Consider the following 57,671-nt stretch of genomic DNA (forward strand, 5'->3'; position numbering starts at 1 on the left):
CGCGAGTGGGCGAGCCACATCGCGCCGTTTTATTCCCCCCTGTCCGCCGTCGAGATGGGCCGCTTCGTCGCGTTGCGAGCCACGCGTCCGGAAGACGACGAATCCATCCGCCGGGTTGCTGCCAGCGCGTTGTACGCGCTCGCCTCGCTGCGCGCGCGTCCCTCGGCAGAAGATGCAGAACGACGCCTGGCGTCGGGCTTGAGCGATCGGCAGCGAAGCCTTTTACATGAATGGGGCTACCCGTATGTGCTCGATGAATTCCGCTTCCACATGACGCTCTCCGATGCACTTGATTCGGTTCCGGTGCGAGCGGCAATTGTCTCCCTGTGGCAAACCCGCGCTGAAGCGCTTGGACCCCTTCCCTTCCACGGGGCGTCGCTCTTTGTTCAACCGCACGCGGGTGCACCGTTCACTTTATGGCAGCGCCTGCCCTTTGCGAATGCCCACTCCGAGGCCCTTGAATGAGCATGGAAACCGGTCGATTGATCTACGTGATGGGACCGTCGGGCGCCGGCAAGGACTCGTTGCTCGGCTTCGTTCGTGAACGCATTGGCGCGCAGGTGATGTTCGCGCATCGCTACATCACGCGCCCCGTTTCCGATGGTGAGAATCATGTCGCCCTGAGCCGCGAGGAATTCGCCGCGCGTCTGGCCAGCGGCGTTTTCTCAATGCATTGGGAAAGTCTCGGATTGCACTATGGCATCGGCGTTGAAATCGATGCGTGGCTCACGCGCGGGTTACCGGTCGTCGTCAATGGGTCACGCCAACACGCCCCGGCTGCGCTCGAGCGTTATCCGCTCACGCAGTTCATCCACATCCACGCGAGCCCCATCGTCCTTGCGGCACGGCTCGAGCGGCGCGGCCGCGAAGATTCGCGGCAGATGGAAGCGCGGCTCGCGCGTCGCCCTGTCTTGTCACTTCCCGAGCAGGCGCGGCTTATCACCATCGACAATTCCGGTCTGCTTTCCGAAGCGGGCCAGCAGCTACTGGCCGCAATCAGTCAGCCGCGGCTTTGAACTGTTGGCCGGCGGATCGCTAACCGGCGGCCAACACGTTCAGATCACGCGTTCACGAAGCCACGCGGAGGCCAGGTCGATCAGTGTCACGATCACGATGACCATCAGCAGTATGGCCGAGGTCTGCGCATAGTTGAACGAGCGGATCGCTTCGTACAACACCACCCCAATTCCGCCCGCGCCGACCATGCCAACCACCATCGCCGAGCGTACGTTCGACTCGAACCGGTACAGCGCATACGATATCCACAACGGCAGGACCTGCGGCAGCACGCCGTAAAGGACTTCATCGAGACTGCTTGCGCCCGTTGCACGCACGCCTTCTGCCGGACGCGCATCAATCGCCTCGACCGCTTCGGCGAATAGCTTGGCCAGCACGCCGGTCGTATGCACCCAAAGCGCGAGCACGCCCGAGAACGGCCCGAGCCCCACCGCGACAATAAACAGCATCGCGAAGACCATCTCGTTGATCGCGCGGCATGAGTCCATCAGGCGGCGTACCGGCTGCGCGATCCACATCGGCGCGATGTTGGAAGCCGACAGCAGCCCGCATGGCACGGCGCACACCAGCGCGAGCGCCGTTCCCCACACCGCTACCGCAAGGGTGACGATCATCTCGTGGACATAGGTGCGCCAGTCGGAGAAGTCCGGCGGGAAGAAGTCCTTGCCGAACTGCAGCATGTTGCCGGAATCGCTGAAGAGATCGAGCGGGCGCATGTCGGCGCTGTGCCAGGACAGCCCGAGCAGGGCCACCACCACTAACCATCCGAACATGGACAACCAGCTTCGCTTCGGTTGCCGCAGTTCGAGCTTCAGCGGCAGCGAAGCGCTCCGTGCGGTGTCGAGGGGATAGGCGTCGGCGTTGTGCTTCACTTCGCGGCCACGCTATCCAGTTGCGAAAGCTTCTGGTCGAGCGCCGCGAGTTGAGTTTTCTTGTCCGAGTCGGACATGTGCGCGTCGTTCTGAATCTGCTGCTTCTTCTGGAACAAAGCCATTTGACGGATGGGGATGAGTTGAGCGTCGCTGGAATCCGTGAAGCCCGACAAACCCGTGATCCCCGCCATGATCGCCTGCTCGTGCGGATCGCTTTGCGCGTAGTGATCGAAGAAGTTGCGCAGCTTGTCCTTCGTTGCCTGCGGCAAGTCACGACGCCATACCAGCGGATCTGACGGAATCAGCGGCGACTTCCACAATATGCGAACCTGTTTGAGCAAATCGGGGTGATTCTGTCTCAGCGTCTCGACCATGTCGGTGTTGTTGGTCGCGATGTCGACACGGTTGTTCACTACAGCCAGCATGTTCGCTTCATGACTGGACGGAAGCACGCTCTTGAAGTCATTGCGCACCGAGATGCCGTTCTTCGCAAACAGGTAATACGACGGCACCAGTGTGCCCGAGGTCGAATTCGGGTCGCCAAAACCGAGGTTGATGTCGTGTGTGTTCTTCAGTACCTGGTCAATAGTCTTCCACTTGCTGTTCACGTTCGTGATCAGCAGCGAGTAGTAGCCCGCTTCGCCGCTCTTGTACTTCACCTTCGCGAACACTTCACCATTGCCGCGATCGACGGCTTCAATAGCGGAGGCGTTACCAAAGTAGCCGATCTGCACCTTGTTAAAACGCATGGCTTCGATAATACCGGCATAGTCGGTCGCGAAGAACGGCTTGACGTCGAGGCCGGTCTGCTTGTTGAGGTCGTCGATCAGCGGCTGCCAGCGCTGCTTGAGCGCGGACGAATTGTCGGTTGAGATAATGCCGAGGTTGAGCGTTTCGGCGCGCACCACCTGCGTGGCAAAGCAGGCAGCTACGGCCACGCCGGCCAGAAAAAGACGGGCTGATTTCATTGAATGAGTCCAGGTTTAGAGAGGTCAAGCAGGTATTCAACGCGGGTGTTCAAAAACACACTGAGGGCACAAGGTCAGGAACTGGCAGCGGACGCCGACGCGAACGCCGCGGAGCGGGCCGACGCGCCTTCGGGGCGCACCGCGGCACGGTCACCGGCACGTTCGACCTGCTTCGCCACTTCGCGCTGCGCGCTCTGCGTGTCGGTCAGCAACTCTTGCGCCGCAGCACCATACAGTTCCCGCAGAAGGGATGGCGTGAGGCTCGCGGACGGACCGTCGTAGACCACGCGACCGTCACGCAGCGCGACGGTACGCGCGCAATATTTCATCGCTACGTCGATCTGATGCAGGGACACCACCACGGTCAAGCCGTGATCCTCATTCAACGACTGGAGCAGTTCCATGACACGCCGGGACGACTCGGGATCGAGCGATGCAATGGGTTCATCGGCGAGGACAATGCGGGCTCGCTGCACGAGCGCACGCGCCAGCGCGGCGCGTTGTTGCTGACCGCCGGACAGCGTGCTGGCGCGCTCGTTGATGTGATCGCCAATCCCCATTGCACTGAGCGACGCCATCGCAAGCTCATGCTCCACCCGCGGAAACCGGCCGATAAGACGCCGCCATAGCGGCACCCGCGACAACGCCCCGAGCAGCACATTGGTGCGCACGGTGAGACGCCCAACGAGATTGAACTGCTGAAAGACAAACGCGACATCGCGACGGATTCGACGAACCTCGCGCGCCACCTTGCCGTTTTGCTGGATGGGCCGGCCGAGCAGAGTGACGTGCGAAGGCGCGGGGTCGGATGCCGTAAAGCCTGCAATGTGCCGCAAAAGCGTGGACTTCCCTGAACCCGACGCACCGATCAGCGCGATCATTTCTCCCTCACCGACTTTCAGGTCGATGGAGTCGAGTGCCTTGCGGCCGTTATTGAACGTCTTGCAGAGACGTTCAATGTGAATTGCATCCATGGTGTCCTCACAATCGCATGTCAAAGCCTGGCAGCGTCGAAAAGGATTCTAGGAACACAACATGACGTCGCGGTGACGCTTGCAAGACGTCTAGATGAATACACGAATTGGAAGCATTCGAAATGGCAACAACGCTGCGGCAAATTGCATGGTCGTGCGCAGACTGACGGTTATGAACGCGCCGGCCGAGACCGATGAAAATTAAGGGTGCGAGCCGCTCTCGCGATGGCACGCGTGCATAGGAAGAAACAGAGGTGGAAATGCGCCGCACTTCTCGCTCGCGGCTGACTTGAAAGCAGATGTATCGAAGGTATTACGGCCTTCGATGTAGAAAGACATGTTGTGCGAAGCACAACCCAGCATCCAAATCAACGGGTTCCCATTTACCGAGTGAAGACACTTAACGGGCTGTTGCGCTGCCTATTTATACGATTTTGAATTGTCCGCAATGCCGGACAGCCGCTGTATACCCTTGCCGGCAATGGCTGCACTGCGCACGAATCACCCCGCAATTCACCCCGCTATTCACCCCTTCTCCCGCCCGCACGGGGCCTGCAGCCAAAACACGCATGCCCTAATTCCCCAAAACGATACGGTTGAGTAAACATTCTCTTGAGCCCGATCGCACCTGGTACGACAATCCATTTCATCCGACGATAGTCAGATCATGTTATTTAAACACCTGCGGTAGTTCAAACAACTCGGCGCGGCGCAGCCGACAGCCCTCATTAATTAATGAGGCTGCTAAAACTTACCCGAAAACATGCTCACCTCCCTGCTTCCGCCAACGATCTCGCCCGCGCTCCGACTCTCTTTCCACCGCCGGTCGATGGATCAGCAACGGCCGTTATCAACGGTCACCATGGCCTTTACCGTGGTGGCATACCTGATTTTCGTCACCGCCCGAGCCCACGTAACAGGGGTCGACTTATCGCTCTGGCCGCGCCTGATATGCGCTCTCGCCATGTTGTTGCTGGTCACGGCAATCCCCAAGGCTCCGTCTACTTTTATATTTGGCCTGATCGGCGTGCTTTACGTCGTCGTGCTCCAGATCGGCGTGGTGATCAATGTTCAAGGCATCGAAAAACCGCTCTTCTGGATGCTGCCGGCCGGCATGGTCATCCCGATCTGCGCGGCGCCGCTGTGGCTGACGCCGCGGCATTTCATCCTGGGAACCATTGCGTTCTACCTGGCCGGGCTGCCCTTTGTGATGGCGGTGCCCTTCACCCACGACGACTACGTCTTATGCGCAATGTGGGTGGCTATCGGCATTCCGACGGCGACTACATTCCATTTCGGCTTCTACTGGTTCCGGCTGAACCACTTCCTGCTCGAAGAGAAGTTGCTGGCGCTCGCCGCGACCGATCCCTTGACCCAGCTTCTGAACCGGCGTGCTTTTCTCGAGCAGGCGCAACAGATGCTGAGCGAAACGAAAGGTCACGATGACGTCGTCAGCGCGATCTTCCTGGACATTGATCGCTTCAAGTCCCTGAACGACCAGTACGGCCACGCGCGAGGCGACGAAGCGCTGATGGACGTCACCAAGGTTTTGAAGGACGCCGTGCCCGCGCAAGCGCTGGTCGGACGGCTGGGCGGCGAGGAGTTCGCGGTCCTTATCAAGGCGCCCGATCCGGATCGCGCGACCGGGCTTGCCGACACGCTGCGCATCCTCATTGCATCGATACGTCGGCCCGACGGCTTTCTCACCGCCAGCTTCGGCGTGGCGCACCGCCGGTCGAACGAGACCGCCACCGAGCTGCTCGATCGTGCCGACGAAGCGCTATTGCGCGCGAAACACGCGGGCCATAACCGGGTGTTCGTCGAGCAAGCAAGACAGGTCGAACGTGTGCGTGCCACCGCTCTCGATGAAGACAACGACACACGGGTCGATGAGGAACCGGTCGTTGTCACCCGCTGGGGCGCATTCGACCTGTTCACTCACTACCAGCCGGTTTACAGTTTGTCGCATCAGAAGCAGGTGGGTTTCGAAGCCCTGCTTCGCGGCTTCGACCAGCATGGCACGCCGCTGCGGCCCGACAAGCTGTTCGCCCCGCAGTCGAATGCCGGCATCAGCGACCTGGATTCACTGACCCACCATCTCCATCTCGCGAACGCCCGCAAGCGCTTGCCGATCGACTGCTGGCTGTTCCTGAACGTCGCGCCGTCCACCTTCATCCAGCCGGGTTATGAGCAGACGCTGGCGGCCATCGTCTTCGAAGCGGGGCTCGATCCTCGCGGTGTGGTGCTGGAGATTCTCGAGTCGGAGGGGGTGGACGTCGAGGAGCTTGCGCTGGCTGCATGGCGGTATCGCGGCTGCGGTTTCCTGATTGCAGTCGATGACTTCGGCACGGGCCACTCCAACCTCGACCGCCTGCTGCGCATCCAGCCCGACTTCGTCAAGCTCGATGGCGCGTTGATCCGCGCGAAGAGCCGTGCCTCGGATCAGCCCCTGCTGCCCACCATTGTTTCGCTGCTGCATCGGGCTGACATGCTGGTGGTGGTGGAAGGGATCGAGACGACCGAGGAGCTTATCCTGGCCGTCGAATCGAACGTCGATTTCGCGCAAGGGTTCTTGCTGGGCAGGCCGAGTGCTACGCTGCCTTCGGCGGCAGCGGTGACGCGGCGCATCGATCACGCATTCGATGTGATTGCCGAAGGCCGGGCCGTGCGCACCGCGCGCTTCGAAGGGCAGTTGGCGCCATATCTCGCCATGCTCAACGCCGCGGCGGCGGCGTTGACGAACGGGGCCAGTGTCGAAGAGGCCATCGCGCCCATGGCAAAGCTGGAACTGTGCAAACGCTGCTTTGTTCTCGACGATACCGGGCGCATTTTAGGGCAGGAAATTAGCGGCCGCGCGGGATCGAGCGCAGACTTGCGCCTCGGGCCGTTATTTGCTTCGCAGTCGGGGCGGTGGGATCATCGGCCGTATTACTGGAAGGCGGTGGCGAACATGGGAACGGCTGTGTTCTGCCAACCGTATTTGTCGCTGACCAGCGGGCGCGCGTCGGTCGGCGTGACCATGGCGTTCACGTGTGACGAGCGGGTGATGGTTGTCGGTAGTGAACTGGACTGGACGTCGCCGCATCTGGCATGGCCCACGGTGGAATGATGGCTAAGAATGACGCATGGCTATTCCAAGTCAGGATCACTGTCTCGCCCGAGACCGCAGCGACCCTGCGCGCAGATCCGCAGCGCATGCCTCCTGGGCTACGTGATGTACTAAGTCGACATGACGCCTCGTTGACATGCCAGTTCGATGCCTTTTCTGACTACGTTAATGAAGCAGAAAGACTTGGCCCGGAAAAGTATTCACTTTACCAATGGACCAAGGAAACGATCGAGAATCCTGAGAAAAAAGCCAGATATCTGCAGTCTTTCACTCTTTACGTGGATAGTGAGGAGGTCTACCCCAGAGAGATTGCCGATCTGCTGCACGCTGAATTGTCAGCGCTGACAGGCACCTCCGGAATCGAGCGGGTAGTCAAGATTGACAGCAATCCGGCGAACAACCCGCAACCGCCTAAATTGCAATGACCGAGATGAATGCCCCCCCTCAACAGCATCGAGCGCGAGACCTCCTCACTTCCTATTTCTGGAGTGGCGACACTATCCGCAGCCGACGCGTGAGCGACATCGTGCTGACAGGCACGGTCGACGTACCCGCGCCCTCTGCGCGTCTGCTTGCAGATTGGGAAAGGGAGATATCGTCGCGGATGGTCCTTGCGCCCGGGGACGTCGAGGTCATGCCCTTGGCGCGAGCGCGCGCACGCTGGCCGGACTACAAGCGTTGCGTGCAGGCGCTATCCGATTGGACGTGCGCGCTTGGGCTGCCTGGGATACTTCCCTCCAGTGACGTAGCGCTCATGGCCTGCCGTGGCGCTAAGTATCACCACGACGGCGCGCAATATGGCGGCGCGGCCTTTTGCAATCTCTTCATGAGCGAGGACCGGGGTCTGGACTTGCACTTTCCTGCAATAGGTCATCGAATCCCGCTGACCCGGGGTACGGCTGTGATTTTCGATACCGGTCAGCCTCATGGCGTCATTCAACGCGGCAGCAGCGGCTTTAATGTGGCCGACTTCGCGCCTGATCAGGATTGCACCCAGATATTCCTGACCTGGGAGCTTCCCATCGAAGATGCCCACGTTGGGGACGCACTTAGGGTTGCCTTCGACATCGACCCTTCGACCTCGCTGCAACTGGATGAAGAGCAAGTCTGGCTGAACGGTGCGCGGGCCAATGTGTGCCCGGATTCTGGTCGTTGGTGCCCGGTCGATTAATCGTCAGAGTCAACCTCAGCAACGTCAGCGTATTCATTGATGCCCTCCACCGTTTTGACTTCGTTTGGAAAAACACAGATCACGACAGTTTCGGTCCAGCCATACGCGCACGATTTCCGACAAAGACGACTTCGAGAGTTTTTTTAAACCGCGAGCCGAACAGAAAATTGATGCCCTTGGCGGTTTCGCCCTGGCTTAGCTATGCTCACCATGTCCATTGCGATCGAAAGACCGCGACACCACGCACAGCCGTATTGCATTTCGACTCGCAACAATTCATGTCGAAATATGTCACGGCGTGCGTCCTCCGCTCCCAACCCCCCGTCTGGCAAGACTGCGCCGCGGTGACACGGCGTGACATATCTTTGTTGATGATTAAATCCGCGCGCACTCCTATAGTCCGCTCATCGCCACGCCGCAGTGCCGGAAGTGGCCCTGAACTACAAAGGAGATAGTGTGAATACCCGCTCGTTCGTCCCCCCGGCCACCGCCGCTTTCCTCACGTCCGCCGCGACCGCCACATCGGCACGTGGCGCCCTGCGCAGGCTTGTGCTCGCAGCAACCATCGCCATGCTCGGTCTCGGCAGCGCTTCTGCTTTCGCCTGGTCGCAGCACGGCACCGCGTACACGTCGCGTGGCACGTATAACGGCGCTCGATATGGCTCGTGTGGCGGCGGCAGCTGTTCGCATGCAGGCGGCGTCGCCGGCCCTTACGGTGGCTTCGCGTCCAACACGGGTACGGTAACCCGCAACGCGCCAGGCGAGTTTTCGAATTCGGGCACCGCGACCGGACGCTACGGCAACTCAGTGCAGCACGCCGGCGACACCAGTTGCGCGGGCGGCACATGCGCGCACACCGGCACCCTCACCGGACCAGACGGCAAGACGGCCTCCACATCCGGCGACGTAACTAGAACCGCGCCGGGCCAGTATTCATCATCCGGGTCGATCACTGGCTCGAACGGCAACACGGTCGACCATTCGGCATCGACGAATTGCGCGGGTGCTTCGTGCTCCCGTTCGGGCACGGTGACTGGTTCGGACGGCGGGGCCGTCTACCACTCAGGTACGGCGACGCGGGTCGCACCGGGTGTCGTCACGACCTCTGCCAGCGCGACAGGTACATACGGCAACACCGTGACGACAAGTGGAACGATTACTACCGCGGGCGTCGTCACGACGGGCAGCACAACAGTCGTCGTCGCGCCCAAGCCGGTGGTCGTGGCTCCACCGGTCGTCTATGTGCCGCCCCCTCCGGTCGTGTATGCGCCGCCGCCCCCGGTTGCGTATGTGCCGCCTCCTCCGGTTATCTACGCACCGCCCCCGCCACCGGCAGTGTATGTCGCTCCGCGCGTCGTCTACATGACGCCCGTGCCGCGCCCCGTACTGTGGGTGCCGGGGCACTGGGTTGGGAACGTCTGGGTAGCGGCGCACTGGGCATGAGCGATCGCAAAATCGGAGAAGCCTGACGGGACGATGCAACGCAAAGCTGGCGCCTGCTACTTCCCTGTAGACGTCGGCTGGGCAGGCAAAATCAAATGCGCGGGCGCAGCGTGTGCCTTGTGGCGAGCGACAACGTAATACAGCGCCGCCGGCACCACGAGCCCGACGATCCAGGAAATGTCAGCGCCGTCGAGTTTGTCCACCAATGGGCCGGTATAGAACGCGCTCGAAATGAAGGGGAATTGCACGAGCACCCCGATTGCATACACCACGATTCCGGTCACGTTCCAGCGACCGTAGCGGCCATCCGGATCGTAAAGCGCGGGGACGTCGTAACGATCTTTGGTAATGAAGTAATAGTCGACCAGGTTGATCGCGCTCCACGGCGTAAAGAACGCGAGCAGGAACAGGATGAACGACGAGAACTCCTTCAGGAATGCGTGACGACCGGCGAGCGCGAGGCCCATCGCAAGTCCAACCATCCCGACAATGTAGATCGCGCGGTTACGCGTCGACAGACGCTGCTCACCGCGAAAGCCGCTGACCACCGTCGCGATCGACATTACGCTGCCGTACGCATTGAGCGTCGTGATCGTGATCTTGCCGAACGCGATGGCGAAGTAAAGCAGCGCGGCGATCGCCCCGCTCCCGCCGAGGCTGACGACAAACGACACCTCGTGATGCGAAAACTGCTTGCCGGCGAGCGCGGCGGCGAACACGCCAAACACCATCGCCACCTGCGCGCCGATCACCGATCCAAGTCCGATGGCCCAAAACGTCTTGCGCGGCGACGTGGAAGAAGGCAGATAGCGAGAATAGTCGGCAACGTACGGGCCAAACGCGATCTGCCACGACGCGGATAGCGACATCGACAGCAGAAAGCTGCTCAACGTGAAGTGACGGTTCGCCAGCAGCGAGCCGATATCGTGACCCGTCAGCAGCCGCGCAAACATGTACACGAACGCCAGCACGCCGATCACGCTGGCGACGCGGCCAATCGCGTGAATCACGCGGTATCCGAACACCGTAAACCCGACAATCACCACCGTGAACACGACAATGCCAATCGCGTCGTCCACGTGCAGTAGCTGCGCGACTGCCTGCCCCGCGAGCACCGAGCCGCTCGCCGAGAAGCCGACGTACATCAGGCACACCAGCGCGATGGGAATCACCGCACCGTACACGCCGAACTGCACGCGGCTCGATATCATTTGCGGCAGTCCGAGTTGCGGCCCCTGCGCTCCGTGCAACGCCATCACACCGCCGCCCAACAGTTGACCGACCATCAGGCCGATCAAGGACCAGAACACGTCGCCGCCGAGCACGACCGCAAGCGCACCAGTAACGATCGCGGTGATCTGCAGGTTCGCGGCCAGCCATAGCGTGAACTGACTGGCAAGGCCGCCATGACGTTCGGCGTCGGGGATGTAGTCGATGGTGCGGCGTTCGGCAATAGCGCCGGTCTTTGATACGGACATGGATACCCTCGAGTCAGTGGCGTCGCGTGAACCGCGTGTGGCCAGCTTCTTTCAATACGTCGTCGCGAAATACGCCTGCACGACAGCCCGAACCGCGAACGCCGTCGGGCGGCGCTCACGATTCAATGCGACTTTAAGGGAAGCAATATGTATATACAAGTTCGCTATTATGGACGTTTACCCCTAACGGGGTTTTGTACAGACTTGGGTATTTCCGAACTATATTTATTTTAATCAACGTTCTAGGCTTAATTTTTCATGTCGAGCGCGTGATTGATGTCAATGAACATTCTTAATATTTGTATAGACAAGATGTAAGGTAATCAACTTCATTTGGTTGACCGACGCCTCCTCATCGCCCGATGCGGCGGGTGGAAGACTGGAGTGTCATGCGACGGCTTTCAGCCGGAACAGTGCCACCGCATCGTTCAACTGCCGGCTCTGTTCTTCCAGCGACACCGCCGCCGCAGACGCCTCTTCCACCAGTGCCGAGTTCTGCTGCGTCATCTCTTCCATTTGCGCTACCGTCACGTTGACCTGTTCGATACCTGTGGTCTGCTCGCCCGAAGCCAGGCTGATCTCCGCCATGATCGCGCTCACGCGTCTGACCGCTTCCACGACTTCCACCATGGTCGCGCCCGCATGAGCCACGAGCTGGCTGCCGTCCTTCACGCTCAACGTCGACGTACCGATCAGTTCCTTGATCTCCTTCGCCGCCGATGCCGAGCGTTGCGCAAGGCTTCGCACTTCGCTTGCAACGACCGCGAAACCCCGGCCCTGCTCGCCTGCCCGCGCGGCTTCCACGGCCGCATTCAGCGCGAGGATGTTGGTCTGGAACGCGATCCCTTCAATCACGCCGACAATACCCACGATCTTGTCGGAGCTGCCCGAGATCGTGTCCATGGTCGCGACCACGCGGTTCACCACTTCCCCGCCGCGCAACGCGATATCGGATGCGCCCGCAGCAAGCTCGCTGGCGTTGCGCGCGTTGTCGGCGTTCTGCCTGACGGTGGCGGTCAACTGCTCCATGCTCGATGCAGCTTCCTGAAGCGAGGCAGCCTGCTGCTCCGTGCGCGCCGACAGATCGAGATTGCCGCCCGAGATGGCATGGGCGTCACGCACGATTGTCTCCGCGCTCGAACGCACTTTGCGCACCGTCTGCGCAAGCCCCTCCTGCATGCCCTTCAACGCATTGAGCATGTAGCCCATCTCGTTGTTGCGCTGGACCGTCACGGTGCTTGTCAGGTCGCCGGCCGAGATCCGGCCGAAATAATCGACGGCCATATCAATCGGCCGCACGATCGCCCGGGTCAATATCCTCAGCGCGAAGAAGCCGACGACGAGGGCGACGACCGCAGCAGCGCCGAGCGTCCAGAGCATGGCTTCGAAACGTGCGTCGGTGGTGTCGAAGCGTGCTTTCTGGCGTTCGACCTGGAAGTTTTCAAGAGCGGTCAGCGCGCTTTGATAGTCGGAAAACAGCGCGGGCGGCGCTTCTCGCTGGGTGGTGAGGAAATCCACCAGATTGTCCTGATCGAGCTCGATGAGCGCCTTCTGGAACACCTGGGCCAGCAGTTGCTCGCGCCGCGCCTGCATGGCGTCGATAAGCGCCTTCTCCGCCGGCACGGGCTCATGAAGCTTCCGAAAAGCTTCCAGTTCCTTGTTGCTCTCGTTAAGGAGCGCGTGCTGACGAGCAATTTCGCGCTCGGCGGGCTTGCCGGCGCTGATCAGTTGCTCGACTTCGCCAAACCCGGCGCGCAGCAACAGCAAGCGCTCCGAGCTGGTTTTAAGGTGCAGCACCGAAGCGGTATCGTCGCGATACATCTCCCTCAACGCCGAATTGCTGCCGTACAAACCCAGGATGCCCACCACGATTACCGCGATGAGCAAGACGGTGTAAATGGCGATCGTCGCGGCCAGGCCGCCGCGAATGGTCATGTGTTTGCGCATAAGGGCTAGTCCCCACTGCGTCGCTATAGTACGCGGCGCAACAGGTCTGTATCCTCCGGATATCTGGGGCGAACCGTGAAGGGAACCACTGGAATCAGGCGTCGATTGATCAGATAACGGCAGTGTGAGATCGGAAGATTTATCGGAAGGCGACGCGGATGTGGCGTATAGCGACATCGGTGCGCGTTAGCGGTGCGTGGACCAGGCGGCGGATGTGAACTGGGAAAACTCCGTTTCCTGACGATCGACGCCGAGGTGCGTGGCTCCCTCCTTTGCCGAATTGTTCGCCCGGTTGTTCGCCCCTACAGCATTTTTTTAAGCATGGATGTATGACTGATTCGACCTTCAAGCGTTTTTCCGAACCTGAGATTGCCGCGGTCTACCGCGCGATCCACGAACGCCGTGACATGCGGCATTTCACCAACGCACCCGTCGCCGCCGATCAAATGGCGCGGTTGATCGACGCCGCGCACCATGCGCCGAGCGTCGGTTTCATGCAGCCCTGGCGTTTCGTCAGGGTTACGGACCAGAACCTGCGCGTCGCATTGCATGACATCGTGGAGACCGAGCGGCGCGCCACCGCCGTTGCGCTCAACGAGCGCAGCGATGAATTCATGCGGCTCAAGGTCCAGGGCATCCTGGACTGCGGCGAAGTCGTGGTTGTCGGATTGATGGAGAATCGCGAGCATCACATTTTCGGCCGCCGGACGCTGCCGGAAATGGACCTGGCATCGGTCGCGTGCGCGATCCAGAACATCTGGCTGGCCGCGCGCGCCGAAGGGCTCGGGGTGGGCTGGGTGTCGCTGTTCGACGTCGGCGCTGTTCAACGGCTCATGCATATGCCCGTAGACGCGAAGCCGGTCGCCATTCTGTGCATCGGGCATGTCGAGCATTTCTACGACGAACCGATGCTGCAGGCAGAGGGTTGGGCCAAGCGCGTGCCTACATCGAATTGCGTCGAAGAGAACCGTTGGCCCGAGACGCTGCCGCATTCGGATGCATGAGCCGAACGCACGACGCGGTTTCACGTACCGCTAGACCTGCGCCAGTTTGAAAAGCGCGACGGCCGCGTTCATCTGCGCCGCCTGCGTTTCCAGCGACGCCGCCGCTGCCGCGGCCTGTTCGACCAGCGCCGCGTTTTGCTGCGTCACCTGGTCCATCTGCGCGATCGCCACGTTAACCTGCTCGATACCAGTGGTCTGCTCCTCGGACGCCACCGTGATCTCCCGCATGATGTCCGTGACCCTGCCCACCGCGACAATGATGTCGCTCATCGCACTGCCCGCATTCCTGACCAGCACCGAGCCGTTCCCCACGCGCTCCACCGACGTGGTGATCAGTTCGCGAATCTCCTTCGCGGCCCCGGCCGAACGTTGCGCCAACGCGCGCACCTCACTTGCCACCACGGCGAATCCACGTCCTTGTTCGCCCGCGCGCGCCGCTTCGACCGCTGCGTTCAGCGCCAGGATATTGGTCTGGAACGCAATCCCTTCGATCACCCCGATAATCTCCGAAATTTGCTTCGAACTACTATTAATACCGTCCATGGTCGACACCACGTCGGCTACAACCTGACCGCCGTGACTCGCCGTTGTCGATGCCGTTTGCGCGAGGTCGCTTGCTTGCCGGGCGCTGTCGGCGTTCTGGCGCACCGTGCCCGTCAGTTGGCCGATACTCGCTGACGTTTCCTGCAGCGAAGCGGCTTGTTCTTCGGTTCGCTGCGACAGGTCGATGTTTCCCGACGCTATCTCGCGTGTCCCCACGGCCATCTGTTCCGTACCGTCGCGTACGCCCCCGACTATCGTGCTCAAGCCTTGTTGCATCGTCGACAACCCCGCTATCAGACGGCCGATTTCATCGTGCCGGTGCACAGTGAGCCGGGATGCCAGGTTGCCTCCGGCAATCTCCGTGCATGCATTCACGGCTGCCCGCAACGGCACGATCACGATCCGCTCCAGGGCGACACGCGAGAAGAACGCAAGCACGAGCCCGGCCGCCAGCAGCGTCGAGGCGATCCAGGTAACAGTGGTGGTGCGTCGCTGCGAGGCTTCAAAACGTGTCTTGCCGTGCTCGAACTCCATGGCGACGAGTGGCTGCAGCGCGGCATCGTAGGCGCTGAATGCGTCCTTGATCTGGTTCTCGTTGAACTCGCGGATATCGCTGACGCGCTTGGATTCCAGCGCCTCTACGGCCGGCAACAATGTCTGCTGGACAAGTTGCTCGCGTGCGGCGTCCGCGGTCTGCATGAGCGTTTGCTCTTCGTGGCCGCTTGCAAGTACTGCAAACGCTTTCCATGCTGCGTTCGCGCCATTGATCGCGCCTTGAGCATCACGCAGCAATGCGGCCGACTCCGCGCTGCCTGCGCGCGGGTCGTAGTCCTGCAACGCCGTGCGCGCGATCAGCAAGCGGATCGTGTCCTTGGCGAGCAGGTCCAGACCGCCGGTGTCCTGCATGTAGAGCGCGCGCATGGACGCGTCCGCCGTTCGCGCCGCGTAGATGCTGTAGCCGCCCGTCGCAGCCAACATGATGGCAAATGCCGCCACCAGGATACTGAGCCATGCCTTGATGCTTACCGCTGTTTTCATCGAATCTCCATACGATGCGCCGCTTCGCGCGAGGACATCGGCCCGTGCCGACCCTCTCCTTACGGCGTGTGGGCGAATAAGTTTAGGCGGGCAGGCGGGAGGGGAAGATTGCAGCGAGGTGGCGAAAAGCCTTGTTTCATAAGGCTCTGGCGGGCGTCATGCAGTGCCGGACGGCGATTCGGCAAATACTGGTTATACGCGTGGCCACACGCTTTGGGCCTCGGACGGCGCAAGACGCAAGACTTGTCATTCCGACGCAGGGGCGCAGCCCCCCGCAGTCTGTTGCGCCTCGTGCCCCTCTCGCGCGGGCCTACGGAGCACGTACCGCCGGGAATACGCCTTGCCGGCCTTTTTCACCGCCAACCCACTTGCAGTTCCGAAAAGCCGCGATGTAATATGACGTCTGATAACGTATGAGATTGCCGGACTATTTTCACCGTCCAACTCAAGGCGTCAAGCCAGAGGAAGCCTAGCCATGACACCGTCTTCGCCTTACCAGCCCTTGCCCAACACGTTTCGCCAGTCGGTCCTGCAGAGCGAAACCCAGATCGGATGCTGGGCATCGCTCGGCAGCCCGATCACGACCGAGCTGCTCGGCATGCTGGGCTTTGACTGGATCTTGCTCGACGCCGAGCACGCGCCAAACGACGTCCTCACCCTGATCCCCCAGCTCATGGCGCTCAAGGACAGCCGTAGCGCCCCCGTGGTAAGGCCGCCGGCCAATGACAGCGTGGTGATCAAACGGCTGCTTGATAGCGGCTTCTTCAACTTCCTGATCCCCTTCGTCGACAGCGCCGCCGACGCCGCTCGTGCCGTCGCCGCGACGCGTTATCCGCCGCAAGGGATTCGCGGGGTGTCGGTAGGTCATCGCGGTAACCGCTACGGGACGGTAAGCGACTACTTAAGCACCGCGAACGACAACATTTGCGTCGTGGTCCAGATCGAAAGCCGGACAGCGGTTGAAGCAATCGATGAGATCCTCGCCGTCGAAGGCGTTGACGCCGTATTTCTCGGCCCGTCGGATCTGGCGGCGTCGTACGGACACATCGGCAATCCGAATCACCCGGACGTGCAGCAGGCCATCGCACACGTGTTCGAGCGCGCCCGCGTGGCAGGCAAGGCGAGCGGCACGCTGGCGCCCGTGCAGGCCGATGCGCAACGGTACCTGTCGATGGGCTGCAAGGTGATCGCGGTATGCGCCGACATGGGCCTTCTCAGGAATGCGGCGCAAGCGGTGCAGAAACATTTCATGCAGCAATAGCAGGACAGCAGCCGGACAGCAGCTGGACGTCAGCCGGCCGCACCCAGACAACTTGTGGAGATAGACATGCAAAAAGCGGGCTTCATCGGTCTTGGCATCATGGGCAAGCCCATGGCCGAGAACCTCATCAAGAACGGCGTGGCGCTGGCGGCATTTACGCGCAGCGGCGTGCCGGACACGCTGACCCAGGCCGGCGCGCTCGCGTGCGACAGCCCGGCCGCCGTCGTGCGCCAAGCCGACGTGATCTTCGTCATGGTGCCGGATACGCCCGACGTGGAACGTGTGCTGTTCGGCGAGAACGGCGTGGTCGCCGCGCTGCGCGAAGGCCAGGTCGTGGTGGACATGAGCTCGATCTCGCCCATTGCGACCCGCGAGTTCGCAGCGAAGGTCCGCGAGCGCGGTGCGGACTACCTGGACGCGCCTGTCTCCGGTGGCGAAGTCGGTGCAAAAGCCGCATCGCTCACAATCATGGTCGGCGGCTCGCAAGTTACCTTCGACAGCGTGAAACCACTCTTCGACATGATGGGCAAAAACGTCTCGCTGATTGGTGAAGTCGGCGCGGGACAGGTCTGCAAGCTGGCGAATCAGGTGATCGTCGCGGCGACGATCGAAGCGGTCGGCGAAGCGTTGTTGCTGGCGTCCAAAGCCGGCGTAGACGCGGAGAAAGTACGTACGGCACTGATGGGCGGTTTCGCGTCGTCGCGCATCCTGGAAGTGCACGGCGAACGCATGACCAAACGCACGTTCAATCCGGGCTTTCGCATTGAATTGCATCAGAAGGATTTGAACCTCGCGCTCTCTACGGCGCAGTCGCTTGGCGTGTCGCTGCCCAACACCGCGACCTGCCAGGCGCTGTTCAACGCTTGCGTGGCGCATGGCGGCAAGGCGTGGGATCACTCCGGAATGGTCCGCGCGCTGGAGTATCTGGCCAACCACGAGATCGGTCAGACGCCGGCGGGCTGATTCTCCGGTCTGCCAAATAAAAAGGGCATCGCGATCAACATCGCGATGCCCTTTTTCACCCCATGCAGGCTTCACACTTCGCTTAACCCTTCGTCACGCTCGCGGGCAAATCGTGGCCGTGATACTTCTTGTAGATCGTGTTGAGCGCGCCATTTTTCTGGTTCGTGCTCACCCAGTTATTGACCCACTCCTTGAGCTTCGGCTCGTCCTTGTTCATCGCAATGCCCAGGTCGAAATCCTTCTGCGGGAACTTCAGTTCCAGATTGCGATTCGGCGCGCGCTTGACCATCTCGGCCAGGTTCGAGGGCGTGCTCGAAAAGATGTCAACCTGCCCCGTCACCACCGATGTAATCAGCGTCGCGTCGTCTTCATAACGCTGAATCTGAGCACCCTTCGCCATTTGTGTCGTGATGGTGTCGTTCACGGTGGCGCGCGTGAGACCGATGGTCTTGCCGTTCAGGTCATCGTAATTCTTGACGGTCTCGTTCTTCGTCCCGCCTACGATGATCGTGATGACCGCATAGGGAATCGAGAAGTCGACGACCTTCGCACGTTCAGGCGTGATCGAGAGATCGGCTATCACCAGGTCCGCGCGCTTGGCCTGCAAGGTCGGCACGCGCGCGGCATTCGTGATCTGCACGAGCTCGAGCTTCACGCCGAGGTCCTTGGCAAGCGCCACGGCCGTGTCCACGTCGGACCCCGCAGGCTGAAGGTTGGCATCGGCATAGCTGAAAAGCGGCGTGCCCATCGCAATCGCCACGCGGATCTTGCCTGCCTTCTTGATGTCGTCGAGCTGGTCGGCCATCGCGCTGTGCGCTACGCCCGCGAGTAACAAAGCGGCCACGCAGCCGCGCATGATGAATTGGTGGGTCTTCAAAGCAGTCTCCATTTTTATGTCAGTTCAAAAGATGTTCTTCGGGCCCAGCCTGCAAACCACAGGCTATAAGCCGTTGTTCAGGAACGTGCGCAACTCGGGCGTCTGCGGTGCATCGAGCATGTCGCCGCTACCCACTTCCCACACCTTCCCCTGGTGCATGTAAATGATCCGGTCCGCCATGCGCTTGGCGAACGCCATCTCGTGCGTGACCAGCAACATGGTCATGCCGTCCTTCGCCAGATCTTCCATCACGCGCAGCACTTCGCCGGTCAGTTGCGGATCAAGCGCGGACGTTACTTCGTCGAACAACATGACCTTCGGTGACATCGCGAGCGACCGCGCAATCGCGACACGCTGCTGCTGTCCACCTGAAAGCTGCTCCGGGTAGGCATCAGCTTTCTGCGCGAGGCCGACCTGGTCGAGCACGCCCATCGCCACGCGGCGCGCTTCGTCGCGTCCGAGTTTTTTCACGTGGCGCAGCGCCAGCATGATGTTTTCTTCAACGCTCAGATGCGCGAACAAGTTGTAGCTTTGAAACACGATGCCGACTTCGCGGCGCAACTGGTGCAGGTCTACCTTCGGGTCATCGACACGAATGCCGCATACCTCGATCGTGCCTCGGTCGATGGTCTCCAGGCGATCGATACAGCGAAGCGCCGTGCTCTTTCCGGAACCGCTCGCGCCGATCACGGCGATCATTTCGCCCTTGGCCACTTCCAGCGACACGCCCTTGAGCACCTGGTTCGAGCCGAAGCTCTTGTAGACGTCCCCGAGCTTAACGATTGCCGACATTGAGCTTTTTCTCCATCGATTGGCTCCAGCGCGAGAGCGGATAACACAGCACGAAATAGAAGACCCCGACCAGCCCGAACACGAGGAACGGCTGAAAAATCGAGTTGTTGATGATCTGCCCTGCGCGCGTCAATTCGACAAAACCAATCACCGAAGCGAGCGACGTCATCTTGATGACCTGCACCAGGAAACCCACCGTTGGCGGCAGCGCGAGACGCAGCGCCTGCGGAATGATCACGAGGCGCAAGGTCTGCCAGCGCGTCAATGACAGGCACTCAGCGGCTTCCCACTGAGGCTTCGGCATGGCGTCAATACAGCCGCGCCAGATGTCGCCGAGATACGCGCTCGTGTAGACCATCAGCGCGAGGCCGGCCGCGACCAGCGCGGGCACCTGGACGCCATACACGGACAAACCGAAGTAGACGATGAACAGCAGGATCAGCAGCGGAATGCCTTGAATTGCTTCGATATAGACCATTGCGGGACGGCTGAGCCAGCGGCGCGGCGAGATGCGCGCGAGCATCACGCCGAAGCCGCCGATGCTGCCCAGCACAAAGGCGAGTGCCGAGAGCACGAGGGTCCACCAGATCGAGTGCACGAGATAAAACAGATGTGCCGTAGTGAAGCCGCCGGTCATGCCGCACCTCCGGGAATCACCGTATCGATACGCCCCTGATCCGGCACCGGCTTGCCGGCCCGTTCCGCGGCTTTACGCATGACCCGCCGCCGCTTGAACGCAACCTCGCCCACGGCCCACGCAATCAGCTTGATCAGCAGCGACAACGCCAGATACAGCAGCGCCACGACAATGTACGTTTCGAGCGAGCGGAAGGTATCGGACTGCACGGTGTTCGCCGTTGCCGTGAGCTCTTCCGCCGAGATCTGCGACGCTATGGCCGAGGCCTGCATCATCAGCAGGAACTGGCTGGTCAGCGCGGGATAAACCTTTTCGATCGATGGCTGAAGCATCACATGCCAGCCGATCCGCCAGCGCGACAGCCCCAGGCATTCGGCCGCCTCGATCTGCCCGCGCGGCACCGATTCAAGACCTGCACGAATGATCTCTGCCGCGTAAGCGCCGATGTTGATCACCATCGCGAGCGCGGCGGCGGCGAAGGTCGGCATGCGCACGCCGAAGCTGGCAAGCCCGAAGTACAGCAGGAAGATCTGCACGAGAAAAGGCGTGTTGCGCACAGCCTCGATATAGATCGAGCAGAACCGCGATAAAAGCCGGTTCCGGCCGCGCTTGGCGAACGCAACCAGCGTACCCAGGATCACACCGAAGAACACCGCCACGCTCGTCATCTTCAGCGTCAGCCAGGCGCCTTTCAGGAAGACGGGCCAGTACGGAAGCAGCGGGCTGAAATCGAGAGAGAAAGTCATCGCAGCAATGTCTAGGTTAGTACGCGAGCGGCGCCGGTCTTTCGTCGCCACAGCGGGCGCGCGGCGCCGCCCGTCGCCGGGCTGGCGGCCTTGATCAACGCGCTATTCAAACCTTATTCGAACCTTATTCGAACGGTCCGGTTGTGGCGAACGCCCCGCCCTGCAGCACGGCGACAGCACTGCCGGGCTCGGGCGCCGGCTGCGCGTCGATCTTCGCCCGGAACGGCTCCGACGAATCACGCGGCACAAATCCCAGCTTCGACGCAAAGCGGTTGTCCCACCATGTGACCGTGTTGTCTGACATCCCATAGACCACGGTATGACCGACATCCGGCGTCAAGAGGCTGCGTTGCAGGAGATCGAGCAGGTCGTCGTAGCTAAGCCAGCTCGCCATCATCCGGCGATCCTTCGGCTCGGGAAACGTTGAACCAATACGAATACTCACCGTCTCGATTCCGTATCGATCGAAATAGAACTGGGCTACGTCTTCACCGAACGATTTGGACAGGCCGTAGTAACCGTCGGGACGTCGCAGCGCATGCGCGTCGATCTTCTCGTCCTGCCGATAAAACCCGGTCACATGATTGGAGCTGGCGAAGACGACCCGCTTGACGCCATGCCGGCGAGCGCCTTCGTAGAGGTTGTAAACCCCTTTGATATTGGCTTCCAGCACTTCTTCGAAGGGCCGCTCCACCGATACCCCACCGAGATGGATGACCGCGTCGCAACCGGCAACCAGCGCGTCGACCGCCTGCTTGTCCGAGAGATCGCACGGGATGACTTCCTCATTCGGCGCCCCTTCCAGGGGCAACGCCGTCACGAGATCCGACACCCTGATCTTGTCCGCGAATGCGGCCACGCGCGAACGAATGACTCGGCCGACGCCGCCGGCGGCACCGGTCAGCAACAGGCGTTTAAACGGGGCTGCGTGTTCTTGATTGGCCATGTGAGCCTGTCTCCAATTAAGCGCGGTGACCGGGAGCTTTCACGCTCCTTTCGATCGGATCACCGCTTGATTCAGCTTTTATTGTACGTTGTCATATGACTACATGCGTGCATATAATCATTCGCAAACCCGTTTGTCAACTTTGGTGAAACATTATCCCAACCGAGGTCGCCGTGCAGAGATCGACTCGTGCCGTCTTCGAAACCCCGGCTTACCATCCGGTGCGGCGCAGCCTGACGACCGAACTGGTCGATGCGCTGCGTCAGCAGATCGAAACTGCCGAACTCAAAGTGGGCGCCCGGCTCGCAACCGAAGCGGAAATGGTGCAGCGCTTCAACGTGAGCCGCACCGTCGTACGCGAGGCATTGTCCAAGCTACAGGCAGCGGGACTCGTGGAGACGCGGCATGGCATTGGCACCTTCGTCTGCGAGGCGCCGGCCAGAGGACTCCTCCAGCTCGACCCTGCGGACGTGGCGGGTTCCATCGACGCCCTCGCCGTGCTCGAGCTGCGCATCAGCCTGGAGACCGAGAGCGCAGGACTGGCTGCGGCGCGATGTGACAAAGCACGGATCGCTGCCATGAGGCGCGCGCTGAGCGACTTCGAGCGCAACCTGGGCGAAGCGAACGGGACCATATCGCCCGATATCCGCTTTCACCTCGAAATCGCACAGGCCACCGGCAACCGCTATTTCGTGGACATCATGACGCATCTCGGCACCCACATGATTCCGCGCACCCGCCTCACTGCCACGCAGATTCCACCCGCCCAGTACGCGGACTATCTGACGCGCGTGAATCGCGAGCATGAACAAATCTGCGATGCCATCGAGCGGGGTGACGCCGACTCGGCGCGCACCGCCATGCGGCTCCATCTGATCAACAGCCGCGAGCGTCTGCGGCGCGCGCAGACAAGTGTTTAAGCGCTGCGCTGGCGTCACGTCACCTCGTTAATTCAAGTGCGCATTCGTTTCGCTGGAGCGGCAACCGACGCGCGGTTCGTGACGGTCACGGGAAACTCGCGATAGATCGTGTAAGCAGTCCCGTAGCACGCGTTGAGCAGCCATCGAACGGCGTTCTGCGTGAGATCGGCGGTCGGGATGTGGACCGATGTCAGGCCCGGTGCGGAGAACGCGGCCGAATAGTCGTCGTCGTAACCCACCACCGACATATCGTGCGGCACCGACATGCCCGCTTGCTGCAAACACGACAAGGCGCCAATGGCCATGGTGTCGTTGGCGCAGAACAGGCCGGTGAACTTTTTCTTCGACGCCAGCAGTTGGCGCACCGAGTCATATCCGCCGTCCGGCGAAAAGTCCGATTCGATCAACTGGACCTCAGCCCGGTCAATGCCGTTGCGCGCGAGTTCTTCGAAAAATCCTTTGATCCGCGCATGATTGTCGGAAGCCTCGAAAGGCCCCGAAATCACGGCTATTTTCTTGTGTTTATGCGCAAGCAGCGTCTGCGCCGCCAGCACGCCGCCCCGATGATGATCCGCGCAAAACGACGCCTCCGGCATCTGCGCGAAGTCGCGATTGAGGAACACCATCTTCGGATGCATGCGGTGCAACTTGATGAGGTCGTCGTCATGCAGGTCGTGGCTCGTCACCACTACCCCATCGCAATCGCGAGCGATCAGGAACTGCACCGCTTCAATTGCCTGGTCGCGCGGTGAGTCGTCGCCGCAACCCGTTGCCACCACCACATGGCGATGCACCTTGCGCAACTCGGTATCGGTCTGCTTGAGGATCGTGCCGTAGTACGGGCCGAAGAACGTCGGCACGAAAATGCCGATCATGCCAAGCGATTGCGTCGACAGCGCCCGCCCGAGCGATGATGGCCGGAAATTCAGCTCGGCGATCGCCGCCTGCACGCGCGCGAGCGCATCGGCGGAAACGGGTCCGCGACCGGAGATAGCGCGCGATGCCGTGGACATGCCTACGCCGGCAAGAACCGCGACGTCCTTCAGGGTTGCCACTGTTACTCCGTGAATAAGTGCTTCATGTCGGCTTGGCGCTCATTCAGAGCCGATCCCCGGCGGTTTCATCGAAGAGCGAGACGCGCTTGCCGTCGATCGAAAAGCCGGTCATCTCGTCAACCGCCGCCGTCGCCGTGTCCTGCGCGATCGACGCGATTTGGGCGCCATGATAATCGAGCCAAATTACCCGGTGATTGCCCATTGGTTCGACGAGCGACACCGTAGCGCGATGTCTGAACGCCGGGTCGATGGAGACATCCTCCGGACGCACGCCGAGCACGCACGGCTGCTTCTCCGGAGGTGACTGAAGAAACGGGTACGCGGTGACGTCGATATCGACGTGCTCATTGCGAAACCGCACTCCACCGCCCTCGCGATGCAACGCGCCCTTCAGCAAGTTCATACCCGGCGAGCCAAGGAACGTGGCAACGAACAGATTATTCGGATGCGCGTACACCTGCGCGGGCGTGCCGATCTGCTGGATCACGCCACCGCGCATGACGGCCATGCGGGTCGCCAGCGTCATCGCTTCGACCTGGTCGTGGGTCACGTAGATCATGGTTGCGCCGAGGCGCTTATGCAGTTGCTTGAGCTCACGCCTGAGTTCCGTGCGCAGCTTTGCGTCGAGGTTGGAGAGCGGTTCGTCGAAGAGGAACACGTCCGCTTCCCGCACGATGGCCCGGCCGATCGCCACACGCTGACGCTGGCCGCCCGACAACTGCGCGGGCCTGCGCTTGAGTAATGGACCAAGCTGCAACATCTCGGCCGCCCGTGTGACGCGCCGTTCGATCTCGGCTTTGGGCGTACCGGCAATGCGCAAACCGAACGAGAGGTTACGCTCGACGTTCATGGTTGGATACAGCGCGTAGGACTGGAACACGAGCGCGATACCGCGGTCTTTCGGATCGGCCCACGTCATATCCTGGCCACCGATCTCGATGCTGCCGCCGCTCACATCGATCAGTCCTGCAATGCTATGCAGCAAGGTGGATTTGCCGCACCCCGAAGGACCGAGCAATACGAGGAACTCACCCGGTTCGACCTCAAGATCGAGCGACTCGATGATCTTATTGGAGCCCAGCTGGATCTCCAGGTCGCGGATTGAAACGTTCGACATGACTGTAGACATGAATGAGCCCTGGACTAACCCTTGACCGCACCGGAAGCAATGCCGCGGACGAACCAGCGACCCGAAACGAAGTAGATGACAAGCGGCACCATGGACGTGAGGATGGTCGCCGCCATGTTGACGTTGTAGAGACGCTCGCCTGTCGTGGTGTTGATGATGTTGTTCAGTTGCACGGTCATCGGCAGGTTCTTCGTGCCCGCGAAAACGAGACCCAGGATGAAGTCATTCCAGATGCCGGTGACCTGCATGATGACGGCGACCACGATGATCGGTGTGGACATGGGCACCATCAGTTGCAGGAAGATGCGCCAGAAACCGCCACCGTCCACGCGCGCCGCCTGGAAAAGTTCATGTGGCAGCGCCGCATAATAATTGCGGAACAGCAGGGTCATCACAGGCATGCCGAAGATGGTGTGGATCAGCACTATGCCGGGCAACGAGCTGAACAAATGCACCGTTGCAAGCACCCGCACGAGCGGATAGACCATCACCTGCACGGGGATGAACGCGCCCACCAGCAGGATCGCAAACAAGGTGGAGGCGCCGCGCGGTTTCCAGTACGACAGCGCATAACCGTTTACCGCACCCACCAGAATGGACAGGACCGTACTCGGCACGACAATGCGAACCGAGTTCCAGAAGCCGACTTGAATGCCCTGGCAATCCAGCCCCGTACACGCGGATTGCCACGCGACACGCCACGCATCCAGCGTGAAATGCACCGGCAGCGACAGGATGTTGCCGAGACGAATTTCCGTCATCGGCTTGACCGACGTGACGAGCATCACGTACAGCGGCAGCAGGAAAAACAAGGCTGAGGTCAACAGGAACGCATACACGCCCAAGCGCGCCGGCGTGAAGCGCGACCTCCGTCTTAAAGGGTGGCGTGGCGCGTTCATCGGGAATCCCTGAGCCGTAATGCACGGCTGCGAATATAAAAGACAGGAGCCAGGATCGCCAGCACGGTCACGAGAAGAACGATCGACGCCGCCGACGCCAGCCCGAGATTCGCGCGTCCGAACAGATAGTCCATGATGAACTTCGCGGGCACTTCGCTTGCCGTGCCGGGACCGCCTTGCGTCATGGCGACCACTGCATCGTAGAGCTTGATGACCATCACGAACAGCAGGATGAAGGCCGTTGAAATGGACGCGCCGAGCATGGGGATGACAATGCTGACATAGACACGCCAGCGCGGAATGCCATCTATGCGCGCCGCCTTCCAGATTTCTTCATCAATACCGCGCAGCCCCGCGAGCAACAGCGCCATCACGAGCCCCGAGGCCTGCCAGACCGTTGCAATCACCAGCGTGTAGATCACGCGATCCTGATCGACGATCCAGTCGAAGCGTGCGTGCGTGAAACCGATCCGGTGCAGCACCTCCTGAATACCCAACTCCGGATTCAGGATCCACTGCCACACGAGACCCGTCGCGACGAACGACATGGCGTACGGATACAGGAAGACCGTGCGCAGCGCGCCCTCCGCCACCACCTTCTGGTCGATAAACACCGCCAGCAGCAACCCGATCGCGAGGCAGATGACGATGAACAAAACCCCGTAGATCACGATGTTTTGCAGCGACAGCATCCACCGGTCGTTATTGAAGAGCCGCACGTATTGCGACACGCCCGCAAAACTATTCGACGCGAACGTGCGCGAGTTCGTGAACGACGTGCGCAAGCTCCATACCATCGTGCCGAGATAAGCGAACACCACCGTGAGCGCCATCGGCAACAACGCAATATAAGCGGCCAGCGCAAACCGCTTCTTCAGCGGCTTGCGCTTCGCGTGAGCAGCCGAAGCGCGCAGGGTCTTGCCGGCAGGCGTCGCCGCCATCAGCTCTTCAGCCCGCTGGCGAAGGCCTTTTGGGCGTCCTCCACCGACTGGTTCTTGTTCCAGAAGTTGGTGATGACGTCCTGCAACGCACCGTTGATATCAGGCGGCGTCAGCATTTCCGGATTCGGCAACTGCCGCGACTTGTCCTTCATGATCGCGATGCCCTCCTTCGCGCACATGTCGAGACTCGAATCGTCGATGTCCGAGCGAATCGGAATCGACCCCTTCTTCGCGCTGAACGCCACCTGCGCAGCCGGGGACGTCATGACCGTCGCGAGCAGTTTCTGCGCCTTGATTGCGTTGGGGTCGTCGGTCTTCGGAAACACGAACGCGTCGCCTGCCACAAGATACGGCGAATGCGGACCGAAGCCAGGGAAGCAGCCGAAGTCCTTGCCCGCCGTTTGATTGGCTGCGGAGAACTCGCCCTTCGCCCAGTCGCCCATGATCTGCACGCCGGCCTTGCCGGAGATCACCAGCGCGGTCGCGTCGTTCCAGTTGCGACCCGGCGAGCCGGGATCAACATAGTTATGCAGACGCTTGAACTGCGTCAGCACCTTCTTGAACGCGTCGGACTTGACCGCGTTCACATCGCGATCGCGGTATACCTTCAAATAAAGGTCCGGGCCGCCGACATCGGCGAACACGGCGTCGAAGGTGATCTTCTCCTGCCATGCCTGACCACCGAGCGCGAGCGGAATCACGCCAGCCGCTTTCAGCTTGTCGAGATCCGCGATGAACTCATCGTAGGTCGCCGGCTCCTTCGTGATGCCGGCCTTCTGGAACGCCGGCTTCGAATAGAAGAACCAGGCCGGCATGTGGATGTCCACCGGCGCCGCGTAGTAATGCCCGTTCGACTTGATGCTTTCAATGATCGACGCCGGAAAGATCTTGTCCCAGTTCTCCTTGGCCGCGACATCGTCCACGTTGTTCAGCAACCCCTGGTCGATGATGTCGTGGAATTGCTTCGACGTATTGAACTGCGCGGCGGTCGGAGGGTCCCCACCCATGATGCGGTTGATTGCCGTGGAGCGCGCCTGGTCCGCGCCGGCCACGGCTTGGTCGATCCACAACCCGCCCGCCTTGTTATAGGCATCGGCGAACTGCTTGATGGCCGCTGACTCGCCGCCCGATGTCCACCAGTGGATCACGGTGGCTTTCAACGGATCCGCGTGCGCCGCGCTCATCGTCGCAACGGCTGCAATGACACTGACGACCAGTTTTTTCATGCTGTTCATTAAGTCTCCTCCGGGCTATGTCTTCTATTGGCCCCGTCATTCACAGGGTCCAACGGATTCGGCATTGAAACGAACTACGGGTCAGGCGCGGGCTTTGGTGTTGCGCTCCTCAAGGAACTTCGCAATCAGTTCGGCGCTGTGTTTCATGGTGCGTTTCTGCGTCTTGTAGTCGACATGAAATACTCCGAAGCGGCGTTCATAACCGAAGGCCCATTCGAAGTTATCCATCAGCGACCAGATGAAATATCCGCGTATGTCGACGCCTGCTTTGATCGCGCTATCCACGGCGGCAAGATGGCGCTTGAGGAACGAGATGCGCTGCGGATCGTCGACGCGTCCATCGATTACCTTGTCGTCGGAGGCCATGCCGTTTTCAGTGATATAGATCGGCGGCAATGAAGCATACGTCTTGTTGAATCCGATCAGCAGGTCGCGCAGGCCATCGGGATGAATCTCCCAGCCCATCTGCGTGCGCTCGACGCCTGGCAGTGGCACTTCCGTAAAACCATGCGCGCCGTCGCTCTTCACGTTCGTACGGAAGTAATAGTTGATGCCGAGGAAGTCGAGCGGCGTGCCTATGGTTTCCATATCGCCGTCGAGCACCAGCGGCTCGGTGCCCGGCCATAGTTCGAAAAGGTCCTTGGGATAAGCCTTTTTCAACAGCGGGTCGAGTATCCACGCGTTGTGCTGGACTTCAAAAAGATGCGCGGCACGTGCATCGGCTTCGCTGTTGGTATCGGCGGTACCACGGCCCACATTCGCGACAATGCCCTTGAGCGACGCCGGATCGTTTGCCCGCAGGACCGGCACGGCCGTACCGTGCGCGAGCAGCAGGTGATGCATGGCCTGGGTCGCGTAGCGGTCGTTCGCCAGACCCGGCGCATGATGGCCGTTGCCGTAGCCAAGGTACGCGGAGCACCAGGGTTCGTTGAGCGTGGCCCAGGCATCGACCTCACCGCTCAGTTCGCGGCTCATCAGGTCGGCGTAATCGGCGAAGCGATACGCTATGTCGCGATTCAGCCAGCCGCCGCGATCTTCCAGATATTGCGGCAAGTCCCAGTGATACAGCGTGACAAAGGTCTTGAGGCCCTTCTCTTTCAGCCGCCCGATCAGGCGCTTATAAAAGTCGATCCCTTTGCGGTTCGGACGCCCCGCTTCATCCATGACGCGCGGCCATGCAATGGATAGGCGATATCCGTCGACGTTAAGCGCGCAAAGCAAGTCAAGGTCCGATTCCCACCGATGATAGTGATCGCAAGCGACCTCGCCGGTGTCGCCGGCCAGCACTTTGCCTGGCGTGGCCGAGAACGTGTCCCAGATCGACGGGAGCCGGCCGTCTTCGCTGGCGGCGCCTTCGATCTGATAGGAGGCCGTTGCTGCACCCAGTAGAAAGTCACGTCGCCAGAGGGCTGAATCGGACGGAGGGGAAAACGGATCGCTTGAGACAACGGATGCGTCGAGTGCCACGAGAACTCCTGTTGAGCGGTGGAGTGGAAGCGCTTCCACAAGTGCCAGCGAACGATAGCAGCGCCGAATTGAGGGGGACAATCCGGGTTTGTATGGAGAGGGTTGGGGGAGAATGACTGAAAGGCTCGATCGTCGCGAAAGCGTCAGCGACGAATCGGAAAAAGCGGAGCGCTACGAACCTGGTGCTTGGTGCTTGGTGCTTGGTGCTTGGTGCTTATGGTGGCGGCGTGCGTTCACACCCTGTCATTCACGGGAATCCGTGCCACAAAACAGGTCCCCGTCTCCACCGATGAACTCACGGACAACGTCCCGCCGTGCCCGTTGACGATCTGTGAGCAAATATAGAGTCCCAACCCGAGTCCGCCGCCCGGCTGACTGGTTGCCGGCCGCCAATACGGTTCGAAGACCTTTTCCAGGTCCGGCGGCGCGATCGGCGCACCGACGTTTGAGACGCAGACCGTAAGCTCGCCGGCATCCACCGATACCACCACCCGCACCGGTTGATCCGGGGCGCCATGCGTCAGCGCATTAGCCAGCAAGTTGGACAGCAGTTGCTGGACGCGCCCCCGGTCGCAGTAGACGCGGCCGTCCACCGCGATCTGTTCCAGTACGACACGTTGCGGATTCGCGTCGCGCAGTTCCGTGACCACATGGCCGAGCGCGTCGGGGAGATCGTCAACCGGAGCAAGTGACACGCCGATACCCGTGCCGAGGCGGCCGCGGGCGAAATCGAGCACGTCATCTATCAGCCGCGACATGCGCCGCGTAGTCGCCCGCAACCGCGTGCCGATGGTCACCAGTTCCGGTTCGCTGCTACGACGTGCCAGCCATTCCGCAGTTGCGCCCACGGCGGCAAGCGGATTGCGCAGATCGTGGCCCAGCACGGCAATGAACTGCTCGCGCAACTCGGCGGTCGTCCGCTCGCTGAGAAGCGCGGCTTCGGTCGCCGAGCGTTCGTTCTCGCTCTCCAGTTGCAGTGCAATCAGTTCTGCGAAGAGCGTGAACATGGTGAGCGTTCGTGCGTCCGAGACCAGCGCTGGACGCGGATCGATTGCGCACAGGTTGCCGAAATAATCGCCGTTCGGGAGAATGATCGGCACCGAGATATAACTCTCGATGTTGTAGATGCGCGGCGTATGGTGTTCGCGGTAGAGCGGATCGGTGCTCGCATGGTCGACGACGATAGGCCGGCGCATTGTGCGAGACTCGCTGCACAGTGTGGTATGGACGTCGAGTTGGCCGCCCGGCAACAGCCCGAACTGAATGTCATCCTGCACGGCACAGGCGGTCCATGTTCCCTCGGTGACGCGCGCCACGGCCGCGAAACCAAGGCCGGTATTTTTGCAGATTACGCTCAGCATGGACGGCACGGCGCCGATTCTGCCGATGGCGGCCACGTCGCGGGCAATGGATTCGTTGCTGTCGTCCATGGCGGCCTGCAAAACTCCATAAACAGGATTCAAGATTCTACCTCTCGGTACTCGATATTTTTTGCTCGGTGCTGCGCTCAATTGTACGGGTCAAGTGGCTCCTGCCAAGGGTTTAAAAATGACGCCTATCCCCGGGCACCGGCGAGCGTGATCTTCTGGATTGCATCGTGCGTACCGCGATGCCAAGATGCGCTGTCGCCGCGGACCAACTGGCGCAGGTATCGAGCCTGGGCCGGCTGTGGTGCCTTCCTGTTAATCCTTACGAAGAAAAACAATGACCGGAGCAGTGCTTTCAAAATCGCCGACAGGCATTTCAGGGTTCGACGACGTCACCCTCGGCGGCTTGCCGGCGGGCCGTCCGACCCTGATGTGCGGCGCGGCAGGATGCGGCAAGACCCTCTTCGCCATGACGTTCCTGGTGGAAGGCGTACTGAAGTATGGTGAACCTGGCGTGCTGGTGAGCTTCGAGGAATCCGCGGAGGACCTGGCCGCGAACGTGGCGTCGCTCGGCTACGACGTCATGTCGCTGATCGACGAGAAGAAACTCGCCATCGATCACGTCAAGATCGATCCCGCGGGAATCGAAGACACCGGCGAATACGACCTCGAAGGCCTGTTCGTGCGGCTCGACCACGCCATCAAGAGTGTGAACGCAAAGCGCGTCGTACTCGACACACTCGAAGCACTGTTCGCCAGTTTCCCCGACGCCGTCTTGCTGCGCACCGAGTTGCGGCGCCTGTTCGACTGGCTGAAGGAACGCGGCGTCACGGCCATCGTGACCGCGGAGCGCGGAACTGGCGACCCGAACCGGTTGACACGGCACGGCATTGAGGAATATGTGTCCGACTGCGTGATCCTGCTCGACAACCGGGTCGAAAACCAGGTCGCCACGCGGCGCCTGAGGATCGTTAAATATCGCGGCTCGGCGCATGGGACCAACGAATACCCGTTTCTTATCGATACCACCGGCATCAGCGTCCTCCCCATTACATCAGCGGGCCTGGCGCACCTGACGTCGAGCGACGTCATCTCGACGGGCATCGCGGATCTCGATTCCATGCTCGGGGTGGGCGGTTATTTCGTGGGCTCTAGCGTACTCGTGTCGGGACTCGCGGGAACGGGCAAAACCACCTTTGCCGCGAAATTCGTGGAGGCACGCTGCGCACTCGGCGAGCGCACGCTGTGGTACGCCTTTGAAGAATCTCCCGAACAGATCGTGCGCAACATGCGTTCAGTGGGCGTGGATCTTGCGCACTGCCTGGACGGCACGCTCAGGATCGAATCGGCCCGGCCCAGTTTTTTCGGGCTGGAAATGCATTTGGCGCGGATGGTTCGCGACATCGACCTGTTCAAGCCGAGCGCCGTGGTGATCGACCCGATTTCGTCCTTGCGGGGCGTGGAGTCGGAAGTGCACGCGACGCTCTTACGACTTGTCGATCTCCTCAAATCCCGCGGCATTACGGCAGTTTTTACAAGTCTCAGCAGCATCGACCAGGCATCCAGCTTGAACGACCGCAGCATTTCGTCGCTGATGGATACCTGGATTTCGCTATCGCATATTGAAACGAACGGCGAGCGCAACCGGCTTGTCTACGTGCTGAAATCGCGTGGCATGGATCATTCGAACCAGGTCCGCGAATATCAGATCAGCAATGAGGGAATCGCCATGGTGCCGGCATATATAGGCGCGGGCGGCGTGCTGACAGGCTCCGCACGGCTTGCGCAGGAAGCGCAGGAACGCGACCAATCCGCCGCGCGCGACGAACTTGTGATGCAAAAGAAGCGCGAGCTCGCGCGGCGCCGCAAAGCCGTCGAGCAGCAGGTCGCGGAACTGCAGTCGGCGCTCAACGCTGAAGCATCGGAACTTGATGCGCTGATCGAGCAAAGCGACGAACACAAGCGCCTGCATGAAGCCGACCGTGACCGGATGGCACAACTTCGGCGAACGAAAGAATGACCGAACAATACTCGTCCGCGCCCGCGGAACTCGAACCGGACGCCACAGGAACGCCCGGCGCTTGCTTGTATTCTCTAAGGTTATATATAGCGGGGGAAACGCCGAAATCCATGGCAGCCATTCGCAACCTGCGTGCGCTCTGCGCCACGCACCTGGCCGATGAGTATTCGATCGAGGTCATCGATCTGTGCATCAACCCGCGACTTGCAGCCGCCGACCAGATTCTCGCGATCCCGACCGTCGTGCGGCATCTGCCCGCGCCGCTCAGGAAAGTGATCGGCGATTTGTCCGATACCGAGCGCGTGCTGGTCGGTCTCGACCTCCGGCCGAGGGCGGGTTCGTGAACGCCCTGCCCGTCGAAGCCGGCGGCGCAGGGGGCGCAAACGCTGCGACGCCCCCGCCGCCATCGGACATGCTGGTACTGCGCCTCTATGTGACGGGTAATACGCTGCGCTCCACGCGTGCGGTCGACAACGCGCGGCGCTTGCTGGAAGTCCATGCGGCAGGCCGTTTCGAGCTTGAAGTAATCGACATCTACCTGCATCCGGAAGCCGCGGTCGCGGCCCAGATCATTGCCGCGCCGACATTGGTCAAGCTGCATCCGGGGCCGTTGCGCAGGGTGATTGGTGACCTCTCGGATTCGAACAAGGTGCTGGCCGCGCTCGGCGTGATGGTGTCGAACGCAGCCGTTGATGCGTACTCAAGCGCGTCCTCAGGTTCGTCCTCAGGTTCGTCCTCAGGCGCGTCTGCGAGCGCATCCATCAAATCCTGACACGTATGTCCGATCAATCCCACTTCGCTTCACTGGAAACCGCGACCGTCGAGGAGCTGCGCGAGCGGCTGCGCGAGGCGGAAGATACCCTCGACGCCATCCGTAGCGGCGCGGTCGACGCCGTGGTGGTCGGCAGCGACGACGACCGGCGCATCTACACGCTCGAGAGCGCGGACCGGCCGTATCGCGTGCTCGTGGAGCAGATGCAGGAGGGCGCGGTGATGCTCTCCGCCGACGGCATTATTCTCTACGCCAACGAACGTGCCGGACAGTTGCTCGACGCCCAGGTCGAGCACATGGTTGGCTCCGCGTTCAGCGCTTTTGTGCTCGACGGCCAGCACGCGCGTTTGCAGGAGCTGATCCGCGAAAGCGCTACCGGTACTGCCCGCGACGAACTCACGGTGCTGTCGCCCAGCGGGGAAACTCCCGTCCACTGCAGCTTCAAGGCGCTCGAGGCAGAGCGTGACCAGGACCGCCTGATCTGCGGCGTGATCTCCGATCTCTCGCAGCAACGGCAGATGGAAGCCCGCCTGCACCAGGCGCAGAAAATGGAGGCGGTTGGTCAGTTGACCGGTGGCCTGGCCCACGATTTCAACAACCTGCTGCAGGCCATTCACGGCAACCTGGAGCTTGTGAAGCGCACGCCCTCGGACCCCGAGCGCGTGCTGCGCTGGACCGACAATGCCATGCGGGCCGTCAGCCGCGGCGCCAAGCTGACCGCGCAATTGCTGGCATTTTCGCGCTCGCAGAAACTCGAATTGCAACCGGTCGGGCTGACACGACTCGTGCATGGCATGGCCGATCTGTTCGACCGCACGCTGGGCGCCGGGATCGACCTGAGACTGGAACTTGGCAAAGACGACGCCCTGGTCGTGGCGGACGCGACCCAGCTCGAACTCGCCTTGCTCAACCTCGCTATCAACGCACGCGACGCGATGCCCACGGGCGGCGTGCTGCGCATCAGCATGGTAGCGTGGACGATCACGGACGACGCCGATCTCGCCGATGGCGAGTACGTGGAATTGAGTGTCGCCGATACCGGTACCGGCATGCCCGCCGACGTCGCGGCCCGGGCGTTCGAGCCGTTTTTTACCACCAAGGAACTGGGTGCGGGAACCGGTCTCGGCCTCGCCCAGGTGTACGGAATCTGCCAGCAGGCAGGCGGCCATGCGCAGATCGAAAGCAGTCCGGGCGGCACCCGCGTGTCTTTGTTTCTGCGGCGTTCGCCTGCTGCGGCCGCCGCAGCGGACCCGTGCGCGGCGGCTATCGTCAATGCGAGTGACCTGAGTGCACCGCGAATCCTGGTCGTCGACGACGATCCGGATGTGCGTACGTTCATGGTCGAAACGCTGGTCGCGCTGGGGTATCGCGTGGACTCGGCGGCCGGTGGGCGTGCGGCGCTCAACATGATGGCGAGCGATCCACCCGACTTGCTGGTGCTGGACTTCGCAATGCCGCATCTTGATGGCGCTGCGGTGGCGAAACTGGCGCGGTCGCAGGGTCTGCACATGCCCATTGTTTTCGCGAGCGGCTACGCGGACACCTCCGCCCTCGACGCCGCGATGGGCAACAACATCTCGCTGCTTCGAAAACCATTTTCGATCGGGAATTTGTCCGCGGTCGTTGCGGCGGCGCTGGCGTAAGGGATGGTTGGCACCGGTCGCTTGTAGAAGACTGGCGCGCACGCCGGTGAACGGGCGCGGCGACAATCCTTCCACTGCTGACAGAAACTGGCAGTAGTCACGCTTACGATGGATTCGACTTCAGCACCGGGGCAGCTAACTGCCGCCTCGCTGCTCGATTCCCGGCCGCTCACCCGGCTGCGTCCCATCGACCCTTTGCGAGCGAACACCATGACCAATCCCAACTTCATCATCCTGTACGTGGACAACCCTTCCGTCAGCGCCGAATTTTATGCGGGCTTGCTCGGCAAAACGCCCGTCGAATCTTCTCCGACGTTTGCCATGTTCATCCTGGAGTCGGGTCTCAAGCTGGGATTGTGGTCAAAGCACACAGTCGAACCCGCGTCGGCTGCGGCGGGAGGCGGTGGCGGCGAACTCGGATTCCCGGTGAACAACAACGACACCGTGCACAGCCTCTTCGCCGAGTGGGTCAAGCGCGGCCTGGAAATCATCCAGCGTCCGACAGAAATGGATTTTGGCTTTACCTTCGTCGCGCTGGACCCCGACGGTCATCGTCTGCGCGTTTTTTCCCCTTCCGGGCAATAAACGAAGACACGCGACGACCGCATTTGAAGCGAACGGCTGGCGGTTACCACCTGCTCGACGGCGTTATCGCTTTGGCCGCTTTAGCCGCCTTGGCCGCTATGCGCATGTGCGGATCGGCTTCGTCGAACGCGCTGCCCCCTCTGCGCCGCGTGTGGTCGAGTTCTTCCGCCAGCCGTTTCGCTTCCCAGTCGCGTTGCCACGCCTCCGCCTGATGGCGGTGCTCGATCGCGCGCCGCGCTTCGTCCTCGTGATCGATCCATGCAGCGAAGATCGAAAACACGCGGTCTATCGCTTCATATTTTCCTGCCGGACCCGTCACCGAAAATAACAGGCGATCACCGTGGCCCGGGTGCTTCCAGTACACGCCGATTGCACGTTCGCCAGCCAGCGCCGTGGTCTCGCCGGCATCGGATGCCGACGCCGTGCGCTCTTCCCCCGTCCATCGTCCTGCCGAAGCGCCGGACACCGCACCGACACTTCGGGCATTCGACACAAGCTCAGGTTCAAGCGCCAGCGCCCGGAACGGCCATTCGAAGCGGCCGGAGCGCAAGCGTTGAAACTCGCCGGGAGCATCAGTCGAGACAAATCGCTTCGCCACCTTGTTGACGGTGAGCGTTCGCGACGCGAGATGCAAAATGAGATCGACACCGCCGCCGGCTACCCGAATCCGGCCCTCGTCCTCGCGAATCTCGGCGTCGCATTGCGCCGATGCATACGACGACCGCCTGCCTTCGCGATACCCATGCAGCCAGAGCGCCGCGATCACGGCAAGCGACAGTGCAATCTGGACACCCGACTGCGGCGTCGAGGTGAGACCTGCGTAAAACGCTGCAGCCGCCGCGCCGAACGTACCCATCTTGACCACACGACCGAACGAAGTTTCAGCCTGGAACAAAGCAAACAGCCACATGAGTTTTCCCGATGTCACATTTTTCTTGGTTTAGGGTCGAACACGCGGCGGGCTTGATGTTCGCGCCATCGCCCCCGAGGCGTGTTTCGCCTTGAAACGTCTTGATGACGCTTTCTCTCTGAGTCGGCGATCCTGTGCTTTTCAGCGCTCAGGCGTGGTCGGGCCCGAATCCGGCGGAACGGGCGTCGCGGCTACACCTGCCTGCACTCGGCGCCCGGGCGGTATCGGGGCTGTCGTAGCCGTAGTGGTCCGTTGGAATCACCGCAGCGGCGCTTGTCGTGAACACCCAAGGGCCAAGGAACCCCGGCTTGCGTCAAATGCGCAAGGCACTCGCAACGCGCACCGGAAGCGCGTGGTTCTTCGCGAAGCCCGCCAGCGATTCGCAATACAGCCTCTACACGTTCAGCGGCCGAGAAATGATCGGCCTCCTTTTCCCCGCCTCGGCGCCTGGTCCATACCGTTCACGATGCCTGCGCACGCGCCACGCAATGATGCCTTCGACGCACGCTGCCACCCTCTCATTCCGTCCGCTCTTTCCGCCCATTTCGTTCCGCGTCCAGGAATTGTTTACCTGCGCTTACATCTGCTTTACGCGCTCAGCCGCCCAGGCTGCGGATTGTCGCAGCGGTCCTGAAGCCGACGCCGCGAGCGTCGCGGGAGCCGCTGCTGTCGTCCCGTGGCGACGCGGCGCCAACCATTACCACGGCTGCGCGTCGCTTGCGGGCTTCTGTCGGCGTGCAGCCGAAACGCTCCTTGAACGCGCGGTTGAACGTCGATTCGCTCATGAAGCCGACCGCACAGGCAATTGCACCAATGAGATCGCGCGCATGCAGCGGCGATTCGAGCCGGCGCATGGCTTCATCGAGCCGGCGAGCGCGTACATACTCCGCCACGCCGCCCATCGGTTCGAAAAGTTCATAGAGCGCAGTTCGCGACACCTTCAGGATTTCTCGAAGCCTCGCCGGGCCGAGGCTCATATCCGCCAGATTGCCTTCGATAAAACTCAACGCCTGCGCGCGGATCACCGGCGTCAGGCGAGGATCGCCAGGTTGCTCCCAGCGCTCGGCACGCCGCAGCACGCAGGCTGCGACGAAGTCCAGCGTGGCTTCGCCCGCGACGCGGGCCTGCTCGTCGTCCATCGAGCTCGCGACGCTCACCAGGCTGCGCATATGCGAAGCGATCAGCAGGCCGATAGGGTCAGCGGCCTCCCAGGACAACCCATGCATGCGCAACGCTCCGCCCGTGCGCCGGTCAATGCCCTGGCGGGGAATGGTGAGCGTCAGCATGGGCGCGTCGCGGGTAAAACCGACGTTTTCGACGACCAGGTCACGCACGACTACCGACCCGAGCGACACCTGCTGGATGTCGCGGCCAAAGGTTGACATCAGCGTGCCGTCAAGCAGGCAATGCACGAGGTAATGGTCGACGCCGGAGGTCGCTATCCGGCGGCGGGTACGCTGAAATTCGACGTCTCCGCGCACGACATGCGACATGAGCAGCATTGAACCTAAAGGCCAGCTTTCCATTTTCGCGCTAAACGGCGCGGGTGGATCTTTCGGGCGCTGGATCTCGAATATGGCGTCGAGTCCTTCGCGCCAGATTTCCTCGGCGTCATTCTCGGGGAAATCGGCACTGTCGAATCTGATGGGTGTAGACATGGCGTCACTCTGCCTCCATAACAGGGCTCGACATGATTTTCCAGATTTGACGGGTTCGGCTTTTGGCATTACCCGACATCACCAAGTAATTAACGGCGTTTGGGCGATAAAACTTTAGCATGGGTTTAAAACGATCTGAAAGGAACGGGGAATTGTCGCTATATCCTTATTCGTCATTTTTCTGGCAGGGTCAAATGAGGGAGCGGCATGACAGAGGCCGCCGTTAGCCGATGCACCACGGGTCAGGCGGGATGCTCACTGCTGAAAGCCGCTGGAATCAATAACGCGACTCGCGTGGAATTGTCTGCATGGGTTATGGTTTTTGGGCGCAGGTGCTTCTCCCTCACTACCAAAACTTTCAATCCACTTTCATTGATAAGCGAATGATTTGTCGTGCGCACTTGCGATTCGTTAATTCGTTTTACTCGCGTAATGTTTAGCAAGCAATCAGTGCGGCATCGAACATCGTTCTTTTGAACCGCAGCTGATTCTTTCAGCGACTCGTCATTAACGGGGAAACGGACATTCGGTCAAAGCTGCGCCGGACAAGATGCCAGCGCACGCTTTCTTGCGATTGCGCATCGAGTTCCACCAGGAAACGCGTTTTCCCCGCGATAACCGCCCCAACCGGCGATCCATCGCGATAAAGCACGCGATTACCGGGCAGCGCCGGGACTTTCTCCCCGGGCAGCAAGGTACCCGCGAGATTCAAGGGATCGACCGCGCTCATCGCGATGAAACTGCCGTCGGCGGCCCGGTTGCGCGTCGTGCGTAAAAGCGGAACCGCTTCGGGCAATGTATCTCTCACGCGCAATACGCCGGACGGGTGCCGAGCGCTGGTGCGCAGGTTTATCTCGATCGTTGCGCGGCTTGCCCCAAGTCAAACGGTAAAGGTAATGGCAAAGCATTTCCCGCGATCGCCGGCAACGCGGTGTTGCAGACCGGGGATCCCACTTCGGCAATCCATATCGTACTGTCCGGGGCCGCCATGCCCGCTACCCGAGCGGCGCCGTCCGCGCTCACCATGGCACCTTACGCAGACGTTCTGAACGATCAGCAAGTCGCCGATGTGGTCTCGTTCATTCAAACGAGCTGGGGCAATTCGGGCGGGAAAGCAACCGCGGCTCAGGGCGCGCACCTGCGCAAGACGGCGGTGCGGGTACGCGCCGGAGGCCGGACGACGGGAATGAGCGGCTAGCGATCTCGCCAGCATGGCCACTCGCATGGCTCGAAAAAAACGCCGGCATCCGCACGGGAGCCGGCGCTTTTCAGCTTGAAATGCTCCAAGGCATAGCACGTGTCCTCCCCGCTTTATCCTCGTGTACCCCGCATCTGCGCCGCCCGCTCAAGCAACAACTCCCTCTCCCGCACGTTACGCGTCATCCCTGCGGCCTTCTCGAACTCTGTGCGCGCCTGCTCATGACGTCCAAGCTTCGCCAGCAAGTCGCCGCGCACGCTCGGCAGCCAGTGATAATTCGCGAGCGCCGGATTCGACCCCAGCTCGTCGACTATCTCCAACCCTGCCGCCGGTCCAAACGCCATCGCCACTGCCACCGCGCGATTGAGTTCCACCACGGGCGACGGCGCGACCATCGCCAGCGCGTCGTATAGCGCCACGATCTGCGCCCAGTCAGTGTCCTCCGCCCGCCGCGCGCGCGCATGACAAGCCGCCAGCGCCCCCTGCAACGCATAAGGCCCGCGTGCACCGTTCAGCGCCTCGGACCGCTCCAATGCCGCAAGGCCGCGACGGATCAACAACGGGTCCCATCGGCTGCGGTCCTGGTCCATCAACAAGACTGGCCGCCCGTTCGCATCGGTTCGTGCATGAGTCCGTGACGCCTGTATCTCCATCAGTGCGACCAGCCCATATACCTCGCTCTCGTCAGGCGTCAAACCCGCCAAAATCCTCCCGAGACGCAACGCGTCGTCGCAGAGCGAAGGCCGCATCCAGTCATCCCCCGCGGTCGCCGAATACCCTTCGTTGAAGATCAGGTAGATAACTTCCAGCACCGACGCCAACCGCGCCGCCCGGGCATCGGCCTTGGGCACTTCGAACGGCACGCGCGCCGCCGACAAGGTCCGTTTCGCCCGCACAATACGTTGCGCGATGGTCGGCTCAGGCTGCAGGAACGCGCGCGCGATTTCGTCCGTGGTCAGCCCACCGAGCAGCCGCAACGTCAACGCAACGCGGGCATCGACGGACAGCACCGGATGACACGCGGTGAACACGAGTCGCAGCAAGTCGTCGCCAATATCGTCCTCACGCGCGGCGTCCAGCGCATCCACGAAATCCGGCGTGACGTGCTCCTCGCGCGCATCCATGTCGAGTCCCAACTCCTCGTGCTTGCGGGCGTGCAACGCATCCTGCCTCAAGCGATCCAGCGCACGATGCTTTGCCGTGGTCATCAGCCACGCGCCCGGATTGTCCGGCACGCCATCCACACGCCAATGCTCCAATGCCGCAATCAGCGCGTCCTGCGCAAACTCCTCGGCAAGCGACACGTCGCGCACCAACCGCGCCACGACCGCAATCACCTTCGCCGATTCCATCCGCCACACCGCCTCTATCGCGCGATGCGTGGCCGACTCCTGGCTGCCAGGCTCGCCGCAAGCTCCACTCACGACGCGCCCGCCGCGTGCGGGTCCGCGTTCGGAGCCATATAGACGAACTCCCACGCGTGGCCGTCGAGATCGTCGAAGCCGTGTCCATACATGAAGCCAAGGTCCTGCACCGGCCGCGGCGTCGTGCCACCCGCGCGCACGGCCTTGGCCACGATTTCATCGACCTCAGCGCGGCTCTCGCACGACAGGCACGTGAGCGCTTCGACCTGCTGCTTCGGGTCGATGATCGACTTCGCGGTGAAGGTCTGGAAGAACGGCTTGACGAGCAGCATCGCGAAGATGTTCTCGCCGAGGATCATGCACGCACCCTGATCGTTGCTGAACGTTGGGTTGAAGCTGAAGCCGAGTTCGTTGAAAAACGCGCGCGCTTTCGGCAGGTCCGCCACAGCGAGGTTGACGAAGATTTGCTTATGCATTTTTGTTGCCCTTGAAGGATTGCGAGGTACTGGCGTCAGCCGGCTTCCGCAAGTGTCTGCAGGTTGTCCAAGCGATCAAACTCGCCGGGCCGCTTCAAGCTCGCGGAACCGCTCGATCGGTTCTCCCGAGCCAAGCTCGTCCAGTTCAAACAACTGCCGTACTTCGATTTCGCCGCTTTCATGCTCGCCCATCGGCGAAGGAAAACGGCGTGCCCATTCGATCGCTTCTTCGCGTGAACGCACCTGGATCAGCGTGTAGCCCGCAACGAGCTCCTTGGTGTCCGCGAATGGCCCTTCAACCACGCTGCGCCGGCCACCCTCGTAACGCACGCGCCATCCTTTGGCGCTCGGCTGGAGACCGTTCGCATCGAGCAGTACGCCCGCTTTCGCCAGTTCTTCGTGGTAGGTCGCCATCGCGCCGATCAGCGCGTCCTCGGGGAGTACACCCGCTTCGCTTTTTTCGGTCGCCTTGACCAGGATGATGAATCGCATCGTTATTCTCCTCGTGGCGTGAAAACAAGAACGCTGGTCGCGCTCTCATTCCCACGACGAACCACGCACGAAGAAATCGACAATTCTTAGTTCACCGAGGGTTAACGCTTACGAAGACGATGCATATTAAGACAGCGTGAAAAAGATCACTCCCAGCAGGGACCGATCTTGCGCACCTCGACCTCGCACCATTCGGCGGCCGGACACGCCGATGCAATCTCGATAGCCTCTTCCTTCGTCGCGCAATCGAGCATGTAGAACCCGCCGATCATCTCCTTTGCCTCCGCAAACGGGCCGTCGATCAGGCTCGCCTGGCCATCGCGTTTCTTCACGCGTACGCCGCCCGTTGCCAGCGACTCGCTCGCGATGAGCAAACCGCGTTCTTTCAGTTGCGCGCCGAACTCGACCATGCTCTCGTAGAGAAGCTTGCCTTCGGCTTGCGAGCGCTCTGCGCGCTGTCCAACAGGTTCGGCGATGAGCAACATATAAGACATGACATCTCCTGGATTGAGGTTTCAACCGCCCTTCAAGGTATCAACTGTGGGGACAGCTTTCAATCCCCCTATGCCACGAGGTACCGGCCGCAAGCGGAGCATCGCCGGAAAACAGCTAAGCTGTCGCCCTCTTTCACGGTTGCCCGCATTTTTTCTCATGGTCGATTTATCTGTATATGGCGGGCTTTTCGCGGTTGCGCTGGTCGCGGCGACCCTTTTCCCCCTTCAGTCCGAAGCTTTGCTGGCGGGTTTGCTGATCGCCGGCAAACAACCGGTCTGGATGCTCGTTGCCGTGGCGAGCGTGGGGAACGTGATGGGCTCGACCATCAACTGGGCAATGGGACGATCGATCGAAAAGCTGCGCGAGCGCCGCTGGTTCCCGATCAAACCCCGCGCGCTCGAACGCGCGGAACAGGGGTACCGGCGTTTCGGGCGCTGGACACTGCTATTGAGCTGGACGCCGGTGATCGGCGATCCTTTGACCATGATCGCGGGCGTTCTGCGCGAACCCCTGTGGTCGTTCCTGCTGATCGTCGCCATTGCCAAAACGGCGCGTTATACCGCGATTGCCGCGTTGATGACTCTGTAACCCCGTGGTTCAGAAGGCGCAAGCTCACAACGTCGGCAGAACGAATCGGATACAACCTGACAGATGTATTTCCTCAGAGGAAATACTCAGGTGCGAGCGGCTTAAATCCCGCTCAATCCCGCTCAATCGCGCTCAACCCTCCACGTCCAATACCAACGGCTGCCCGTGACGGTTCTCACCGCTCGTCTCGCGCAACCACATCGCGCTATACAAGCGCTCCAGGTCACGAGTAAATTTCCGGGTATCGAACAATGGACAGGAAAGGCGCTGCGCGATCAATCGGGCACGCATGCCGGCAAGCCTGACCGGATCCCGGGCCAGCGACAGCGCGAGCTGAAAGTACGCTTCGTCATCCTCCGCAACCAGTTCCTCCAGCCCGACAGCGCGAACCAGGCTTGCTCCCACTCTGCCAGCGAACAACATGCCGGGCCGGGTCACCATTGGCACGCCGGCCCAGAGGGCATCGCTGCCGGTGGTATGCGATCCGCAGGGGAAAGTATCGAGCGCCAGGTCTGCCAACTGCAGCCGCGCGAGATGCTCCGTTTGCGGCAATCGGTCGGCAAAAACAAGACGCGCTGAATCTATGCCGCGTGCCGCCACGAAACGGCGCAGATTTTCGACAGCTTCATCTAGAGGGGGCTTAAGCAACCACAGCACGCTTTGCTCAATAGCCTGCAGCAGACGACACCAGATCGCGAACATCTCCTCGTTGAATTTGAAAGTCTGATTGAAGCTGCAGAACACCAACCCCTGTTCAGGCAGACCCGCCGCCACTCTGGAAGGAGGCGCTCCACACGCTCGCCGATGATCGTTGGGCTGATAGCAGTTCGGCAGAAGCGCCAGCGTTTCACTGTAATGCGGCGCGGCCGATACCGGCGTCACCACAGCATCGCCGATAATGTAGTCCGCCAGTCGCGGGTGGCCAAGCGAGCCCGGGTAACCCAGCCAACTCACAATGACCGGAGCTGGCCGCAGTGCGGTGATGCCCAACCGGGCGCCCGTGGTATAGCCCTTGAGATCCACGAGCAGGTGTATGCCGTCGTCGGCTATCTGCCTGGCGGCGGCATCGTTTGTACACGCCGATATGTCGTGAAAGACCGCGGGCATGTGAGCGATGCGCCCCGTGAACGCATCATTGCGCACGGGACCGTAGGAGTAGAGATGGATATCGAAGCGCGCGGGATCATGCAGTTCCAGCACGCCTGCCAGCAGGTGCATGGTGGCATGGTCGTAGAAGTCCGACGACAGGTAGCCGATTCGCAACCTGGCGCAATCCGCGTCTACGCGGCGCACTGTCTCGGGTGCGGCCAGCTCGGCTCCCCAACGGCTAAGCGCAAATCTTTTCCCCGCCAGCCGATGGGCTTGCGGCGTCAGCCCCGGCATACCCAGCAGGCTCCACGTAGAAACGGTCCCGGTGTGAGCCGATGTCACCTGTAGCATGGCGGCGGCATCAATCTCGTCCAACTGATCCCAGTCGGCCCGTTGACGTTTGATGTACTGGAGTGAATCCCAATGCCGCCCCTGACGATATGCGTCTTCGGCTTGCGCGAGCCGATGCAAGCGCTCCAGCATGTCGCCGTAAGCAAGCAGGAAATCGGCCGAGTCCGGATTGAATTGCAACGCGCGCTTAAGGGAGATTTCGGCTTCATCGATCCGACCGGCGTCTTGCAGGAGCATCGCGAGATTCTTATGGGCGAGCGCGTAGCTTGCGTTGGTTTCGATCGCCTGACGGTAGTTGCTCTCGGCGCCCAAAAAGTCTTTCAGCTTCTTCAGCAAATTGCCGAGATTGTTGTACACCCTGGCCTCTTGCGGCCCGAGCGCGATCGCCTTCTGGTACGCGTCCACGGCCGCGCCGTCCTGAGCTTGTGCCGCCAACGTCAACCCAAGGTTGATCAGGTAAGAGGGAACCTTGCGTATGGCAAGCGCCTTGCTGATCCACCGCTGCGCGTCGACATAGTCTTTCTGCAGGTACTTCGTCACGCCGAGCAAGTGGAGCGCGTCACTATTTCCCGGTGCCTTCGCGATCACTTCAAGGAAGTGCGCTTGCGCCTTGGACAGATCCCCGCTCTGCAGCGATGCCAAAGCGACGTTGAAGAGCGCCTGCGTATCAGTTGAAGTTCGAAGACGTGCTTTCCCGCCGGATTGATGGAATGACATTGCTTGTGATGGAGTCCGTAGCGTCTGGGGTTTCCGGCTGACAGGCCTCCGGAAGTCGATCGATAACCGGCGAGGTTAGCAGCGCATCGATACGCAGGACAAGAGCAGAACGCCTTCGGCATGACGCTTCTTTCGTCAAATTTCGTTGCAATCAGGTGGGTCGTTCAACGCTTCGTCTCGATGCAAGCTGCAGCCGCCACGTTAATGTCGACATCCGCAAAAGTCCGCGTCGCCAAGCGCCAAATCGTGATGGGTGTTGATGGGTGTATCGGGCCGTGCGAGTGGCGTCGTTGCGGGAAGCAAAACGTCGATCGATGTCGTTGTGCCGCCTGCTAGCGTGCCGGCGGCCGGCGCACCACACGGTTGAACGACTGGGGCTGAACGACTGGGGTTGAACGACTGGGGTTGAACGACTGGGGCTGAACGACTGGGGCTGAACGACTGGGGCTGAACCACGCTCTCCACACGATTTAAGCGCCGGTTCAAGCGCGAGCGCGACGATTGCCATTGGCGGGTGAGGAACAGTTGCCTTTCGCAAACGCATCCGGGCGCCCAATTACCTCCCTTTCATTTATTCGATAATCCGGTGCCTGACCTCGCGGCATTAACCGGTCACGTGCGCAGCCCCCTAAGTCGCTGGCTGACATGCACTGGGAATCCCTGCAAACCGCGGCCGAAAAAATCGCGTGATGCCGCGAAGTGGCAGTATTTGCCGCTGCACGACAGCAGTTGCACTTTCCGAGCCGCTTTGAGAGACAGGCGAGCGGCAGGCTAAGACCCGCAGTCTCAGCGAAATGCGCCCACTCGAATGCGAAGACGCTGGGGTAATGGATGGCTGCAACTCACGCAATATGAACATTACAGTCCAACTCGCGCCAACTTCACGGCACAAGCGCGCGACGCAAGATTAAACTGACGAATGATTTAGGGGATTAAACGTTTGCGCTAAGTGCCCGAATGCTACATAAACTGGACATGGCGAATTTTTTGCCCTCTGTTTGCGGCTTTAACCACAGAACTATTTGCTAATGTGCGTTAAGTGGCCAAAACAAATCGCCTTGAAGTAGACTCCCGGCTTACAGGTAAGCCGTATCACTATTACCGTCCACCGCAAGACGGAACAGTGTAATTACTACTGGTTACGCCGGTACCGCTATTTTCGCGCTCATTTAGCTGGAAGCTTTCCTCTCTGACATTATGGCCATGACCCTCGACTACCTGCTGGACCGGCAAATTTCCTCGCAGTGGCGTGGCGTGCTGGTCGCCCTGGCGGAAGAATTCGATACCCAGATCGGCCGCGACGAACTGCGTCAGTTGATGCAACGGGTAGGACGCCGTTTTGCCGCCGCCCACCCGCTGCCGCCCTGCGCCACCACACCCGAACTCGGCGCCGCGTTGAACGCGATCTGGAATGACGTCGACTGGGGGTTTGTCGAGGTGGCCGACGAGCCGGAGTATCTGCGCATCGTGCATTGCTGCCCGCCGCTGCTCGCGTTCGGCGCGAACGCACTTCCGTGGAGCCCGGCGTTTCTCGAAGGCGCGTATCAGGAGTGGCTAAGCGCGCTCGGCGCGCAAGGCTTGTCGGTGGTGCAGGCTGGCGAGTTCGACGAAAGCGCTGCAGTCGAGTTCAGATTGGGCCGTTATAGCAACTGAGGGCAACTGAGGACGTGTCCAAATTCGCTCGGCTGGGCGAGTCTGGAAGCTGGATCGTGAAGCTGGACAGTACATCTGGACCGGAAACTCCCTTACTTTTTACGAATGCAGTACGAGTACGAAACCGGATCAGGCAGTCAACCAGGCAGTCAATCAGGCATTGCCCGCATCAGCGCCCAAAAGCGCGGAAGACGTCACTGGCCAGTGATCGTCGAGGCAAGGCCCAAAGTACAACCGAGAGAGTACGAGGACGCAGCACATGAACCCTTCGCGCGACATTGAGAAGCTGTTCGACAAATTTGGCGGCGACGCCGGCAACTACCAGGAAATCGGCCGCGAAAACGAAGCCGTCCACGCCCGCACGCGCTGGCCGCTGCTCGCGACCCTTGACCTCTCGCAGCCTTCGATCCCGAACATCGTGCCTCGCCGCGATGCGCATCTGCCCCACACGCACGATCGCTCAGGCGAACATCGCAATGTGCCTGACAGCTTGACGCAGCCGGAGGGAGCAGCGCCGCTCAACCGCGGCAAACCGCCGCTCTTTGCGCGCGCGCATCGCAAGACGGTCCCGCCTGTCGCCAATGTCACATTGCCGGCAGCGCCGGTCGGCGCAGCGCGTTTCTCGGCGCTGGTCGAAGCGGTCGAAGGAACGTCGAACGCCGTGGAAACCGAGGCCGTGCCGCCAGCCGACGTGCAACCGCAGCAGCAAGCGCGACTGCCGCAACCGCTGTTTCGGCCGTTCCACACGCAACAAGAGCAATATCCGCAGCAAGCGCAACAACCACAACCGCGCACGCAACCGCTCGCCACACCCGTGCCGGCAAGCGCGCCAGCCCAACCAACGGGCTTCGCGGCGGCGCTGCAACGCTCGAACACGGCTGCAAAACCGCTGTCGTTGCCACGCGTGCAGACACCAGAACCGGCACCTGCGCCCGCGCTCGCGCCTGATTTAAAAAGCCAGTCGATCCTCGGCAAGCTGTTCCGTGCGCAAGTGCACGCGCAGCCTGCGCCGCACGCAAGCGCACCGGCGGATTCACTGGAGTCGATGTTCCAGCGCCTACGCGGACCTGTAGCGCCAGCGCCGGCCTCCGTCAACTCGGGCGCGGGTTCATGGCTCGCCAAGCGCGACTCATCGTCATGAAAGTCATCACCGTCGTCTCTGCCAAAGGCGGTGTCGGTAAAACCACGCTCGCGGCGAACCTGGCCTCGGTGCTCGCTGCACGCGGGCGGCGCGTGATCGCGCTCGACCTCGATCCACAGAACGCACTGCGCCTGCATTTCGGCATTCCGCTCGACAGCATCGACGGACTGTCGCGCGCCACCCTCGCCGGCGATCCGTGGCAAACCGTGATGTTTGATGGTGTAGACGGCGTGACGGTCCTGCCCTACGGCGCGGTGGTGGAAGACGATCGGCGCCGCTTCGAATCGCATATCGACCGCGACCCGCAGTGGCTCGTGCAATCGCTGGAAAGGCTGGGACTCGATGCCGGGGATATCGTGATAGTCGATACCCCGCCGGGTTCCTCGGTCTATACGCGCACAGCGCTGTGCGCGTCGAATTTCGCGTTGAACGTCGTGTTGGCCGATGCCGCTTCGTACGCAGCCATCCCGCAGATGGAACGCATGATCGAAGCCTATGCCACGCCGCGGGCGAACTTTGCCGGCACGGGTTACGTGGTGAACCAGGTAGACCAGTCGCGGCAATTGACGAAAGACGTACTCAAGGTGCTGCGCAACCTGCTCGGCGACAAGCTGTTCCCAGGCGTTATCCACCTTGACGAAGGCGTGAGCGAGTCGCTCGCCTGCGACACCACGCTGATCCATTACGACCCGCTGAGCCAGGCCGCCGCCGATCTGCGTACATGCGGCGAATGGCTCACCAATGCGGTCGATTCCAAGCAACTCTCGCCGAGGAGCGTCGCATGAGCAAGCCACGCGCACGAGCATTGTCCGAAGCTGACGAAGTTGCGTCGCGGCTGGAACGTTTTGTCGATTCAAAGATCTGGAGCAGCCGGATCTTTACGACGATCCTCACGTTGTTCGCCCTTGCGGCGATGTATTTCGTCTGGACGGTGCCGCTCGAGTTCACCCAGCAACTGATTTTTGCGTGCTGCTGTTTTGCCCTCGCGCTCGGGTTCCGGCGCCTGCGCGGCCAGTACGCGACGCTGGTAATGATCATGCTGTCTGTCGCGGTCTCCGGCCGCTACATGTACTGGCGGCTGACCGAGACGACTTATTGGGAACGTCCGCTCGATGCCGCCTGGGGTTTGCTGCTGGTCTCAGCCGAGGTCTACTCGGCCATTGTGCTGATGCTCGGCTATTTCCAGACCGCCTGGCCGCTGCAGAGAAAGCCCATGCCGTTGCCGGCGAACCGCGATGAATGGCCGACTGTCGACGTCTTCATTCCGACGTATAACGAACCGCTCGGCGTGGTCAAGCCGACTATCTATGCGGCGCTTGCGATCGACTATCCGGCGGACAAGATATCCATTCATGTTCTCGATGACGGCCGCCGTCCCGAGTTCAAGGCGTTCTGCGAAGAGGTCGGCGTTACCTGGACCATCCGCACGCACAACCGGCATGCGAAGGCCGGCAATATCAACGAAGCGCTGAAAATCACGAAGGGCGAGTTCCTCGCCATCTTCGATTGCGATCACATTCCCACTCGCTCGTTCCTGCAGATCGGCCTTGGCTGGTTCCTGCGCGACAAGAAGCTGTCGATGCTGCAAACGCCGCACCACTTCTTCTCGCCCGATCCGTTCGAACGCAACCTGGGCACGTTCCGCAAGGTGCCCAACGAAGGCGAGTTGTTCTACGGCCTCGTGCAGGACGGCAACGACCTCTGGAACGCGACCTTCTTCTGCGGCTCGTGCGCGCTTCTGCGCCGGACCATGGTGGAAGAGATTGGCGGCATCGCGGTCGAGACGGTGACGGAAGACGCGCATACGGCGCTCAAGTTGCATCGGCTTGGCTACACCACCGCGTATCTCGCGATCCCGCAGGCGGCGGGCCTCGCGACCGAAAGTCTGTCCGGCCACATCGGCCAGCGGATTCGCTGGGCGCGCGGCATGACGCAGATATTCCGGATCGATAACCCGCTCACGGGCAAGGGCCTGAAGCTCGGTCAGCGGCTCTGTTACCTGAACGGGATGATGCACTTCTTCTACGGCATCCCGCGCCTTGTGTTCCTTACCGCGCCGCTGTCGTACCTGTTTTTTGGCGCGCACGTGATCCACGCGGCGGCCGGCACGATCGCCATCTTCGCGCTGCCGCACATGATGCATGCGAGCATCACGAACTCGCGCATGCAGCGCTCGTTCCGGCATTCGTTCTGGGCTGAAGTGTACGAGTCCGTGCTGGCGTCGTATATCACCGCGCCTACCCTGCTCGCGCTGATCAACCCGAAGCTCGGCAAATTCAACGTGACGGCCAAAGGCGGCCAGATTTCGAAGGATTATTTCGACTACGCCATCTCGCGCCCGTACCTGTTCCTGCTGGTGCTGAACCTGCTCGGGTTTATCGCGGGACTCGTGAACATCTACCTGCACTGGGACGTGAAGAGCGAAGTGAACACGGTCTTGCTGAACCTCGCATGGACCACCTACAACATGCTGATCCTCGGCGCGAGCGTGGCGGCTGCGAGCGAACGCCGTCAAGTGCGCACGACGCATCGGGTAGAAATGAAGATGCCCGTGATGCTCAAGTTTTCGACTGGCCGCACCCTCGCCTGCGAAACCATGGACTACTCGGAAGGCGGCGTGGGCGTGAGGTTGCCAGGCGACCTGGAAGTGCCGCTGCACGAGAAAGTCACCGTCTCGCTATTTCGTGGCGATGAGGAATATGCGTTCCCCGCGACCGTCGGTTTTACCGCCGTCGGACGCGTCGGGCTGCGCTTTTCCGCCCTCACGCGCGAGCAGGAATTCGAGTTCGTGAAGACCACCTTCGCCCGCGCCGACGCCTGGACCAACTGGTCTGAAGGACGCACCCCGGACGCGCCGCTACGCGGCTTGCGGCATGTGCTGGTGGTGGGCATGGGCGGTATCGGCGCGTTGTTCGAACATCTTTTCACCGACGCGCGGAACTGGCTGACGACCCGTTCTCCCGACGTTAAAAAACTGAAGACCAAAGACTGACATGGGTAAGGGAATTTCAATGCTGCGCCCGGGCAATGAACAAGGCGAACCGGACACAACGGTTTTCACTCCGTTCAGCTCCCGCCCCATTCCCCGCGCCTTGATGCGCAGCCTCGCTTGCTGGCTTGCGTTGCAAACGGCACTGGCCGTGCCGCTGGCGTCGCTGGCAAGTGCCGCGGCGGCTAGCGCCCCGGCCGGCACGACGGTAAGTGGGACCATGAGCGCGACCGCCACCGGGGTGGGCGCCGTGCCTCCTCCCGGCGCCGCCGTGCCATTCAACCGGGCGACCATCGACCAACCGTCGCTCGCCGTGCCCGTACCGGCGTTTGCACAACCGGCCTCGGGCGCATTGGGAGGATCGGCCGTACCGGCCGTGCACACGCTCGCCTCCAAGACGCCGACCACGGCCGAGCCCGGCACGCTGGTGCCCGGCGGCCGCCGCCAGACGCTTACGTTCTCCGACCTGGGTGCGCTCGATCCGCTGCAACTGCATGGCACGGACGGCCAGAACGGCGTGCCGTTCTCGGTTCGTAGCGACGAAGTCGTGACGAGCGCGGTACTGCACCTGATCTATAGCTATTCACCTTCGCTGCTGCCGTCGATCTCGCAACTCAAGGTGCTGGTCAACGGCGAAGTTGCCGCCACGCTGCCCGTGCCGCGCGAGCAAGCCGGCATCCTGGTCGCACGCGACGTGTCCATCGACCCGCGCTTCATCACCGAATTCAATCACCTGAACGTGCAGTTGATCGGCCACTACACGCAGCAATGCGAGGACCCGTCGAACTCCACGCTGTGGGCGAGCGTCAGCAACGCGAGCTCGCTCGACCTCACGTATGCATCGCTTGAAAGCAAGGCCGACCTGGCCTCGTTGCCCGCGCCTTTCTTCGATCGCCGCGACGTCCGTCGCCTCGAACTGCCGTTCGTGTTTGCGCAAAAACCAAGCGCGGCCATGCTGGAGGCAGCGGGCGCGGTAGCGTCGTGGTTCGGCTCGCTTAGCGGGTATCGCGGCGCTGTGTTTCCGGCACAGATCGACAACGTGCCGCTCTCCGGCAATGCCGTGGTGTTCGCCACCAGCGACCAGCACCCGGCCGGCGTGAAGATTCCCGATATATCCGGCCCGACCATCGCGGTGGTGGATCGTGACACTCCCTCGCGCGGACGCCTGCTGCTCGTAATGGGCCGCAACGACGCCGAACTGAAGACCGCTGCGAAGGCGCTTGGCATCGGCCAGAACACGTTGTCCGGCACGACCGCGACGATCACGCAACTGAACGACTTCGCGCCACGCAAACCGTACGACGCGCCGAACTGGCTGCCGACTGACCGGCCGGTGCGTTTCGGCGAACTGGCGGAAGCGCGTGACCTGTCGGTGACGGGCTATAACGCCGACGCCGTGCGCGTGAACATGCGCGTGCCGCCCGACCTCTTCATGTGGCAAACGAAGGGCGTGCCGATCGATTTGGGTTATCGCTACACGGTGCGTCCCACGCTCGACCGGTCCACGCTGAACATCAATGTGAACGACGGTTTCGTGCAGTCGCTGCGGATTCCGGCGGTCGCTGCGTCCACCTTCGATCTTGGCCGCTATTTCAACCAGGTGATGCCTGACAAGACGGCCGCCGCGCGTCATGAGATCTACCTCCCGCCGTTGCTGCTCACGCCGCGCTCGCAATTGCGCCTGCATTTCTACTACGACTACCCGAAGACCGGCGAATGCCAGGGCCGAGTGCTGGATAACGTGGTGGGTTCCATCGATCCGAATTCGACCATCGACCTGTCGGGCTTCCCGCACTACATGGCGCTGCCCGACCTCGCGGCCTTTGCGAACGGCGGTTTCCCGTTCACGCGCATGGCTGACTTGTCCGAGACGGCAGTCATCATGCCCAACGATCCGAACTCCGCTGACTTCAGCCTGTACTTGCTGGAGATGGGACGCATGGGGGCATCGACAGGTTATCCGGTGACCGGCGTGACCGTCGCCCAGGCGGATCAGGTCGACAGTCTCGCCGATAAAGACCTGCTGATCCTCGGCTCACCCGGGCGCCAGCCGCTGCTGCAAAGCTGGGCGAAGCAGATGCCGTTCTCGGGCGACGGCGAGTCGCGCAACTTCGAACTCACCGACGTGGCATTCAAGGTGGTCGACTGGTGGCACGGTGCGCATGGTGTGGAGCGCCTGCCGGCACGCGCCGACCTGTCGCTTGTCAGCTCCAGCGGCGACGCGCTCATCACCGGCTTCGAGTCGCCGCTGAAAAACAGTCGCAGCGCAGTGGCGTTGATCAGCGCGGCCGGACAGTCCGATGCGGACCTGTCCGCCGCGTTGCTCGACAACGACATCCTGCCCGAGATCCAGGGCGCGATGGCCGTGATTCACGGACGCGACGTCACGGTGACATCGAATGGCCAGGCGTACTACGTCGGCCGCTTGTCGCCGTTCGAATACATGCGCTGGGCGTTGTCGTCGCATCCGCTCTTGCTGGTGCTCGGCGGCTTGCTCGCGGCCATCATCATCGCGGCACTGTTCTACCGGTCGCTGCGCGCCATTGCTGCGCGCCGTTTGAGGGATTGATATGCCGGCAGGTTTGATGCGTGGATCGAAGACTGCAATTCTGGCGCTGGCGTTGACCGGCATGGGGACCACGTTCAGCACTTATGCCTCTTCAGCGCCCGCGCAATGTACCGACTGGACCGCTTACCGGACCTTCACTGCACGCTTCGTTCAGGCTGACGGCCGCGTGATCGACTACTCGACGCCGACGCAGCAAACGACCTCCGAAGGCCAGTCGTACGCAATGTTCTTCGCGCTGGTCGCGAACGACCGCGCGACCTTCGACCGGCTGCTCGCGTGGACCCGTACGAACCTCGCCGCGAACCAGTTCGAACCGGGCAACGTCCGGTTGCCTTCATGGCAATGGGGCAAGAAGCCGGATGGTTCGTTCGGGGTGCTCGATCCCAATTCGGCCTCCGACTCCGATCTGTGGATCGCCTACGACCTGCTGCAAGCCGGACGTCTGTGGAACGAGAAGACTTACACGCAACTGGGCATGGCGCTGGCGGCTCAGATAGTGCGTCATGAAGTGACGAATCTTGCAGGCATCGGGCCGATGTTGCTGCCCGGTCCGCAGGGCTTCCAAACCGGCGACGTGGCGCGCCTGAATCCGAGCTATTCCCCGCTGCCGGTGTTGCGCGGCCTCGCTCGCGAGATGCCGGACGGCCCGTGGAATCAGCTTGCCGAGAATGGCTACAAGCTCGTGGCAACCACTGCGCCGCGTGGCTTTTCTCCGGACTGGGCGGCGTACAAGTCAGGGCAGTTCGTCGTCGATCCGCAGACCGCCGACACCGGCAGCTACGACGCGATTCGCGTGTATCTGTGGGCCGGGCTGACTTCTGGCGGCGATCCGCTTGGCAAGCCGTGGCTCGCTGCGCTCGGGGGCATGCGCCAGGCCGTGGCACTTAACGGGTATCCGCCGGAACGCGTGAATGTAGCGACCGGAGTGACGAGCGGCGAAGGCCCGCTTAGCTACTGGGCCGCGCTCGCGCCGTACTTCAAGACTGTCGGCGATGATCGCAGCCTGGGCTTGGCCCGCACGCATCTAGCGGCACTCGACGCACCCGTGGCACTCTCTTCGGGCGCTGCGCCCGCCAATCCTAACCGTGAACCGGTTTATTACGACCGGGTGCTGGGCTTGTTCGGCGCCGGATTTATAGATGGCCGATACCGTTTCGACGAAGCCGGCCGACTCGTGCCGAGTTGGAGAAGCGCATGTTGAAACGGTCCCTGTTCCCGATGAAACCGCACGCCGGCGCGCGAGCGATTGCACTGAGTCTCGTGGCTGGCTGTGTCGCCAATGTGCCGCTCACCGTGTTCGCGCAAGCTGCCAGCAGCGCAGCCACCGCGGGCGCCGTGCCCGGCGCCAGTGCCAATTCACCGCTGGCCGTGCTGATCGACCAGGGCCGCTATTGGCAAGCGCATCGCCGAGGCGATCTGGCCGAGCAGGCGTGGCAGAAGGTGCTGCGCATCGACCCGAAGCAACCCGACGCGCTCTACGGCATGGGCATCATCCTCTCGGACCGCAAGGACGGCAGCGGCGCGCAGCAGTATCTGCAGCGCCTGCGGGAGGCTGCGCCGCAGTATCCGAATATCGATGAACTCGGCCGGAGGCTGGGCGAAACCAGCCCGCGCGACCAGACCGTGAACGACGCCCGGCGGCTCGCGCAAAGCGGCCAGAGCGCATCTGCCGTGCAGGAATATCAGCGCGCGATAGAGGGCAAGCCTGCCACGCCGGAACTTACGCTCGAGTATTACCAGGCGCTTGCCGCCACGCCGCAAGGCTGGGATCAGGCACGTCAGGGCCTGACACAGCTCGCGCGCCAGAACCCCAACGACCCGCGCTATGCGCTGGCGCTCGCGCAGCACCTGACCTATCGCGACACGACGCGGCGTGACGGTATCGCCCGCCTCGCGCAGTTGAGCACGGACAGCACGGTCGGCGAGGAGGCGAAAAAAAGCTGGCGCCAGGCCCTGCTGTGGCTCGGCGCGCGCGCGTCCGACGCACCGCTTTATCAAGCGTATTTGCAAGCATCGCCGGACGATCCTGCGGTCAAGGCGCGTTTCGATTCGATGGTCCAGCAAGACAAGCAGGCTCGCGATCGCGTGCAAGCGGATGCCGCGGTCGATGCCCGGGGCCGCTCGGTCGCCGATGGTTTCGCATCGCTGGATCGTGGCGATATCGTTTCGGCGCGCGCTCGTTTTTCGGCGGTGCTGGCGAATAGCCCGAACGATGGCGATGCGCTCGGCGGCATGGGTATCGCTGCATTGAAGCAAGAAAAATTCGACGAAGCACGCACGTATCTGGAGCGGGCATCGCGGGCCGGCAATCCGGCTCGTTGGAAAGATGCGCTCACCAGCGCGACATACTGGAGTTATACGAGCGCGGGTATCGGCGCGCGCAGTAACGGCGAGATCGCGCAGGCGAAGTCGGATTTCGAGCGTGCGATCGCGCTGAATCCGTCGGACACCACCGCGCAGACCATGCTGGGCGAAACGCTGCTCAATAGTGGCGACCCGCGCGGCGCGGAACAGGCGTACCGAATGGCGCTGCGCCGTCAGGCCGACAACCCCGACGCGATTCGCGGATTGGTCGGCGCACTGGCCGCGCAGGGCCGTGGCGACGAAGCGCTCAGCTTCGCGAACCAGTTGAACGCAGAGCAACAGGCGAAGGCCGGCGGCATCAACAAGCTGCGCGGCGAAGCGCAGGCGGCGCAAGCGCGTGCGGCAGAAGCGCGGGGTGACCTGGGCACCGCGCGCAGTCTCTTCGAAGACGCGTTGCTGAACAATCCCGACGACGTCTGGATGCGCCTCGATCTCGCACGCATCTATGTGCGACAAGGTGCTGTCGGCAATGCGCGCAGCATGATGGACGGCTTGCTCGCCGCGCATCCCGACATGACCGATGCGCTTTATGCAAGCGCGCTGCTGTCCGCCGAAACGCAGGACTGGGCGACGGGTTTGTCGCAGTTGGAACGCATTCCGGTCAACCAGCGCACGACGGCCATGACCGTGCTGCAACATCGCTTATGGGTTCATACGCAAGCGGATCTCGCGAACCGGATGTCGCGTGCCGGGCAGACGCAACAAGCCGAAGCGATTCTGCAAGCCGCTACGCCCACTGCCCAGGGCAGCCCGGAACTGATCGGTGTGGTTGCGTCATCGTATCTGCAGGCGGGCGACGCCATGCGCGCTTTGTCGCTGGTGCGTGGCGCGATGGCCGTTGTCCCGGACGATACGGGCCTGCTGCTGCAATACGCAGGTATCCTGACCAACATTCCCGTGACCGCGGGACAAACGAATCCGCAGCAGCAAGCCGAACTAAGCTCGGTCATGCGACGGCTGTCCGCTTCGCAGCTCACGCCGCAGCAACGCATCGACTTCAACAACCTGAATGTCGGCATTGTGGTGAAGCAGGCCGATACAGTGCGTCAGCGCGGTGACCTGGCAAGCGCCTACGATGTGATCGCGCCCTGGCTGTCCGCCATGCCCGACAACCCTGATCTGCAGGGCGCGCTGGCCCGCTTGTACACCTCCGCCGGCGATGACCGCAGCGCGCTCGCGAGTTACCGCGCGGCGCTGGCTCGACGTCCTGACGACATCGACTTGCAGGTGGCGGCGATTGGCGCGGCGTCTGGTGCGAAGGACTTTTCTTTTGCTGAGGCAACGGCGAATCAGGCATTGCGCGCGGCGCCAGATGACCCCCGCGTGCTCGCTGCAACCGGCCGCATGTATCACGCCGAGGGCAAGCTCTCGCTGGCATCGCGTTACTTGCAGCAGGCGTTGATCGCAGCGAATACGCCTGTGGCTCAAACGGTGCGTGCTAATGGCCAGGGTGCGCAACCTAACGTCCCGCGCGGTTGGGAATCCGCCATGCAACGCATCGGGTCAATGCCGCTGCCCGGTACTAATCCATTTGAAGGCAAGACCGCCGTCGAAACATCCGCGAGTGTATCGGGCGCATCAGGCGCACCAACCGGCCCGCTGAGCGGACTGTTCTCGCGCTCGACCACGCCGATGCCCGGGTTGCCCACTGGGTCGTCCAATTATCCCCAGCTTTCCTCACCGACGCAGAACGTGCCGAACTATTTGCCCCCGCCTCAACCCGCGCCTTATTCGACTCCGTATGTCGCACCCTATTCGACGCCGGGTAATGTGCCGCGCCCGGTGACGTCAAGCGGCG

The 57,671-nt window shown here is 61.6% G+C and carries 50 protein-coding genes (1 of these 50 running past the window's edge); 24 read left to right on the plus strand and 26 right to left on the minus strand.

Going from position 1 to position 57,671, the window contains the following annotated elements:
• Positions 1-465: DUF1045 domain-containing protein (locus tag BSU04_RS25045; protein ID WP_144021347.1), on the plus strand; the 465-nt coding region annotated here is incomplete at its 5' end.
• A complete protein-coding gene (gene phnN, locus BSU04_RS25050; RefSeq protein ID WP_089163108.1) occupies positions 462-1,016 on the plus strand; it encodes a phosphonate metabolism protein/1,5-bisphosphokinase (PRPP-forming) PhnN in 555 nt (184 codons plus the stop codon). The genes BSU04_RS25045 and phnN, both read left to right, overlap by 4 nt.
• 39 nt (positions 1,017-1,055) lie before the next feature.
• On the opposite strand, the gene phnE is transcribed toward phnN, so the two are convergent.
• The 3 genes from phnE to phnC form a co-directional block, all read right to left on the minus strand.
• Positions 1,056-1,790 carry a phosphonate ABC transporter, permease protein PhnE gene (gene phnE, locus BSU04_RS25055; protein WP_089163150.1) on the minus strand — a complete coding sequence of 245 codons (735 nt, stop codon included), beginning with the start codon at positions 1,788-1,790 and terminating at the stop codon, positions 1,056-1,058.
• A gap of 95 nt (positions 1,791-1,885) precedes the next feature.
• Positions 1,886-2,857 carry a phosphonate ABC transporter substrate-binding protein gene (gene phnD, locus BSU04_RS25060; protein WP_089163109.1) on the minus strand — a complete coding sequence of 324 codons (972 nt, stop codon included), beginning with the start codon at positions 2,855-2,857 and terminating at the stop codon, positions 1,886-1,888.
• Between the two features lie 74 nt (positions 2,858-2,931).
• On the minus strand, positions 2,932-3,831 hold the full coding sequence (gene phnC, locus BSU04_RS25065) for a phosphonate ABC transporter ATP-binding protein (protein WP_089163110.1): 900 nt from the start codon (positions 3,829-3,831) through the stop codon (positions 2,932-2,934).
• Positions 3,832-4,594: 763 nt separating this feature from the next.
• On the opposite strand from phnC, the gene BSU04_RS25070 reads away from it, so the two are divergent.
• From BSU04_RS25070 to BSU04_RS25085, 4 genes are all read left to right on the plus strand, one after another.
• Entirely contained in the window at positions 4,595-6,940 is a 2,346-nt protein-coding gene (locus tag BSU04_RS25070; RefSeq protein WP_089163111.1) for an EAL domain-containing protein, read from the plus strand.
• Entirely contained in the window at positions 6,940-7,365 is a 426-nt protein-coding gene (locus BSU04_RS25075; protein WP_089163151.1) for a hypothetical protein, read from the plus strand. The genes BSU04_RS25070 and BSU04_RS25075 overlap by 1 nt, the downstream gene beginning before the upstream one ends.
• Positions 7,366-7,370: 5 nt before the next feature.
• Positions 7,371-8,111: a hypothetical protein gene (locus BSU04_RS25080; protein ID WP_089163152.1), complete on the plus strand. Its 741-nt coding sequence runs from the start codon at positions 7,371-7,373 to the stop codon at positions 8,109-8,111.
• A 456-nt stretch (positions 8,112-8,567) separates the two neighbouring features.
• Positions 8,568-9,554: a hypothetical protein gene (locus tag BSU04_RS25085; protein ID WP_089163112.1), complete on the plus strand. Its 987-nt coding sequence runs from the start codon at positions 8,568-8,570 to the stop codon at positions 9,552-9,554.
• 56 nt (positions 9,555-9,610) lie between these two features.
• Here the strand turns inward: BSU04_RS25085 and BSU04_RS25090 are convergent, their stop codons facing one another.
• Both BSU04_RS25090 and BSU04_RS25095 read right to left on the minus strand, forming a co-directional pair.
• Positions 9,611-11,032 (minus strand): purine-cytosine permease family protein, encoded by a 1,422-nt coding sequence (locus BSU04_RS25090; RefSeq protein ID WP_089163113.1) that lies wholly within the window; start codon positions 11,030-11,032, stop codon positions 9,611-9,613.
• Positions 11,033-11,419: 387 nt separating this feature from the next.
• Positions 11,420-12,979, minus strand: coding sequence for a methyl-accepting chemotaxis protein (locus tag BSU04_RS25095; RefSeq protein ID WP_089163114.1), 1,560 nt, complete (start codon positions 12,977-12,979; stop codon positions 11,420-11,422).
• 329 nt (positions 12,980-13,308) lie between these two features.
• On the opposite strand from BSU04_RS25095, the gene bluB reads away from it, so the two are divergent.
• Entirely contained in the window at positions 13,309-13,983 is a 675-nt protein-coding gene (gene bluB, locus BSU04_RS25100; RefSeq protein WP_089163115.1) for a 5,6-dimethylbenzimidazole synthase, read from the plus strand.
• Between the two features lie 30 nt (positions 13,984-14,013).
• Here the strand turns inward: bluB and BSU04_RS48595 are convergent, their stop codons facing one another.
• The gene (locus BSU04_RS48595; RefSeq protein ID WP_089163116.1) at positions 14,014-15,564 is read right to left on the minus strand and encodes a methyl-accepting chemotaxis protein; all 1,551 of its coding nucleotides are present in this window, start codon (positions 15,562-15,564) and stop codon (positions 14,014-14,016) included.
• A gap of 475 nt (positions 15,565-16,039) precedes the next feature.
• On the opposite strand from BSU04_RS48595, the gene garL reads away from it, so the two are divergent.
• Both garL and BSU04_RS25115 read left to right on the plus strand, forming a co-directional pair.
• On the plus strand, positions 16,040-16,825 hold the full coding sequence (gene garL, locus BSU04_RS25110; protein WP_089163117.1) for a 2-dehydro-3-deoxyglucarate aldolase: 786 nt from the start codon (positions 16,040-16,042) through the stop codon (positions 16,823-16,825).
• A 54-nt stretch (positions 16,826-16,879) separates the two neighbouring features.
• Positions 16,880-17,788 (plus strand): 2-hydroxy-3-oxopropionate reductase, encoded by a 909-nt coding sequence (locus BSU04_RS25115; RefSeq protein WP_256983279.1) that lies wholly within the window; start codon positions 16,880-16,882, stop codon positions 17,786-17,788.
• Positions 17,789-17,870: 82 nt separating this feature from the next.
• On the opposite strand, the gene BSU04_RS25120 is transcribed toward BSU04_RS25115, so the two are convergent.
• The 5 genes from BSU04_RS25120 to BSU04_RS25140 form a co-directional block, all read right to left on the minus strand.
• A complete protein-coding gene (locus BSU04_RS25120; protein WP_089163153.1) occupies positions 17,871-18,644 on the minus strand; it encodes a transporter substrate-binding domain-containing protein in 774 nt (257 codons plus the stop codon).
• An 84-nt stretch (positions 18,645-18,728) separates the two neighbouring features.
• Positions 18,729-19,457: an amino acid ABC transporter ATP-binding protein gene (locus BSU04_RS25125; RefSeq protein WP_089163119.1), complete on the minus strand. Its 729-nt coding sequence runs from the start codon at positions 19,455-19,457 to the stop codon at positions 18,729-18,731.
• Positions 19,441-20,094 carry an amino acid ABC transporter permease gene (locus tag BSU04_RS25130; protein WP_089163120.1) on the minus strand — a complete coding sequence of 218 codons (654 nt, stop codon included), beginning with the start codon at positions 20,092-20,094 and terminating at the stop codon, positions 19,441-19,443. The genes BSU04_RS25125 and BSU04_RS25130 overlap by 17 nt, the downstream gene beginning before the upstream one ends.
• Positions 20,091-20,840 (minus strand): amino acid ABC transporter permease, encoded by a 750-nt coding sequence (locus tag BSU04_RS25135; protein ID WP_089163121.1) that lies wholly within the window; start codon positions 20,838-20,840, stop codon positions 20,091-20,093. Before BSU04_RS25135 ends, BSU04_RS25130 begins: the two co-directional genes overlap by 4 nt.
• A gap of 124 nt (positions 20,841-20,964) precedes the next feature.
• Positions 20,965-21,786 carry an NAD-dependent epimerase/dehydratase family protein gene (locus tag BSU04_RS25140; protein ID WP_089163122.1) on the minus strand — a complete coding sequence of 274 codons (822 nt, stop codon included), beginning with the start codon at positions 21,784-21,786 and terminating at the stop codon, positions 20,965-20,967.
• A gap of 173 nt (positions 21,787-21,959) precedes the next feature.
• On the opposite strand from BSU04_RS25140, the gene BSU04_RS25145 reads away from it, so the two are divergent.
• Positions 21,960-22,706, plus strand: a complete 747-nt coding sequence (locus BSU04_RS25145; RefSeq protein ID WP_179258433.1) for a FadR/GntR family transcriptional regulator — start codon at positions 21,960-21,962, stop codon at positions 22,704-22,706.
• Positions 22,707-22,738: 32 nt separating this feature from the next.
• Here BSU04_RS25145 and BSU04_RS25150 read toward each other — a convergent pair whose 3' ends face one another.
• The 7 genes from BSU04_RS25150 to BSU04_RS25180 form a co-directional block, all read right to left on the minus strand.
• Complete coding sequence (locus BSU04_RS25150; RefSeq protein WP_089163124.1) at positions 22,739-23,761, minus strand: LacI family DNA-binding transcriptional regulator; 1,023 nt, start codon at positions 23,759-23,761, stop codon at positions 22,739-22,741.
• 43 nt (positions 23,762-23,804) lie between these two features.
• The gene (locus BSU04_RS25155) at positions 23,805-24,890 is read right to left on the minus strand and encodes an ABC transporter ATP-binding protein (protein ID WP_089163125.1); all 1,086 of its coding nucleotides are present in this window, start codon (positions 24,888-24,890) and stop codon (positions 23,805-23,807) included.
• Between the two features lie 14 nt (positions 24,891-24,904).
• Positions 24,905-25,789: a carbohydrate ABC transporter permease gene (locus tag BSU04_RS25160; RefSeq protein ID WP_089163126.1), complete on the minus strand. Its 885-nt coding sequence runs from the start codon at positions 25,787-25,789 to the stop codon at positions 24,905-24,907.
• Positions 25,786-26,730, minus strand: a complete 945-nt coding sequence (locus BSU04_RS25165; RefSeq protein ID WP_089163127.1) for a carbohydrate ABC transporter permease — start codon at positions 26,728-26,730, stop codon at positions 25,786-25,788. The genes BSU04_RS25160 and BSU04_RS25165 overlap by 4 nt, the downstream gene beginning before the upstream one ends.
• Positions 26,730-27,965: an ABC transporter substrate-binding protein gene (locus BSU04_RS25170; RefSeq protein ID WP_089163128.1), complete on the minus strand. Its 1,236-nt coding sequence runs from the start codon at positions 27,963-27,965 to the stop codon at positions 26,730-26,732. Before BSU04_RS25170 ends, BSU04_RS25165 begins: the two co-directional genes overlap by 1 nt.
• Before the next feature lie 81 nt (positions 27,966-28,046).
• Positions 28,047-29,432: a GH1 family beta-glucosidase gene (locus BSU04_RS25175; protein WP_089163129.1), complete on the minus strand. Its 1,386-nt coding sequence runs from the start codon at positions 29,430-29,432 to the stop codon at positions 28,047-28,049.
• A gap of 233 nt (positions 29,433-29,665) precedes the next feature.
• Positions 29,666-30,862: a GAF domain-containing sensor histidine kinase gene (locus BSU04_RS25180; protein ID WP_089163130.1), complete on the minus strand. Its 1,197-nt coding sequence runs from the start codon at positions 30,860-30,862 to the stop codon at positions 29,666-29,668.
• 274 nt (positions 30,863-31,136) lie between these two features.
• On the opposite strand from BSU04_RS25180, the gene kaiC reads away from it, so the two are divergent.
• The 5 genes from kaiC to BSU04_RS25205 all read left to right on the plus strand — a co-directional run bounded on the left by kaiC (position 31,137) and on the right by BSU04_RS25205 (position 35,819).
• A complete protein-coding gene (kaiC, locus tag BSU04_RS25185) occupies positions 31,137-32,819 on the plus strand; it encodes a circadian clock protein KaiC (protein WP_089163131.1) in 1,683 nt (560 codons plus the stop codon).
• Entirely contained in the window at positions 32,816-33,163 is a 348-nt protein-coding gene (locus BSU04_RS25190; RefSeq protein WP_089163132.1) for a circadian clock KaiB family protein, read from the plus strand. The genes kaiC and BSU04_RS25190 overlap by 4 nt, the downstream gene beginning before the upstream one ends.
• A complete protein-coding gene (locus BSU04_RS25195; protein ID WP_218827345.1) occupies positions 33,160-33,591 on the plus strand; it encodes a circadian clock KaiB family protein in 432 nt (143 codons plus the stop codon). The genes BSU04_RS25190 and BSU04_RS25195 overlap by 4 nt, the downstream gene beginning before the upstream one ends.
• 5 nt (positions 33,592-33,596) lie before the next feature.
• On the plus strand, positions 33,597-35,234 hold the full coding sequence (locus tag BSU04_RS25200) for a PAS domain-containing sensor histidine kinase (protein ID WP_089163133.1): 1,638 nt from the start codon (positions 33,597-33,599) through the stop codon (positions 35,232-35,234).
• A 210-nt stretch (positions 35,235-35,444) separates the two neighbouring features.
• On the plus strand, positions 35,445-35,819 hold the full coding sequence (locus tag BSU04_RS25205) for a VOC family protein (RefSeq protein ID WP_089163155.1): 375 nt from the start codon (positions 35,445-35,447) through the stop codon (positions 35,817-35,819).
• 43 nt (positions 35,820-35,862) lie between these two features.
• Here the strand turns inward: BSU04_RS25205 and BSU04_RS25210 are convergent, their stop codons facing one another.
• The 3 genes from BSU04_RS25210 to BSU04_RS25220 all read right to left on the minus strand — a co-directional run bounded on the left by BSU04_RS25210 (position 35,863) and on the right by BSU04_RS25220 (position 39,195).
• Entirely contained in the window at positions 35,863-36,729 is an 867-nt protein-coding gene (locus BSU04_RS25210) for a hypothetical protein (protein ID WP_089163134.1), read from the minus strand.
• A gap of 596 nt (positions 36,730-37,325) precedes the next feature.
• Positions 37,326-38,387 (minus strand): helix-turn-helix domain-containing protein, encoded by a 1,062-nt coding sequence (locus BSU04_RS25215; RefSeq protein WP_179258434.1) that lies wholly within the window; start codon positions 38,385-38,387, stop codon positions 37,326-37,328.
• Positions 38,388-38,880: 493 nt separating this feature from the next.
• A complete protein-coding gene (locus BSU04_RS25220) occupies positions 38,881-39,195 on the minus strand; it encodes a hypothetical protein (RefSeq protein WP_218827346.1) in 315 nt (104 codons plus the stop codon).
• Between the two features lie 18 nt (positions 39,196-39,213).
• On the opposite strand from BSU04_RS25220, the gene BSU04_RS25225 reads away from it, so the two are divergent.
• Positions 39,214-39,585, plus strand: a complete 372-nt coding sequence (locus tag BSU04_RS25225; RefSeq protein ID WP_256983280.1) for a c-type cytochrome — start codon at positions 39,214-39,216, stop codon at positions 39,583-39,585.
• Between the two features lie 113 nt (positions 39,586-39,698).
• On the opposite strand, the gene BSU04_RS25230 is transcribed toward BSU04_RS25225, so the two are convergent.
• The 4 genes from BSU04_RS25230 to BSU04_RS25245 all read right to left on the minus strand — a co-directional run bounded on the left by BSU04_RS25230 (position 39,699) and on the right by BSU04_RS25245 (position 42,411).
• Positions 39,699-41,009: an RNA polymerase sigma factor gene (locus BSU04_RS25230; protein WP_256983281.1), complete on the minus strand. Its 1,311-nt coding sequence runs from the start codon at positions 41,007-41,009 to the stop codon at positions 39,699-39,701.
• A complete protein-coding gene (locus BSU04_RS25235) occupies positions 41,006-41,425 on the minus strand; it encodes a VOC family protein (protein WP_089163138.1) in 420 nt (139 codons plus the stop codon). Before BSU04_RS25235 ends, BSU04_RS25230 begins: the two co-directional genes overlap by 4 nt.
• Before the next feature lie 75 nt (positions 41,426-41,500).
• Complete coding sequence (locus BSU04_RS25240) at positions 41,501-41,917, minus strand: YciI family protein (protein ID WP_089163139.1); 417 nt, start codon at positions 41,915-41,917, stop codon at positions 41,501-41,503.
• 146 nt (positions 41,918-42,063) lie between these two features.
• Positions 42,064-42,411: a YciI family protein gene (locus tag BSU04_RS25245; protein ID WP_089163140.1), complete on the minus strand. Its 348-nt coding sequence runs from the start codon at positions 42,409-42,411 to the stop codon at positions 42,064-42,066.
• Between the two features lie 157 nt (positions 42,412-42,568).
• On the opposite strand from BSU04_RS25245, the gene BSU04_RS25250 reads away from it, so the two are divergent.
• A complete protein-coding gene (locus BSU04_RS25250; RefSeq protein ID WP_089163141.1) occupies positions 42,569-43,000 on the plus strand; it encodes a YqaA family protein in 432 nt (143 codons plus the stop codon).
• Positions 43,001-43,132: 132 nt separating this feature from the next.
• Here the strand turns inward: BSU04_RS25250 and BSU04_RS25255 are convergent, their stop codons facing one another.
• Positions 43,133-45,157, minus strand: a complete 2,025-nt coding sequence (locus BSU04_RS25255) for an O-linked N-acetylglucosamine transferase, SPINDLY family protein (protein ID WP_089163142.1) — start codon at positions 45,155-45,157, stop codon at positions 43,133-43,135.
• A 1,197-nt stretch (positions 45,158-46,354) separates the two neighbouring features.
• Between BSU04_RS25255 and bcsD the strand changes: the two genes are divergently transcribed.
• The 7 genes from bcsD to BSU04_RS25290 all read left to right on the plus strand — a co-directional run.
• On the plus strand, positions 46,355-46,810 hold the full coding sequence (gene bcsD / locus BSU04_RS25260; protein ID WP_089163143.1) for a cellulose biosynthesis protein BcsD: 456 nt from the start codon (positions 46,355-46,357) through the stop codon (positions 46,808-46,810).
• Between the two features lie 259 nt (positions 46,811-47,069).
• Positions 47,070-47,951, plus strand: a complete 882-nt coding sequence (gene bcsP / locus BSU04_RS25265) for a cellulose biosynthesis protein BcsP (protein WP_089163144.1) — start codon at positions 47,070-47,072, stop codon at positions 47,949-47,951.
• Positions 47,948-48,736, plus strand: coding sequence for a cellulose biosynthesis protein BcsQ (bcsQ, locus tag BSU04_RS25270; RefSeq protein ID WP_089163156.1), 789 nt, complete (start codon positions 47,948-47,950; stop codon positions 48,734-48,736). Before bcsP ends, bcsQ begins: the two co-directional genes overlap by 4 nt.
• Complete coding sequence (gene bcsA / locus BSU04_RS25275; protein WP_256983282.1) at positions 48,733-50,943, plus strand: UDP-forming cellulose synthase catalytic subunit; 2,211 nt, start codon at positions 48,733-48,735, stop codon at positions 50,941-50,943. Before bcsQ ends, bcsA begins: the two co-directional genes overlap by 4 nt.
• Position 50,944: 1 nt before the next feature.
• Positions 50,945-53,509 carry a cellulose biosynthesis cyclic di-GMP-binding regulatory protein BcsB gene (gene bcsB / locus BSU04_RS25280; protein WP_089163146.1) on the plus strand — a complete coding sequence of 855 codons (2,565 nt, stop codon included), beginning with the start codon at positions 50,945-50,947 and terminating at the stop codon, positions 53,507-53,509.
• A 1-nt stretch (position 53,510) separates the two neighbouring features.
• A complete protein-coding gene (gene bcsZ / locus BSU04_RS25285; RefSeq protein ID WP_373452862.1) occupies positions 53,511-54,710 on the plus strand; it encodes a cellulose synthase complex periplasmic endoglucanase BcsZ in 1,200 nt (399 codons plus the stop codon).
• On the plus strand, positions 54,704-57,671 hold the 5' portion of the coding sequence (locus tag BSU04_RS25290; RefSeq protein ID WP_256983283.1) for a cellulose synthase subunit BcsC-related outer membrane protein. It continues 1,985 nt past the right edge of the window; the window shows 2,968 of its 4,953 coding nt (coding positions 1-2,968); its start codon is at positions 54,704-54,706; its stop codon lies off the right edge, out of view. The genes bcsZ and BSU04_RS25290 overlap by 7 nt, the downstream gene beginning before the upstream one ends.

The organism is Caballeronia sordidicola, assembly GCF_002220365.1.
GTDB classification, from domain to species: domain Bacteria; phylum Pseudomonadota; class Gammaproteobacteria; order Burkholderiales; family Burkholderiaceae; genus Caballeronia; species Caballeronia sordidicola_C.

Excerpts from the sequence above, each read along its gene's own strand:
- phnN (WP_089163108.1), top strand. The coding sequence starts at position 462 with ATGAGCATGGAAACCGGTCGATTGATCTACGTGATGGGACCGTCGGGC.
- phnE (WP_089163150.1), bottom strand. The coding sequence starts at position 1,790 with ATGTTCGGATGGTTAGTGGTGGTGGCCCTGCTCGGGCTGTCCTGGCAC.
- phnD (WP_089163109.1), bottom strand. The coding sequence starts at position 2,857 with ATGAAATCAGCCCGTCTTTTTCTGGCCGGCGTGGCCGTAGCTGCCTGC.
- phnC (WP_089163110.1), bottom strand. The coding sequence starts at position 3,831 with ATGGATGCAATTCACATTGAACGTCTCTGCAAGACGTTCAATAACGGC.
- BSU04_RS25070 (WP_089163111.1), top strand. The coding sequence starts at position 4,595 with ATGCTCACCTCCCTGCTTCCGCCAACGATCTCGCCCGCGCTCCGACTC.
- BSU04_RS25075 (WP_089163151.1), top strand. The coding sequence starts at position 6,940 with ATGGCTAAGAATGACGCATGGCTATTCCAAGTCAGGATCACTGTCTCG.
- BSU04_RS25080 (WP_089163152.1), top strand. The coding sequence starts at position 7,371 with ATGAATGCCCCCCCTCAACAGCATCGAGCGCGAGACCTCCTCACTTCC.
- BSU04_RS25090 (WP_089163113.1), bottom strand. The coding sequence starts at position 11,032 with ATGTCCGTATCAAAGACCGGCGCTATTGCCGAACGCCGCACCATCGAC.
- BSU04_RS25095 (WP_089163114.1), bottom strand. The coding sequence starts at position 12,979 with ATGCGCAAACACATGACCATTCGCGGCGGCCTGGCCGCGACGATCGCC.
- bluB (WP_089163115.1), top strand. The coding sequence starts at position 13,309 with ATGACTGATTCGACCTTCAAGCGTTTTTCCGAACCTGAGATTGCCGCG.
- BSU04_RS48595 (WP_089163116.1), bottom strand. The coding sequence starts at position 15,564 with ATGAAAACAGCGGTAAGCATCAAGGCATGGCTCAGTATCCTGGTGGCG.
- garL (WP_089163117.1), top strand. The coding sequence starts at position 16,040 with ATGACACCGTCTTCGCCTTACCAGCCCTTGCCCAACACGTTTCGCCAG.
- BSU04_RS25120 (WP_089163153.1), bottom strand. The coding sequence starts at position 18,644 with ATGCGCGGCTGCGTGGCCGCTTTGTTACTCGCGGGCGTAGCGCACAGC.
- BSU04_RS25125 (WP_089163119.1), bottom strand. The coding sequence starts at position 19,457 with ATGTCGGCAATCGTTAAGCTCGGGGACGTCTACAAGAGCTTCGGCTCG.
- BSU04_RS25130 (WP_089163120.1), bottom strand. The coding sequence starts at position 20,094 with ATGACCGGCGGCTTCACTACGGCACATCTGTTTTATCTCGTGCACTCG.
- BSU04_RS25135 (WP_089163121.1), bottom strand. The coding sequence starts at position 20,840 with ATGACTTTCTCTCTCGATTTCAGCCCGCTGCTTCCGTACTGGCCCGTC.
- BSU04_RS25140 (WP_089163122.1), bottom strand. The coding sequence starts at position 21,786 with ATGGCCAATCAAGAACACGCAGCCCCGTTTAAACGCCTGTTGCTGACC.
- BSU04_RS25155 (WP_089163125.1), bottom strand. The coding sequence starts at position 24,890 with ATGTCTACAGTCATGTCGAACGTTTCAATCCGCGACCTGGAGATCCAG.
- BSU04_RS25160 (WP_089163126.1), bottom strand. The coding sequence starts at position 25,789 with ATGAACGCGCCACGCCACCCTTTAAGACGGAGGTCGCGCTTCACGCCG.
- BSU04_RS25165 (WP_089163127.1), bottom strand. The coding sequence starts at position 26,730 with ATGGCGGCGACGCCTGCCGGCAAGACCCTGCGCGCTTCGGCTGCTCAC.
- BSU04_RS25170 (WP_089163128.1), bottom strand. The coding sequence starts at position 27,965 with ATGAACAGCATGAAAAAACTGGTCGTCAGTGTCATTGCAGCCGTTGCG.
- BSU04_RS25180 (WP_089163130.1), bottom strand. The coding sequence starts at position 30,862 with ATGGACGACAGCAACGAATCCATTGCCCGCGACGTGGCCGCCATCGGC.
- kaiC (WP_089163131.1), top strand. The coding sequence starts at position 31,137 with ATGACCGGAGCAGTGCTTTCAAAATCGCCGACAGGCATTTCAGGGTTC.
- BSU04_RS25190 (WP_089163132.1), top strand. The coding sequence starts at position 32,816 with ATGACCGAACAATACTCGTCCGCGCCCGCGGAACTCGAACCGGACGCC.
- BSU04_RS25200 (WP_089163133.1), top strand. The coding sequence starts at position 33,597 with ATGTCCGATCAATCCCACTTCGCTTCACTGGAAACCGCGACCGTCGAG.
- BSU04_RS25205 (WP_089163155.1), top strand. The coding sequence starts at position 35,445 with ATGACCAATCCCAACTTCATCATCCTGTACGTGGACAACCCTTCCGTC.
- BSU04_RS25210 (WP_089163134.1), bottom strand. The coding sequence starts at position 36,729 with ATGTGGCTGTTTGCTTTGTTCCAGGCTGAAACTTCGTTCGGTCGTGTG.
- BSU04_RS25215 (WP_179258434.1), bottom strand. The coding sequence starts at position 38,387 with ATGTCTACACCCATCAGATTCGACAGTGCCGATTTCCCCGAGAATGAC.
- BSU04_RS25235 (WP_089163138.1), bottom strand. The coding sequence starts at position 41,425 with ATGCATAAGCAAATCTTCGTCAACCTCGCTGTGGCGGACCTGCCGAAA.
- BSU04_RS25240 (WP_089163139.1), bottom strand. The coding sequence starts at position 41,917 with ATGCGATTCATCATCCTGGTCAAGGCGACCGAAAAAAGCGAAGCGGGT.
- BSU04_RS25245 (WP_089163140.1), bottom strand. The coding sequence starts at position 42,411 with ATGTCTTATATGTTGCTCATCGCCGAACCTGTTGGACAGCGCGCAGAG.
- BSU04_RS25250 (WP_089163141.1), top strand. The coding sequence starts at position 42,569 with ATGGTCGATTTATCTGTATATGGCGGGCTTTTCGCGGTTGCGCTGGTC.
- BSU04_RS25255 (WP_089163142.1), bottom strand. The coding sequence starts at position 45,157 with ATGTCATTCCATCAATCCGGCGGGAAAGCACGTCTTCGAACTTCAACT.
- bcsD (WP_089163143.1), top strand. The coding sequence starts at position 46,355 with ATGGCCATGACCCTCGACTACCTGCTGGACCGGCAAATTTCCTCGCAG.
- bcsP (WP_089163144.1), top strand. The coding sequence starts at position 47,070 with ATGAACCCTTCGCGCGACATTGAGAAGCTGTTCGACAAATTTGGCGGC.
- bcsQ (WP_089163156.1), top strand. The coding sequence starts at position 47,948 with ATGAAAGTCATCACCGTCGTCTCTGCCAAAGGCGGTGTCGGTAAAACC.
- bcsA (WP_256983282.1), top strand. The coding sequence starts at position 48,733 with ATGAGCAAGCCACGCGCACGAGCATTGTCCGAAGCTGACGAAGTTGCG.
- bcsB (WP_089163146.1), top strand. The coding sequence starts at position 50,945 with ATGGGTAAGGGAATTTCAATGCTGCGCCCGGGCAATGAACAAGGCGAA.
- bcsZ (WP_373452862.1), top strand. The coding sequence starts at position 53,511 with ATGCCGGCAGGTTTGATGCGTGGATCGAAGACTGCAATTCTGGCGCTG.